This window comes from Nesterenkonia suensis (genome assembly GCF_054782935.1).
The window spans coordinates 114845-169881 of record NZ_BAAGRN010000027.1 but is presented as its reverse complement, the minus strand read 5'-3'; the positions used below and the strand labels follow the sequence as shown (position 1 = coordinate 169881).

The following is a 55037-nucleotide window of genomic DNA, read 5'->3' as shown; positions in this document are numbered from 1 at the left end:
GACCCGGTGGCGACGTCGGAGGCGCTCGTCGTCGTGAGTTTCTGGGGCCGGGTGGTCACCAATCGTGCGATGGCCCGGCACCAGATCGCGGTGGTCTACGAGTGGGGGCGTCAGTTTCGCCTGCGCCTGGAGGAGGCCAGGGAGCTCGGTGAGATCGTGCCGGAGGCCCCGGTGGAGACGCTCGCGGAGACGCTCCTGGTGCTCACCGATGGTCTCCAGATCGAGTCCGCCCTCGGGGCTCCCCTGGCGGAGCGGGAGAGGCAGTGGCGCCTGCTGCGCGGGACACTCTCATCCTGGGTGACGCCTCATGGGCAGGAGCTGATCCCCTGACCATGTGATTACGGTGCCGATCGCCCGGTGATGAGGCTGTGGGCGAGGGCGCGACCAGCACTGAGGCCCCGCAGGCATCGCCGCGGGGCCTCAGTGCTGTACGGGCGGAGGCAAGCGTCGGGTGATTCAGTCGCAGCTGCAGTCGGAGGCGTCGTCAGATGCTGCGTCGGCCGGTGCTGACCAGTGCTTCGACGCTGGAGGCGGCACGTCCAGGGTGGGGTTGCGGTCGAAGAACCCGCTGGGCAGAAGCGTGAAGCCCGCATAGTCGACAGGCATGATGGGCCAGTCCTCGGGGCGCGGGTAGTGGGTCAGGCCGAAGCTGTGCCAGAGCACGATGTCCTCTCCCTCCACGGGCCGGTCCCCGGCGATGTATCGGGGCAGGCCGTCATCCCCAGGGTTGAGGTTGACGAGCCGTCCGGCCGGGTGGAGCTCGTCCTGAGCGTTCTGGGTGACCCAGAGGTGATGGGAGGCGAAGGCGGCCCGGCGCTGGACGGACGAGCCTTCGGCGGCGAGCAGGGGAGGAGCGTCGGTGGGGTGCAGCTCATAGGCCGTCGGCTGGCCCAGGCGATTGGTGCGCTCGGTGCTGGAGACCCGCCAGATGCGTCCCAGCGAGCCGTCCGCGTCGCGCACGGCCTGCTGCTCCGTGGTGAGTCGGGTGGTGGATCGCGAGAACACGTTCCCCCATTCGTTGCCCGGCCCCTGGGGGACGCGGGCCACGTCCAGCTCGTCCACTGCGTTGGCGGTGCCGTCGACGTCCATGTCCAGGCGGGCGCAGAACATGTGCTGGTGGATCGGAGCCCCCAGCCCCGGGGCAAGTTCGGTGACCTGGTCGGTGCCGCCGTCGGGGAGGCTGGCGGTGAACACGATGCCGGTCGCCTTGCACTCCAGTTCGATCTTGCCGTCCAGGTAGAGGTGCCAGTAGAAGCCGTAGTCGTAGTTGCCCACAGTGACGAAGAAGGAGATCACCAGGCGGCGCTGGCGTCGCACCTCGCTGGAGTTCGAGTAGTCGTCGGTGTGCTTCCAGAGGATCCCGTAGTCCTCCTCATGGATGCAGATGGCGTTCTTCAGGACCTTGGGGTGGCCGAAGTCATCGACGACCACGGCATCGGCGTAGGTGATCTCGCCCAGACAGTCGCAGCCCAGCTCCAGGGAGTTGGCGAGCCGACCGAACTGGTATTCGCCGACGTCGAAGTAGTTCTGCCAGGCGTGCACCGGGGAGGGGTCGGCATAGTTGACGACCATCTCGGCGATGGAGCCGCGGTGCATCACCGGACGGTCCTCTCCGCGGTCGGTGAAGGAGAGCTGGTGCAGGGTCAGGCCCTCCCGGCCGTTGAAGCCGACTCGGACCTTCCAGTTCTCCCAGCTCAGCAGGCCGTCCTCCAGCGTGAAGCTGACTCCCTCGGGCTGGGTGATGGAGATGGGCTTCAGCGAGGTCCGGTGCTCACCGCGTACAGCAGGATCCAGGTAGTCGCCGGACTCCTCCGGCACGTGGGTCACCTCGGTCTCGATCACTCGCAGCACCTGCTGGCTGGTGAGGTCGACATGGGCGACGACGCCGTCGATCGGGTGGGCCCAGATGGAGTCGGTGGGGTGGTCCTGGCGGAAGGCCAGGGCGCGGACCATCCGGCGGCCGATCTCGTCCTCGTAGTCGAAGACCCCGGCGGAGAGGCTGATGACCACCACCTGGGAGAGGTCGGTGATTCCGCGGCGCTCCAAGGCAGCGATCCATCGAGGGTCCTTCTCCAGCAGCGGGGCCGCGGCTCCGTAGTCGCCGTCGAAGACCGGGGCGGTGCCTTCAGCGGCGGGATCGACGAGGTGCTCGTGGACGATCGTTCCCGCGGTGATGTCGACGATGATGTCCCGCAGCGTCATGGTCTCCAGATCGGTGAGCAGCAGGCTCGCTTCCCGCGGCAGCGGATCCTCCGGGGTCCACGCAGACAGGTCTGCTTTGGTGGGCTCGCGGAGGGCCACGTAGGAGAACCGCGTGCTCTCCGTGACCAGGCCCTTCGTGCGGAGCAGCTCACGCAGCGCATCGATCTCGTCCACGGTGAGCGGAGCGAGCGGATGGGGGACTTCGCTCGTCGGGGTCTTGTGCGACATGACGTCTCCTTCGTATTCTTGAGCAATTGCTCAGAAAAAGTATGGCATACATCACGAGGGCGGGGAAGGGTGCGCTGATGGAGACCAGGCAGAGGGAGGCCGGACCGTGGCCCACGGCTGTCCGGGGCACGGCAGGGTGTCAGGTGCGGCGTCGTCGTCAGTCGGCGGGTGACGGGGAGACCCGCTGTGCGACCTTCGTACGGCGAGGAGCAGCCGTCATGGCACTCGTGTCAGCAGGGCTTCACCTGCTGATGATCGGTCACGGAGGGTTGCTCTGGTCCGCTGTGATGATGGCTATGGCGCTGGCCTGCGTGCCCTGTGCGGTGCACCTGTGGCGGCGCGAGGGGATCCTCTCCTGGCGGCTGATCGGACTGATGAACGGGTTCATGGTGCTTGTGCACCTGATCCTGCTCGGTGATCCCGCCGCAGCCGGAGCACTGCTCGACACGAGCCAGGTCGACGGTCACGCTGTCCACGGAGGGGCGCTGCATGGGGGGCAGGAACCATCACACCACGGCGGGAGCCATCCGACTCAGACGGTGTTCATCGCCGCGACGGTCGTTGCGCTCGTAGAGGTTCTCCTCGCGACATGGCGCGGATGGCTCCGGGGCCTGGTGCGCAGGATCCGGAGCTGAGGGCCGTGGTGCTCACCGTCGATCCAGCATCGGGGGGTCCCTCACCACGTCGCGCTCCGGCCGGTACATGTCCCGCACGACCACAGCCATGATCCATGCGGTGGCCGTCATATGCCCGAGCACCGCGAGCACGTAGACGGCATCGGCCATGGTGTGCTGCGGCGCGGCTTCCCCGACGTGACCGGCCAGGTACATCCATACCGCCCAGAAGTGCAGCACCTGGGCCGCCTGCCAGAGCAGCACGTCACGCCACCGGGGAGCGGCCAGAGCGATCAGCGGGACCAGCCAGATCATGAACTGCGGCGAGTAGACTTTGTTCACCAGCACGAAGCACGCCACGATCAGCAGCACCAGCTGGATCGCTCGGGGCGACGTCGGGGCTTTGAGTCCCAGGACCAGCACTCCGAAGCAGCAGGATACGAACAGCGTCAGGCTCAGCGCGGAGACCAGCTCCGGCGTCGGCCCAGTGCCGCCCTGGCCTTCCGCCAGCACCTGCCAGATATGCCAGATGGAGGAGTATCCGGCGCCGCGCTCGGCAGAGAACGCCCAGAACTGGGACCAGTTCTCCCAGCTGATGAGCATGGCCGGGAGGTTCAGCGTCACCCAGGCGACGACGGCGGCGCCCAGAGTGCGCCCGAACGCGTTCCAGGGGAGGTCGTCGCGGCGCACGGTGAGCACGAACACAGCCCCCAGCAGGAACAGCGGGAACAGCTTGAAGGAGACCCCGACGCCGATCAGCGTTCCTGCGGTCAGGTGCTGTCCGCGCTGGTGCGCCAGCAGTGCCAACACCAGGGCGGCCGTGGCCCAGAGGTCCCAATTGATGCCTGCTCCGAAGACGATCGCCGGGGAAGCGGCCACGATGGCGGCGTCCCAGGGGCGGTGCCCGGCGGCATGCATCACGGCCAGCACCAGCAGGAACCACGCCAGCAGTGCGCCCGCGAAGGTCACGTCCCAGTACAGCAGGGACAGTCGGTCCTCCCAATAGGCCAGCCCGGGTACGGTCGAATCGACGACACCGTCCACTCCGCGGGTCACCAGAGCCGCCAGAGAGGCCAGCAGAGACGTCAGCACCGGGTACTCGAACCACGCCCCGTCCACGAACGGCGCCCACGGGTCGGCGTCGAGCCCTCGTTGCACGTACAGCGCCGTGACGTCCGAGTAGCAGCCATGGTGGTAGAGCGAGACCCCGATCCAGCCCTCGGCGCGGCAGTGCTGCATGGACACCACCGACACGAGTGCAGCCACAGCGGTCATTGCCAGCAGCACCCGCGGGGTCGTCCAGAACCGCCGCGCCAGGGACGACCGCGCGCCGAGGGGGCCGCCCAGTCGGTCGGAGAACAGGCGCAGCAGCGGATCCGAGCGAGTCGGGACGACAGTGTCGGACCGGTCCGAGGGAGCTGGAGTCATCGACACCACTCTAAGTCTGCCGCCGCCCCGGTGAGCGTGCCGGTGGCGCAGTGTTGATGAGGAATAATGGCAGGTTGGTGAACGTCGACTGACGGGATCGGCCGACGGCGACACCGACGGAGCTGCTGTGTGATCCGCACCCGTCCCTGAGACCTGAGAACCAAGGAGTGAACACGTGGCCACCAACCCCATCCGCGTCGCCGTCGTCGGCGTCGGAAACTGCGCCGCCTCGCTGATCCAAGGCGTGGAGTACTACAAGGACGCTCCGGCCGACCAGCAGGTCCCCGGTCTCATGCATGTTCAGTTCGGCGATTATCACATCTCCGATGTGCAGTTCGTGGCGGCCTTCGACGTGGACGAGGCCAAAGTGGGTCTGGACCTCTCCAAGGCGATCGATGCGAGTGAGAACAACACGATCAGCATCGCCGACGTCCCCCCGACCGATGTGATCGTCCAACGTGGACCCACCCTCGACGGGCTCGGCCGCTACTACCGGGAGACCATCACTGAGTCCTCCGCGGAGCCGGTGGACGTCGTCGCGGCGCTGAAGGCCGCTGAGGTCGACGTCGTCGTCTGCTACCTGCCGGTGGGCTCGGAGGAGGCGGCCCGACACTACGCGCAGGCCGCGATCGACGCCGGTGCCGCCTTCGTCAACGCGCTGCCGGTGTTCATCGCCGGCACCGAGGAGTGGGCGCAGAAGTTCACCGAGGCCGGAGTGCCGATCGTCGGGGACGACATCAAGTCCCAGATCGGGGCGACGATCACTCACCGTGAGCTGGCCGCGCTCTTCGAGTCTCGCGGGGTCATCCTGGACCGCACCTACCAGCTCAACGTGGGTGGCAACATGGACTTCAAGAACATGCTGGAGCGGGACCGGCTGGAGTCGAAGAAGACTTCCAAGACCCAGGCGGTCACTTCCAACACCAGCGCAGACCTGCAGACCGAGGATGTGCACATCGGTCCCTCGGACTACGTCCAGTGGCTCGACGACCGCAAGTGGGCCTATGTACGTCTGGAGGGCCGCAATTTCGGTGACGCCCCGGTGGCGCTGGAGTACAAGCTGGAAGTCTGGGATTCTCCGAACTCCGCCGGAGTCATCATCGATGCGGTGCGGGCGGCCAAGATCGGCCTGGACCGCGGCATCGGCGGACCCCTGATCTCGGCGTCCAGCTACTTCATGAAGTCCCCACCCGAGCAGTTCCATGACAGCGTCGCCCGGGATCGCGTGGAGGCCTTCATCCGCGGAGAGGTGGAGCGCTGAGGGGTCAGCGGTCGGATCATCCTTCGGAGGGATGAATCCGGAGGGCAGGCTTCCTAGGCTGAGTGCCATGAGCGGACACCAGCAGGAGGGCACAGTGGGTGCGGAGCAGTCCGTCGATGACGGCGGCTCCAGCCTGCCCCGGCCGACCACCACCCAGGTCGCCCGGCCGCCCCGGCTCGTCGCGGTCGACGCGCTGCGGGCGGTGGCGCTGCTGGGCATCCTGGCGGTCAACATCTGGTTCTTCGCGGAGCCCGGGCAGCTGACCACCGGTGAGTTCCACCGGGAGATCCAGGGCCCCGGGGACCAGCTGGCGGCCTTCACCGCTACCCTGCTCTTCGAAGCGAAGTCCTACGTGGTCTTCTCCTTCCTCTTCGGGCTGTCCTTCGTGATGCAGTGGGCCTCCGCCCACCGGGCTGGGGTCTCCGAAGTGGGCCGCTCGGTGCGGCGCTTCATCGCCCTGGCTGTGCTGGGCATCCTGCACGGCATCCTCCTCTTCGTGGGCGACATCCTGCTGGCCTACGCGTTGCTGGGCTTCGCACTGCTGGGCATGCGGCGCATCCGCACCCGCACCGCGCTGATCCTCGCTGGCGCGCTCTACGGGGCGGTCGCCCTATTCCTGTTCGGCATCGCGGCGCTGGTGCTGCTCGCCGAAGGGACCCCCGGCTTCGACGAGGCCATGACGCTGCCCGGTGACGCCGACGCCGCCGTCGCGGCCTACACCGGGACCGTCGGCTCGTATCTGGGCTTCCAGCTGGAGGCCTACGCCACCATGGCGCCCATGATCATCGTCGGGCAGGGACTGATGGCCCTCGCCGCATTCCTCATCGGACTGGTGGTGGGGCGCTCGCAGCTGCTGGAGCGCATCATCGACCGGGGTGTGCCCACCGGCCGCCTGGTGGCGATCATGGTGCCGGCACTGGTGGTGGGACTGCTGATCTCCGGGATCGCCGCCTGGATCGACTGGGGCGCCCCCGGCTCCGTCCCCGCCGAAGAACCCGGCATGGGGGCGATGCTGTTGGCCCAGGCCCTCACCCTGGCCGGCGGACCGATCCAGTCCCTGGGCTACGTGATCCTCGCCCTGCTGGTCTTCCGCAGCCCGGCCTTCGGGTGGCTCACCGCCGCCCTGGCCCCGGCCGGACGCATGTCGCTGACCAACTACCTCGGCCAGTCCCTGGTGCTCGCCCTGGTGTTCTCCGCACTGGGCCTCGGCCTGGCCGGCGAGCTCACCGCGCGGCAGATCGGTGGGATCGTGATCGGGCTGTGGCTGCTGCAGCTGCTGCTCTCCCGGCTCTGGATGGCGGCCTTCCGCATCGGGCCGATCGAGGCCCCGCTGCGGGCGATCACCTACGGCCGGGCTCCCCGCTGGCGGTGAGGCGGGAATCCCCGGGTACGCAGGGGGCTCCGCCGGAAGGATGACCCGCCCGCCGTCGTCGCGGACCGGGGACGCAGAAGATCACCCCACAGGCTGAAGCCTGCCACCCCACCGGCCCGTAGCGTGAGAGACACCATCACCATCACCAGGGAGGGTCCCGATGATCACCGCCGAGGCGCTGACCAAGGTGTACCGGACAGGACGGTCCGGACCCCACCGGGCTGTGGACGGCATCAGCTTCACCGCCGAGCCCGGCCGGGTCACCGGATTCCTGGGCCCCAACGGTGCGGGCAAGACCACCACCATGCGCCTGGCCATGGGGCTGGACCGCCCCACCTCGGGCAGCATCACCGTCAACGGCCTCCCCGTCGGCCGGCATGCCGCCCCGCTGCGACAGGTCGGAGCCGTGCTCGACGCCGGTGCCACCCACCCCGGCCGCACCGGACGCCAGCACCTGCGGATCCTGGCCGGCACCCATGGCATCGGCCGACACCGGGTCGACGAGGTCATCGAGATGGCCGGGCTGTCCTCCGTGGCCGGACGCCGCATCAAGGGGTACTCCCTGGGGATGAATCAGCGGCTCGGCATCGCCGCCGGACTGCTGGGCGACCCCGCCACCCTGATCTTCGACGAACCGGTCAACGGCCTCGACCCCGAGGGCGTGCGCTGGGTGCGGCAGCTGACTCGCCAGCTGGCCGCCGAAGGACGCACCGTGCTGCTCTCCTCCCACCTGATGTCGGAGATGTCGCAGACCGCCGACCACCTGATCGTGCTCGGCCGCGGGAAGATCCTGGCTGACATGCCCCTGGCAGACTTCATCGACTCCATCGGCGAGACCCGCGTGCTGGTGCGCACCGAAGACGCCGCCGAGCTGATGAAGGCCCTCTCTGCGGCCGAGGTGACCGTCACCGGACGGGACGCCGAGACCTTCGAGGTCACCGGACTCGACACCCGCGCCATCGGCCGCCGAGCCCGCGACATCGGAGCGGTGCTGCATGAGCTCACCCCGCTGCGCAGCTCCCTGGAGGACTCCTACCTGCGGCTCACCCATGAGACCGTCGAGCATCGCAGCGGCGGGCTGGCCCCCTCACCTCCGGCACCCCCGACCGCGGAGCCTCTGCCGGCCGTGACCGCACCTCGAGGAGGACGCTGAGATGACACCCGAGACGCCCGCACCCTCCGCCGCCCAGGACTTCCAGGACGCCCAGCGCCCCCGGCTGAACACCTGCACCGCCACTGCCCCGCACGGTGCGCCCCGCGGATACGAGGTCGACCCCACGCTCCCCGGCCTGAGCTTCCTGCGGGTGCTGCGCGGTGAGCTGCAGAAGCTGATCTGGCTGCGGACCACCTGGTGGCTCGGTGCCAGCACGCTGGTGCTGGTGCTGCTCTTCGCCTGGATCTCCGCGATCAGTCTGAACAGCATGATCCGCTGGCAGCAGGAGGACCCCGCCGCCGGGCTGCCCGAATCGGCCATGCGTGACATGGTCCTGGAGACCCCGCTGGCCGGGCTGCACTTCGCGGTCATCCTGCTCGGCTGCATCGGGGTCATCGCGATCACCTCTGAGCACGCCACCGGCTCCCTGCGCTCCTCACTCTCTGCGGTGCCGCGCCGAACCCTGCTCTATGCGGCCAAGGGGCTCGCAGTCGCCATCGTGCTGGGCGCCCTGGCCGTGGTGATGATTGCCGGGATCCTCGCGATCGCGCTGCCCTTCGCCGCCGGGCAGGGCCTGGTCCCGGACTTCACCGCAGCAGAGACCTGGCATCGGCTGGTCACCCATGGGGCGGGAGTGGTCCTCGCCGGGCTCGTCGGCTTCGGACTCGGGGCGATCCTGCGCAGCACCGCCGGCGGGATCGTCACCCTGGCGATCCTGCTGTTCGTGATGCCCATGGCCCTGGAGATCGTGGCGTCCGTGACAGAAGGCTCCCAGCTGGTGATGACCCTGCACCGGTGGCAGTTCGCGCATCTGATGAGCAGCTTCACGGTCCCGGGTCCGGCATCGGTGGACGGGATCAGCTCCTTCGCCGCCGGGGTGGGGATGCTCGTCTGGACTGCCGCCGCCACTGTCGTCGGCGGGGTGCTGTTCCGTCGGCGGGACGCGTGAGCGCCGGGCAGTAGGCTCGTCCCATGAGCACGACGACGGCGGCGGAGACCTCCGACCAGCGGGCGGGCAGCCAGCAGCCGCCGGGCTGGCACGATCTGGGGATCGTCCGGCGTCGAGGTCTGCGCGGCTGGCTGCGGCGCCATCCGCGGACGATGAACGGCATCGTCGCGGCCATCTATCTGCTGTTCTGCGCCTGGACCCTGCCCAGTGCCTTCATCGACATGGGCTCCGCCGCCTGGTGGCTGGCCGGTGTCCAGGTCCTCATCGCCGCGGCCCTGCTCTTCCGGCACCGGTGGCCGTTGGGCACCACGGCTGCGGTGCTGTGCGCGGAGGCCGCCGGCGTCTTCATCTATCCCTGGCAGGGTTCGCAGATGCTGGGACTGTGCTTCGTGGTGTACTGCATCGGGCTGCACCGCGGGCTGGTGTGGGGGCTCGGGGTCGGGCTGCCCGCCACTGTGCTGGCCTATGTGCCGCTGCTGCGGGTGGACACGTGGCTTCAACGCCACGAGTTCATCTACTGGGCCGAGTTCTTCGACATGTACTCCTCCCCGCAGGAGTCCTTGGTGCCGCTGGTGATCATCATGGTGCTCTCGGTGGGCATCGCCGGCGGCATCGGCGCCGCAGTGCGTCGGGGCCGCAGCCATGAGCAGGAGGTCCTGGAGTGGGCCAGCCGCACCCATGAGCTGGCTCAGATGGCCGAGCGGAACCGGATCGCCCGGGAGATGCATGACGTCGTCGCCCACTCGCTGTCGGTGATGATCTCCCTGGCCGACGGCGCCCGGGTGGTGGTCCGTCGGGACCCCGAGCGGGCCGCCGAGGTGCTGGAGGAGGTCTCCGGCACCGGGCGGACCGCACTGGCGGACATGCGGCGGGTCATCGGCGTCCTGAAGCAGGGTGATGGGGTGGAGCAGGCGCTGCGGCCGGCCCGCGAGTCGCTGGAGGAGCTCTACGAGGGCTTCCGGCAGGCGGGGATGCCGCTGACGGTGGTCACCCAGGGCCCGGCGCTGCCCGATGACGCCGCCTTCGGGCTGACCGTGCATCGGATCATCCAGGAGTCGCTGACCAACGTGCTGCGCTACGGACGGCAGGTCACCGCCGTTGAGGTGCGGATCGAGCATCGGCCGGGCAGCTCCGAGGAGGAGGCTCAGGCCCTGCGGGCCGAGGGTCTGGAGGAGGATGACCAGGCCGCCCTCGGCATCACGCGCGCCGGGCAGGTGGTCGTGACGGTCACCGACGACGGCCTCCCCCGGGAGCCGGGAAGCCCCATGGAGTCCATGGGCTCCGGGCAGGGCATCCGCGGCATGAACGAACGGGCGGCCTTCTACCATGGCTCGGTCTACGCTGGACCGGGACGGCATCGTGGCTGGGTGGTGCGGGCGGTCCTGGAGCCGCCGGAGACCAGGACGTCGGCGGGACCGGAGGAGACGAGGGACGCATGATGAGGGAGAGCATGGAGGACGAGAGACCCAGCACTGACGCGCTCGAGCATTCGGAGCCCCAGGGGGCGGAGCGCCTCGGGCCCATCCGGGTGATGCTGGTGGACGACCAGCATCTGCTGCGCATGGGGTTCCGGCTGATCCTGGAGGGAGAGGACGATCTGCAGGTCGTCGCGGAGGCCGCCGACGGGGTCGAGGCGTTGGAGCTGATGGACACTCTGCCGCAGGACCAGCTGCCCCAAGTGGTGCTGATGGACGTGCGCATGCCGCGGATGGACGGCATCGAGGCCACTGGACGGATCGTCACGGAGCACCCCTGCGCCCGGGTCATCATCCTGACGACCTTCGACCTGGACGAATACGCCTTCTCCGGGCTGCAGGCGGGCGCGAGCGCCTTTCTGCTCAAGGACGTCGCCCCGGAGGACCTGGTGGGCGCGGTGCGGGTGGTGGCCGAGGGCGACGCCGTCGTCGCGCCGCGCATCACCCAGCGGCTGCTGGAGACCTACGTGCGCCCGCCCCAGGGGCGGGATGAGCGGCCCGGAGACCGAAGGGCCGGAGCCACATCGGCGGGCCAGGCGCGGTCGGCCGCACCGGGGAGGCCCGCCCGCACGGACCGGATGCCCCCGACCGGGGCAGGCCCGGCAGAGCAGGACTGGGCGTCGGGAGGTTCGGCGTCAGGAGGTTCGGCGTCGGGAGCGCTCCCGTCGGGGGAGCAGATCGCCGCGGCGTTGGACGACGGTGTGGTGCGTGAGCCGCTCACCCAGCGGGAGACCGAAGTCCTCTTCGCCGTCGCCGAGGGGCTCTCCAATGCAGAGATCGCCGGACGGTTCTTCCTCTCCGAGGCCACGGTGAAGACCCATGTGCGCCGCATTCTGACCAAGCTGCAGCTGCGCGACCGGGTCCAGGCGGTGGTCTACGTCCACCAGGCCGGGCTCGCGGGGTGAGTGGGTTCGCGCCGGGCAGATCACGGCGCGGCCCGTCTCGGCTCAGGCGATTCAGCTCAGTGACGAGTCCACTATCCGCCCTGCCTGGACCACCGCCCGCAGGTGCCGGGCCGGGTCGGCCAGGACTCCCGGGTCTTCCAGGGGATCTCCGTCCACCACCAGCAGGTCCGCCGCCGCACCCGGTGCGACGACGCCGAGCTGTCCCTCCATGCCCAGCAGCCGGGCGGCGGTGATGGTGGCGGAGCGCAGGACCTCGTGGGCGGGCATGATCTCGGAGCGGATGCGGAACTCCAGGCTCTGGTGCGGATGCATGGCACCCAGCAGGTCGGTGCCGAACACGATGTCCACCCCGCCCTGCCAGGCGCGGTCCAGGGCCCGGAGTCCGGCCTCGAGGACCACGTCCACCTTTTCCTGGCTCGCCGGGGGCAGACCGGCGGCCGCTCCCTCCGCCTTCAGCCGGTCATAGGTCACCAGGGTCGGCACCAGGAAGGCGTCATGCTCCCGGAACAGCGTCACGGACTCGTCGTCGATCAGGTTGCCGTGCTCGATGCTGCGCACTCCCAGCCGCAGCCCGCGATTCACTGCGCGGGCCGTGTAGGCGTGGCCGGCCACATAGCGGTTCGCCGCCTGCGCCTCGTCCACCACGGCACTGATTTCGGCGTCGCTGAACTGCAGGGAGTCCACGCGGTCCGTGGGGGAGGCGACCCCTCCGGAGAGCATGACCTTCACATGGTGGGCGCCGGTGCGCAGCTGGTGGCGGGCCGCGCGGCGGACCTCGGGTTCGCCGTCGCAGACCAGGCCGATGTCACAGCAGGTGTCATCGGTGGAGAACCGCGACGGCGCACGCCCGTCTCCGTGGCCCCCGGTGGGTGAGAGCGCCCGGCCGCCGAAGACCACCCGGGGTGCCTCCCAGAGTCCCTCGGCCACCGCGCGGCTGACCCCGTGATCGGCGCCGCCGACGTCGCGCACCGTGGTGAAGCCGCGTGTGAGCATGGCTCGCATGATCTGTGAGCCCTGGGCCGCCAGATAGAAGGGGGACTCCTCCGCCTGGCGGAACAGATCCGCAGAGCCGGCGAGCACGTGCACGTGGGCATCGATCAGCCCCGGGATCACCACACGGCCGCCGGCAGAGACCTCGCGAGCACCGGAGGGCACCGCGGGGGAGGAGCCGATCTCCTGGATGAGCCCGTCGGCGATCACCAGGGTCTGGGACTCCGTGCGGGTCCCATCGGCGACGTCGGCCACGGTCGCCTCACGGATGACCAGGGGTTCTGTTCCGGCGGGGGCTCCGGGCACCTCGGGCATGGTCAGCTCTCCTTCGTCGGGTCCACCTGCGGGTCGGTCTGCGGGTCGGTCATGTCCTCGGCGAGCTCGTCCGGCAGGGCCTCCGCGCGCGGAGTGGTCAGCAGGCTCACCGCCAGCAGGGCGACGACCGCCACCGGCAGCGAGATGATGACGGCGTTGAGCTCGCTGTCCACAGCCTGCTCCCAGACGATGGTGACGATGACTCCGAGGGCCATCGAGGTCAGCACCCCGGGGGTGGTGGCCCGCCGCCAGAAGAACGCGGCCATCAGCGGCGGCACCAGCGCGACTCCGTAGACGGTGTAGGAGTACATCTGCAGCTCCAGGACCGTGGGGAAGAAGGTGCCGAGCACATAGGCCAGGGCGGCGATCACCAGGATGGTGATCCTGTGGATGATGAGTCGTCCCCGATCGGAGAGCCCACCGCGGGTGAAGCGGGCGAAGCCGTCATAGACGATGTTGCTGCCCACCGAGAGCAGGAAGCTCGAGCCGGTGGTGATGATGAAGGCCAGGGCGCTGGCCAGGATCAGGCCGCCGAGCACGGTCGGCACCAGACCGGCCGAGGCGAGCCCGAGGACCGCGTCTCCCGGTTCCGCCTCGGGCATCAGGGTGATGGCCGCTGTGGCCAGCACGATGACCGGGAAGTAGATCAGGAATGAGGCGAAGAACATGCCGGCCATGGCGCGCCGAGCCGAGGCCGGGTCTCGCGAGGCGCCCAGCCGCTGGTACATGTTCTGGTCAGCGATGATCAGCAGGAAGGTCGGCAGGAAGTAGCCGAGCAGGGCCAGGGCGCCGAGGCCTCCGGAGAGGGTGGTGGCCTCCGTCGGCAGGTCCTCCCACCATCCGGTGAATCCGTCGGTGCGGCCCAGCACGATCGGCACGGCGATCAGCAGCCCGGTGACGATGATCCCCGCGGAGAAGAAGTCAGACCATGCCACCGATTTCAGGCCGCCGCCCAGGGCGAGGAACGTGATGATCAGAGTGGCGATGATCGCCCCCTGGCCGGGGGTCAGTCCGGTCACCAGGGAGATGATGTTGCCGCCGCCGGTGAACTGGTAGGCGACGATCCCCACATAGGCGAGGATCGTGATGGCGGCGGCCAGCATCCGCACGGAGATGCCGAACCGCATCTCCAGGATCTGCGGGACCGTGTAGGAGCCGGAGACGCGGATCCTGCGGGCCAGGACATAGAGGACCAGGATGCCCAGCGGGGTCCCGGCGAAGAAGATCAGGGAGGCCAGGGGCCCGTAGCTGTAGACGAAGCTGGCCCCGCCGATGATGGTCCCGGAGCCCACCCAGGTGGCCACCAAGGTGCCCACCATGACGATCGTCGGCAGCTGGCGTCCGGCGAAGATGAAGTCATCTCCGGTGGCGACCTTCTTGGTCCGGCTGAACCAGAGACCGGTGGCGACCAGGCCCACCAGGTACAGGATCAGGATCGTCACGTGCACCAGGTTCATCGTCGCTCCTCGGCTTTCTCGACGGCGGTGTCGATTCTCACGTGACGACTGTACGGGGGGATCATCCCGGATCGGCTGAGCGCCACCCGGGGCGAGCCAGTTGACCCGACAGTAGGATGACACCATGCCTGAGACCTCTGACACTTCCCAGTACACTGTGCTCACCGCGGACGCACTCATCGAGGACCTGGCCTCCTATGTGGGCTCCGCGCCGTCGTCCTATCACGCCGCCGCGGTGGCCGCCCGACGTCTTGCGGAAGCGGGTTTCACCCCATTGGGCGAGCATCAGGACTGGCCGGCCGCGCCAGGACGCTACGTGGTGGTCCGCGACGGCGCCATGTTGGCCTGGATCGTCCCGCAGGGCGCGACGGCGACCACCCCGCTGCGCATCCTCGGCGCCCACACCGACTCCCCGGGATTCAAGCTGAAGCCGAAGTCCACCGTGGTCAGCCACGGCTGGGTGCAGGCCGGTATGGAGGTCTACGGCGGCCCGCTGCTGAACTCCTGGCTGGACCGGGAGCTGCGGCTGGCGGGCCGGCTGGTCACTCGCGACGGCGCCACCCACCTGGCCGCCACCGGACCGGTGGCGCGCATCCCGCAGCTGGCCATCCACCTGGACCGTCAGGTCAACGACGGGCTCACACTGGGCAAGCAGGCCCACACCGCACCCATCCTGGGGCTGGCCGGGGCGCCGGAGGCCGCCGCGGAGGCGGATGTGCTCGCTGTGGTGGCCGAGGCGGCCGGGGTCGATCCGGAGCAGGTGGACGGCTATGACGTCGTCGTCGCCGACGCCCAGGCTCCGGCCCGATTCGGTGCCGGGCGCGACGGTGCCGGGGATTTCCTCGCCTCCGGCCGACTGGACAACCTCTCCTCCGTCCACGCGGGGCTCGTCGCGCTGGAGCAGGTCGCGGCCTCCGCTGACGGCGGCACGGTGATCCCCATGCTCGCCGCCTTCGATCATGAGGAGCTGGGGTCCGCCTCCCGGTCCGGCGCCGCGGGACCGTTCCTCGAGGAGGTCCTGGACCGGCTCTACGAAGGACTCGGGGCGACCGCGGGGCAGCGGGCCCGGGCGTTCGCCGCCTCCTGGCATCTGTCCTCGGACGCCGGACATGCCGTGCACCCCAACTATGCGGAGCGCCACGACCCGGCCAACCGCCCGCTGCCCAATGCCGGCCCGCTGCTGAAGATCAATGCCAACCAGCGCTACACCACCGATGCCCCGGGGGCGGCCATGTGGGCGCAGGTGTGCCGGGCCGCGGAGATCCCCAGCCAGGAGTTCGTCTCGAACAACGACATCCCCTGCGGTTCCACCATCGGGCCGATCACCGCCACCCGGCTGGGGATCCGCACCGTCGACGTCGGGATCCCGCTGCTGTCCATGCACTCGGCCCGGGAGATGTGCGGCGTCGACGACGTCGCCCACCTGCGGGACGCCGTCGCGGCGTTCTTCACCGCGGAGCTGACGGCGTGATCCTCGCCCGTCCTCCTGTCAGAGGAGCCGGTTAGTGTCGGAGACGCAAAGCCGGTAGCATAGTGCAGGTTGTCTGACGCTGGTTCAGTGTGCCCGCCCGCGGGTCGACGCCGGAAGCCTCCGGCCGTCCGAGCTGGCCTGCGCAGACACGCACGCAATGAACCTCCTGTTACGGAAAGCCCGTGACCGCAAGACCGAAGGAGGTGGGTTCACACATGCGTCACTACGAACTGATGGTGCTCGTCGACCCCGAGGTGGATGAGCGCACTGTGGAGCCGACACTCGGCAAGTACATGGAGATCGTCAAGAAGGACGGCGGCTCCGTCGAGGAGATCGACATCTGGGGCCGTCGTCGCCTGGCCTACGAGATCAAGAAGAAGACCGAGGCGATCTACGCCGTCGTGAACTTCCACTCCACCCCGGACTCGGCTGCCGAGCTCGACCGACTGCTGCGCCTGAACGAGACGATCATGCGCACCAAGATCATCCGTCCTGAGGACCAGCGCATCGCCTGATCCTCTGGTGGAGGGCCGCGAGGCCCGAACCTGTCAGGCATGAACCCATAGGAGCTGTATATGGCCGGCGAGACCATCATCACCGTTGTCGGGAACCTGACCGCTGACCCGGAGCTGCGCTTCACCCCCTCGGGTGCGGCCGTGGCCAACTTCAGCATCGCCTCCACGCCGCGGTTCTTCGACCGTCAGGCGAACGAGTGGAAGGACGGGGAGACCCTCTTCGTCCGCTGCTCGCTCTGGCGTGAGGCGGCGGAGAACGCGGCGGAGTCGCTCACCAAGGGCACCCGCGTGGTCGCTCAGGGTCGACTGAAGGCCCGCACCTTCGAGACCAAGGAGGGTGAGCGTCGCACCTCCTGGGAGCTCGACGTCGACGAGATCGGCCCCTCACTGCGCTTCGCCACGGCGAGCGTGCAGCGTCAGGGCCGCGGCGGCGGAGGCGGCGGCTTCAACGGCGGCGGAGGCGGCTTCGGCGGCGGTGCTGCCGCTGGCGGCGGCTTCGGCGGAGGGGGAGACTCCTTCGGCGGTGGCGGCGGCCAGCAGAGCTCCGGCGGCTGGGGCGGCGACTCTGCCGGATCCGGCGGCCCCTCCGACCCGTGGGGCGGACAGCCCTCCGGCGGCGGTTGGGACACCCCTGACACCAACGAGCCTCCCTTCTGAGGAAGGCTCCGCACAACATTCTGTTCACCATCCCGCAGGAAGCAACTGCGGGCTCCGATCTAGAGAAGGAGCACCACGATGGCAAAGGCTGAACTCAAGAAGCCCAAGCCCAAGGCGAACCCGCTGAAGGCTGCTGACATCAAGGTCATCGACTACAAGGACACCGCTCTGCTGCGGAAGTTCATCTCCGACCGAGGCAAGATCCGTGCTCGCCGCGTGACCGGCGTGTCCGTCCAGGAGCAGCGCAAGATCGCCCAGGCGATCAAGAATGCTCGTGAGATGGCTCTGCTGCCGTACTCCGGCGCGGGTCGCGGCTGATCCAGGCTGTCTGGGAAGGAAAGGAACTCATCTATGGCAAAGCTCATCCTGACTCAGGAAGTGTCCGATCTGGGTGCCGCGGGCGACATCGTCGAGGTCAAGGACGGCTACGCACGCAACTACCTGCTTCCGCGCGGCTACGCCCTGGCGTGGACCAAGGGTGGCGAGAAGGACGTGGAGCGCATCCGCGCAGCCCGCAGGGCTCGTGAGATCGCGACCGTCGAGGAGGCACAGACCATCGCCGAGACGTTGCAGTCGCAGCCGGTGAAGGTCACGGTGAAGACCGGCGACTCCGGTCGCCTGTTCGGCACCGTCGGCCCCGCGCAGATCGCCGAGGCTGTCGAGGCCGCAGGTCTGGGCTCCATCGACAAGCGCACCGTCGAGATCCCCGAGCGGATCAAGGCTGTGGGCAGCTACACCGCCACGGTGAAGCTGCACGCCGAAGTCACCGCCGTGCTCGACCTGCAGGTCGTCGGCGGGAAGTGACCCGCGGGGTGCGCATCGGGCCTCGCTGAGGCTCCGGACACGGACGTCGCATCGCCACAGGGCCCCGGGAGGAGATCCTCCTGGGGCCCTGTCGTGTGTCAGGGGGTGTCCGGGCACGGGTGGGGAGCCGCACGGTGCGCGCTCACGTGCCTCCAGGGGTCACTCTCCGTCGTATCGCGGAGCGCTGACGCGCGTCACCACGGGTGGGATGCACAGGAGCGTGACCCCTGGACGTTGGAGCAGGCGCGATGAGGGGGCGCAGGGTGAAAGCACAGTGCATGTCGAATGCGGGTCACCCGGCGTGGAGTGTCCTCAGGGGGCTGATCGGATCGCCGGGGAGCGGCAGAATCACGACGACCATGCAGGACACCTGAGAGGCCGTGCCACCGCCCACGGCGGAGCGTCCAGCGCCCTCGATGGCCCCAGGGTCGTGATTCCCTTCCCTGTGCCGGTCTCCCGGCGACCCGATGCAGTTCTCGCCCGATCCCCGGACGGGCGCCGTCGACAGACGGCCACCGTCGCACACTCGCACGATGACGTTGTTGCCGTCATCTCCAGACCCACCCAGGGTGGATGCGATGCTGACACGTCGGGCTGCGGTGAACTCGAGCCGGCCGCGAAGCTCCGCTCGGCCCGATGCTCGAATCCGATCAGTCTGGCAGGTCAGCGAGTGGACGGATGCGCGCAGGCGGAGCCAGCCAATACCCGTCCTACGAGTGGGGGACGCCTCACACCATATGGTGACTTCCGGCCAGTAGCAATACCCCCAGCCAGCCAGGGTGTGGATAACATGTGGACTGTGCGGCGTGTCCTGTGTACTAGGTGGGGGAAACATTGTGGATAATCATCCACAGCATCATCAGATATCTTGCTGACCTGCGATGATGTAGCGACACACCTGTGAATTCAACTTTTTTTCGGGGCCCTGACTCTGGCTGATCCGCGGTTTGCCGGGGGCTCCATCAAGGGTGTATAGAGCGCGTCACCCCCAGTTATCCACAGTGCCTCCACAGCGTGATCGCGTCCGACTCGGGGTGCTCGACGAACCCGCAGGTCAGGTGGTGGGCGCCGGACGAGGCGCACGCCCTCGTCCCGGAGGTGGTGAGGGAATAGGGCGGCGTGCCCCGGGGTTGGATCGGAGGCGTATACTTCAATTTTGAAATACGGGGTGGAAGTGCCCGTCCACCCCAGGGCTCGGTGCCCCCAGACTCCAAGGAGCGGACATGCAGTTCGGCATCTTCAGCATCGGCGACGTCACCCCCGATCCCACCACCGGTCGGACCCCCACCGAACATGAGCGGATCAGGGCCACTGTGGAGATCGCCAGGAAGGCCGAAGAGGTCGGTCTCGACGTCTTCGCCATCGGCCAGCACCACAATCCGCCCTTCGTCGCGCCGGCGAACCCGCCCATCTTCATGGCGCATGTGGCCGCCCAGACCGAGCGCATCCTGCTCTCCACCGCCACCACGCTGATCACCACCACCGACCCGGTGCGGATCGCCGAGGACTACGCCTACGTCCAGCACCTGGCCGAGGGACGGATCGACTTGACCCTGGGGCGTGGCAACACCGGCCCGGTCTACCCCTGGTTCGGCAAGGACATCCGTGCCGGGATTCCGCTGGCCGTGGAGAACTACGCGCTGCTCCACCGTCTCTGGCGAGAGACCGACGTCGACTGGCAGGGCCGCTACCGCACGCCGCTGCAGAACTTCACCGCCACACCGCGTCCGCTGGACGATGTGCCGCCGTTCGTCTGGCACGGCTCCATCCGCAGCCCAGAGATCGCCGAGCAGGCCGCCTATTACGGCGACGGCTTCTTCCACAACAACATCTTCTGGAACAAGGAACACACCGGCCGGATGGTGGACCTCTACCGGGAGCGGTACGAGCGCTACGGTCACGGCCCCGCTGAGCAGGCCATCGTGGGTCTGGGCGGCCAGGTGTTCATGCGCCGGAACTCTCAGGACGCGGTGCGGGAGTTCCGGCCCTACTTCGACCGCGCCCCGGTCTACGGAGGCGGCCCGTCGCTGGAGGAGTTCACCGAGATGACCCCGCTGACCGTGGGCACTCCCGAGCAGGTCATCGAGAAGACGCTGAGCTTCCGGGAGTACGCCGGCGACTACCAGCGCCAGCTGTTCCTCCTCGACCACGCCGGACTGCCGTTGGAGACCGTGTTGGAGCAGGTCGAGCTCCTCGGCGAGGAGGTCGTGCCGGTGCTGCGCCGTGAGGTGGCGGCCCGGACTCCCCAGGACACTCCCGAGCCGCCCACACATGCCTCCCTGGTTCGGCGTGGGGAGGAAGGGCGCGACCCCATCCCGGGTGGGACGACGGACGACCCTGAGAACTCCGGCAGCTGAGGGAGCGGTGCGCCCGGTGATCATCTCGCCCCGTCAAGATGTCCGATCCCCACGCATATTGGTGGGGCTCAGGAATCTTGACGGGGTGAGATGGACCAGATGAGGCGGGAGCACCTCAGGCCGTCTCCCGCAGTCGGGTCTCGAGCGCGTCCAGCCAGGCCGGCATGGTCACCCGGGCCTGGGGAGTGTCGGGGTAACGGCACCGCAGGTGCAGCCCGGTCTCATTGATCACGAACCAGATCATCACCCCGTCGGTGCTGATCACCGCGCTCACGTGCTGCGGACGCAGAGCCTCGCCGACGGCGATCGGCAGCCGGCGGTGGTCCAGCCACGACATGGCGAACATGCCCGGCTCGGCGGGCATGCCGCCGTAGGGCCGCATGATGGGGGTCAGCGGGTGACTGCCCAGCCCGATGGCCTCCTTCACGGCCCGGTGGCTGGCCTCCAGGGAGGGGTCGTCGTTCTCCAGCACCGCATTGGTGATGAACCAGCCCACCGAGTCGAACCAGCGCCGCTCATCCCGGGAGTGCACCGGGAACACGGTGCGCAGCGGCTGGTCGCCCAGCTCGGCGAACAGCGCGGTCATCACCGAGACCGCCACGGAGATCAGCCGCACCCCGTGAGCGCCGGCGTGGGCCTCCAGGCGGGCCAGCTGGGCGGGGTCCAGGACGTCGCGGACCTCCACCACTTCGGGCCGGGGGAGGGACAGGTCGCCCAGCGGCAGGGGGAAGCGGGGCATGACGCCGCCGCCGGCGTCGAGGATCTGCCGCCACCGGTCCACCACCGGCTCCGGGGCCGCGGGCCGGGCCTCCAGGGCTGCGGTGTGGGCGGCGAAAGGCTCCGCCGTCGGCAGCGCAGCCCCGGGAGGTCGACCCGCACGCAGGTCCTCCAGGCAGGCGGTGATGTCCCGGATGATGATCAGCAGGGACCAGGCGTCCACATGGGAGTGGTCGGCGCCGATGACCACCTGAGGCGGGGAGCCGTCCGTCGGCTCGACCAGGCACAGTCGGTGCGACGGCGCGGCGAAGGGGTCGCAGACGGCGTCGAAGTGGGCGCGCAGCGCCTGGCGGACCTCCTCGGCGGTGAGCACGCCGTCGTCAGGGGCGGTCGAGGCGGTGGGGGCGACGGCGGTGCTCCCGGCGCGCAGGCTGATCCCGGCGCCAGGGCGTGCGTGGGCCGGGGGCAGCTGCTCCCAGCCGCCGGGGCCGATGTGCACCGGGTCCAGCTGCAGCTCGGCGTCCGCCCAGCTGAACGTGGTGCGCAGGGTGCCATGACGTTCGATGACGGTATGCCAGGCCGCCGCCACCTCGTCCCGGCCGGCGGAGTGCTCCAGGGTGAAGGCCGCCGCCATCCAGGAGCCGGGCCGGGATCCGAAGCTGACATGGCGGTTCTGGTCGAAGGAGACCGGCAGGGGTGCGCCCTCGGCGGCGGAGACCGCCACCGAGTAGCTGGAGAGCCTCCCCGGATGGGTCTCCATCCGGGTGACGTTGGTCAGCCGCATAGGCGTAGTCTAGAGGGACATCCCTCCGCCCGGGACCTTTCGCCCGGGACCTTTGGACGGGGACCGTGGGGAGACGCGTGCCGGCAGGCGACGACAGCGAGGTGAGGCAGGAGCAGTGGGCATATTCCGGATCGACGGTGCGTCGCTCAGCTACGATCTCAGCGCCCCCGAGCCCGGAGACGCGGGGACCTTCGTCCAGCTCCACGGCCTGACCTCCTGCGGATCGCGCGAGCAGCGGGCCGGCCTCGATATGGCCGGCCTCCTGCCGGGCGTGCGCGTGCTGCGCTACGACGCCCGGGGCCACGGCTCCTCCACCGGCCGCGACCACGCGGAGGACTACCGGTGGCCGCGTCTGGCCGAGGATCTGCTGGCCCTGCTGGACGCCCTGGCGCCTGGTGAGAAGGTCCATGCCGCCGGTCCCTCGATGGGGGCGGCCACGCTGCTCCACGCCGCGCTGGCCGAGCCGGACCGTTTCGCAACTCTGACGCTGCTGGTCCCGCCCACCGCCTGGCAGACCCGCGCTGCCCAGGTGGAGAACTACCGGCGCTCCGCCCAGCTGGTGGAGGACCACGGGATCGGCGCCTTCGTGCGCATCGGCGCCCAGGTGCTGCCCCCACCGGCTGTGGCGGACCGGCCCCGCGAACGGGTGCCCGCCGTCAGTCAGGAGCTGCTGCCCGCGATCCTGCGTGGCGCGGCGCTCACGGACCTTCCGGCGGGCGATCAGATCGCCCGGCTGCAGGTGCCCACCCAGATCCTCGCCTGGGAGGACGACCCCTCCCATCCGGTCTCCACCGCAGAGGAGCTGCACCGACTCATCGACGGCTCCACCCTGGGCGTCGCCGCCACCCCGGAGGATCTCGCCACGTGGCCGGAGCGCACGGCCGCCCATGTGGAGGCTCATCGGGCCCGTTCGGCCTGCGGTCTTTGGGGCCGTGAGCAGGGGCGGCCAGAACGGTCAGCTCGGGGTGAGAAGATGGTCTCTGCCGATCCCCGCTGAGCCCGCTTCGCCTCGATCGCGACACCCCCGGGCCCCTGCGCGGGGCCGATGACACCCTGTCCTCAGCACGATCACCCCCTTGGAGGATCCCCGGTGAGCCTGGAAGCCTACGACGCCCCACCGGCGGCCGAGTCCCGCACTCCGCCGCAGGACCTGGTCGCCGAACAGTCGGTGCTGGGCGGCATGATGCTCTCGAAGGACGCGATCGCCGACGTCGTCGAGATCCTCAAGGGCGTGGACTTCTACCGTCCGGCCCATGAGCTGATCTACGACGCGATCGTGGACCTCTACGGACGCGGCGAGCCCGCCGACGTCGTGACGATCTCTGACCACCTGACCAAACGCCAGGAGCTGCAGCGGGTGGGCGGGCCCGCTTACCTGCACAATCTGGCGCAGTCGGTCCCGACGGCGGCGAATGCGGCCTTCTATGCGGAGATCGTCCGCGAGCGGGCCATCCTGCGGCGCCTGGTGGAGGCCGGCACGAAGATCGCCCAGATGGGACACACCGCCGACGGCGAGGTCGAGGCCATCGTCAACGAGGCGCAGTCCGAGATCTACAACGTCGCGGAGAACCGCCAGAGCGAGGACTATGTGGCGCTCTCCGACGTCCTGGTCCCCACCATCGACGAGATCGAGACCAACGCCAGCCACGACGGCGGCCTCACCGGCATCCCCACCGGGTTCCGGGACCTGGACGATCTCACCCATGGGTTCCACGGCGGGCAGATGATCATCGTCGCCGCCCGACCCGCGATGGGAAAGTCGACCCTGGCGCTGGACTTCGCCCGGGCCGCCTCGGTGGGACACGGCATGACCTCGGCGTTCTTCTCCCTCGAGATGGGGCGCAACGAGATCGCCATGCGACTGCTCTCCGCCGAGGCGAAGATCCAGTTCCAGGACCTGCGCAAGGGCGACATCCGTGACGAGGACTGGGACAAGATGTCCCTGGCGGTGGACAAGCTCAATGAGGTGCCGCTGTTCATCGACGACTCCCCGAACATGTCCCTGATGGAGATCCGGGCCAAGGCCCGTCGGCTCAAGCAGCGCCATAACCTGAAGCTGATCGTGCTGGACTATCTGCAGCTGCTCAGCTCCGGCAAACGGGTCGAATCACGTCAGCAGGAGGTCAGTGAGTTCTCCCGAACCCTGAAGCTGCTGGCCAAGGAGCTCGACGTCCCCATCGTCGCGCTGTCGCAGCTGAACCGCGGCTCCGAACAGCGCACCGATAAGCGCCCCCAGGTCTCGGACCTGCGCGAGTCCGGATCCATCGAGCAGGACGCGGACATGGTGCTGCTGCTGCACCGTGAAGAGGTCTACGACAAGGAGTCCCCCCGCGCCGGGGAGGCCGACATCATCGTGGCCAAGAACCGTAACGGACCCACCAAGGACATCGTGGTCGCGTTCCAGGGCCACTACGCCCGCTTCCAGGACATGGCCCAGGACCTCTGAGGTCGTTGGGCAGCTGGAGGGAGGATCACGGCCGGCGACGGAGTCCTGCCGACCGGGGGGCCTGCAGCGTCATGTGCGAACCTGCCCGCCCACAGAGTCCACGGCCCCAGGGTGAGGGTGATGCAGATGCCGGTCCCGGCCACCGCGGGGATCATCCTGTGGTGATAGCTGGCGACCATGGCACCAGCGAGCGAGGCGGTCGCGAGGCCTCCCAGTGCGAAGGCCCGCAGGTCAGAGGTGGGGTTCCGGGTCCAGTCCTCCTCGCCCAGGATCGCTCGTGTGGCGAAGGATGTCGTGTCGATGGAACATACGCGTGGAGAGGTCATCCGCGGGCGTCATCGGACCAGCGTGGCATCTGGGGCTCTTCGGGCCGAGGGCGTCCGGCTCGCTCCGTGCCGGGCTCACTCCGTAGGCGGCCGGTTCCTGCGCTCCAGCAGTGGAGCGACCAGCTGAGCGACGGTGATGCCGCGACGCTGAGCCTCCGCCTGCAGGGCGGCGATCGTCTGTGGGTCGACGCCGGTCGGCTGCGCCGGTGCCTGCGGCGCCGTCGTCGGGGGCTCAGGCGCTCCGGGTGCCGCCCGACGGCGCAGCGCCGAGAGCAGGGGTGTGACCACTCCGGTGAGGACCGCCAGGATCAGCACGATCCCGTAGAACCGGCCGAAGGTCTCGCTCTCCCAGGTCTCCGACCAGATCAGCACCAGGGTCAGGGCTGTGGCCAGCGCGATGAGTCCGGCCGCCGCACCGAGCATCCAGCGGATCACGGCGTCTCGAGAGGAGGTCATCGTCAGCATGAGGCACAGGAAGCTGGCGGCGACGGTCAGCGTGACGCCGGTGAGGAGCACCTCGTAGGCGTCCCAGATCCAGCTGCTCTCCGCCCAGACCATCACCAGGGACCACAGCATGCTGAGTGCCGCCACGAGGACACCGACGGCGCCGACCAGCCGTTCGGCGCGCCCGAAGACTGCGGCGCAGCACAGCATGGCCAGACTGTAGAGGCCCACCACCACCGTGGTCAGCAGCACTCTGCCGCCGGTGTCGTCGAGGCTGAGCCCGAGCAGCGCCAGGATGCCGGCCCCGGCGGCGAGCGTGAATGACACGATCATCGCCCAGAGGAAGACCCTCCGGGCGACCTGACCGGGATCCTTCGGAGTCATGAGGGGTCCCCCCGTCGGGACGACTGATCTCGTCGAGCCGCGAGGAGCGGTTCGACGTCGGTGACGGCGAACAGGTCTGTGCTCGGTGAGCGATCGGCGTCGCCACGCATCAGCAGAGAGATCTCGTCATCGACGGTGGCGACGAGCCACCACGACTCACTCTCCTCCCACAGCCTCGCCTCGATGGACTCGCCGTCGACGAGGATGCGGATCTCTGAGGCGGCGGCCGGGTCCCCGACGGGCGACTGCCGATAGGTGGTGGTCCCGCGGTGGAGCAAGGACTGGCCATGCATGCGTCGCAGGGCTCGCACCCAGTCGAGACCGTGGTCTGTGCGGACCGAGACCGCGGGAGCCCCGTCCTCGCCCAGATGGTCGACCTGGGCCTTGGTGGCATCAGCTGACCAGTCCGCCAGAGCAGAGACACCGGGCCAGGACGCGACGTGCCAGAGCCGGGTGCGGGGGAACTGCTCGCGGACGAGCTCATCGGCGGCATCGATCTCATCCTGGCGGAACGGCGCGTGGTCGTCTGACATGTCTCCGAGCCTACCCAGCCACGCCCCGCTCAGCGGTAGGAGTCGACGTCGAGCTCCTCCACCGGGGTGTCTTCCATGGCGATGATGAAGCTCCAGGCGTCGGGCCGGGATCCGTCGACGTCGGTGAGGTCATAGTGCTGCGCCAGCTCGAAGGAGCTGGTGGAGCACGCGTTCCACCGGGATCGGTCGGGATCGGCGGCCAGAGCGGTGATGCCGCGGGCGAGCATGGCAGGGGTCTCGGAGATCACGAACTCATAGGGCGGGACCACGTCGCTGCTCCCACGGTTCGCCTCGGCGGCACTGCGCCACGTCTCTTCGGTGACGCTGAAGCCCTCGAGCATCATCTCCGAACGCAGCCACCCCGGCGACACCGAGACCGCCGTGCCGCCGCGGGCGGCCAGCTCGTGGCCCTGCGCATAGGCGAGCCGGTCCACCCCCGTCTTGGCCAGGTCCAGGAACACCGTCTCCCGGTAGTGGGTGGCGTTGTACGCGCGGGTCCCGTCGGTCACCTCCACCACCAGTCCACCCGGATTCCGGATGAGCAGCTCCAGGGCGCAGGCGCTGGTGTTCAGATGGGTCAGCAGCGCAGCGTCGAGCAGGCGCCGGCCGGCGTCGAGGTCGTATTCCCACAGCGGGGCATCGAACTGCACGTAGGCTTCGCCGCCGATGTCATTGATCAGGATGTCCAGCCTCCCCTGCTCGGCGTCGATCCGCGCCACCAGGGCCCCGACGGCGTCCACGTCCAGATGGTCGACGACGATCGCGTGGGCCGTCCCGCCCTCGGCGGTGATCAGCTGCGCGGTCTCCTCGATGGTCTCGGGGCGTCCGTAGTCCGACGGCGCCCCTGAGGTGGAGCGTCCTGTGCAGTACACGACGGCGCCGGCTCGCCCGAGCTCTCGGGCGATGACCCGGCCCGCCCCGCGGGTGGCGCCGGCGACCAGGGCGATGCGACCGGTGAGATCGGGGACAGTCTGCGATGCGGTCATGGAGTTCTCCTGAGCGTCCTGTGCTGCGGCGGTGCGCGCCGCCGCCCGCTGATGGTGCGTCACCGCGAGCATCGCATCCATTGACGACACGTGATGTCGCCAATGGGAAGGATCACTGCGTAGGCTGAGCCCATGCGCACCTCCCGCCTGGTGGCTCTGCTGCTGGAGCTCACCCGGCTGCGGCGCACCACGGTGGCGGAGCTGGCCGGTCGGCACGGCGTCTCCGCCCGCACCATCCAGCGGGATCTCGCGGTCCTGCAGGAGATGGGCGTGCCGGTGTGGACCCGCACCGGGCCCGCCGGGGGAGTGGGACTCGTGGAGGGCTGGCGCTCCCCGCTGACCGGGATGCTCGCCGCCGAGCTGCAGGCCCTTCTGCTCGGGGAGGCCGGAGCTCGGGAACTCGGCCTGGCGGCGGACTACCAGGCCGCCCGGATGAAGATGCTCGCTGCCCCCGGGGCCGACGCCCGGCAGCAGGCCGCAGTGGCTGAACGATTCCACCTGGACCACGGCCGCTGGTTCCATGATCCGGAGCGCCCGGCCGTACTCGCCGACGTGGCTCAGGCGGTCTGGTCCGGCCAGCGGATCACCATCCGCTACACCCGCTCCGATCGGGCCGCCCCGCCGGTCAGCCGACTCGTGGACCCGCTGGGCCTGGTGCTCAAGACCGACCGCTGGTACCTGGTGGCCGCCCATCGGCGCTCCGTGCGGACCTACCGCCTCTCCCGGATCGCCACGGTGGCCGTGCACCCGGAGGAGACCGCCTGGCGTCCACCAGGATTCTCCCTGGCCGAACACTGGCGCCAGAGCCGCGCCCAGTTCGAAGCCTCCGTGGTGAGCCTGCCGGTCCGGCTCTCCATCCCGCAGGCCTCCACCGAGGCGCTGCGCGCAGCGCTGCCCGGGACTCAGATCGACACCGCACTCGAGCAGGCCCGGCGGAATCCCGCACCGAGCGGTGAGTCCGGTGGTCCGACGCGGCTGGAGGTCAGCCTGATGACCGAGGCGCTCGAGATCGTCAGCGTCCAGCTGCTCGGGGTGCCCGGAGTGGAGGTGCGCGAGCCGGCCGCACTGCGCAGGGCTCTGCACGCGCGCGGACGGGATCTGATGACCAGCAACGGCCCCTGAGGCAGTGCCCCACTCCGATAGGATCGCCGCTGTGACCACCGACCAGCACCCCGCTCCCTCCAGCCCCGCTCCCTCCAGCCCCACTCCCTCCAGCTGTGCTGAGCCTGGACCCTCCGGTCGTACCGAACCGGCACCGCCGCAGTTGGTGGCCTTCGACATCGACGGCACCCTGTTCGACTCCACCAAGCAGCCTCAGCCCGGCACGCTGCGCGCGATCGCCGGCCTGCGGACCGCCGGCACCCGGATCATGCTCGCCTCCGGCCGCCCCATCCCGGGTCTGGAGGCGCTCGCCGCGCGGCACGGTCTGGGTCAGGACCTCATCTTCGCCGGTCTCAACGGCTCCGTCATCGTGGACCAGGCCACCGGCCGCACGCTGGCTCGCCACCCGGTGCCGGCAGAGCTGGCCCGGCCGCTCATCGCCACCGGTCTGCGCCATGGCGCGTTGATGATGCTTCCCCATGATGAGGAACTGATCGTCGCCGACGACGCCGCCCCGCAGGCCGTCCGCGAGGCCGGCGGCAACGGACTGACCCTGCGGGTGGTCGAGGACATCAGCGCCCCCGACGTCGAACCCACCAAGATCCTCTACTGTGCGGAACGTCCCCAGCTGGAGATCCTCGAGGCCGAGCTGCGCGAGCGATTCGCCGGGCAGATCGAGCTGACCTACTCGTCACCGATCTACCTGGAGGCCACCGCCGCCGGCGTCGACAAGTCCACCGCGCTGCTGGACCTGTGCCGCACCGAGGGGATCGACCCAGCTGAGACCATGGCCTTCGGCGACAACGGCAACGACGTGACGATGCTGCGCGCCGCTGGAACAGGTGTGGCCATGGGCAACGCCATCCCGGAGGCGATCCAGGCCGCCGACATCGTCACCACCAGTCACGACGACGAGGGCATCGCCAGGGTGCTGGGCCGCTGGGTGGATGTGGGGGAGCTGGCGCCGGCGCGCACCTGAGATGCGGTCCGTCTGCTGAGACGGCGATCGCACTGTTGCCAGGCGCTTTCTGCATCCTGCATGGTGTGCGAGTGGAGTGTGATCCACATCACCTATCTCGCCCATCAGGAGTTCCACCATGAGTTCGAACAGAGTCGTCGTCTACAAATCCCCAGGAGAGGTCGCCGTCGAGCCCTTCGACTACCCCTCCCTGGAGGTTCCTCAGGAGGTGGCGGACCACTTCGGCATCACGAAGAAGGCGCCCCACGCGGCCATCCTGAGGATCGTCACCACCAATATCTGCGGTTCCGATCAACACATGGTCCGTGGGCGCACCACCGCACCCCAGGGCCAGACGCTGGGGCATGAGATCACCGGAGAGGTCGTGGAGACCGGGGAGGATGTGCTGTTCCTCCGTGAGGGGGACATCTGCTCGGTGCCCTTCAACATCGCCTGCGGGCGCTGTCGCATGTGCGACGAGGGCAAGACCGGCATCTGCCTCAATGTGAACCCCGCCCGTGCAGGAGCCGCCTACGGCTATGTGGACATGGGTGGCTGGATCGGCGGGCAGGCGGAGTACGTCATGATTCCCTACGCAGACTTCAACCTGCTGAAGTTCCCGGATCGGGACCAGGCCCTGGAGAAGATCCTGGACCTCACCATGCTCTCCGACATCTTCCCCACCGGATACCACGGCGCCTACACGGCCGGGGTCACCACCGGATCCACCGTCTATGTGGCCGGAGCCGGACCCGTGGGGCTGGCCGCCGCCCACTCCGCCCAGCTGTTGGGGGCCTCCGTGGTCATGGTCGGGGACATGAACAAGGACCGCCTCGCCCAGGCCGAGAGCTTCGGCTGCGTGGGAATCGACCTGACCGCCGAGGGGGAACTGGCGGAGATGATCGCCGAGATCATCGGTGACCCGGAGGTCGACGCCGCCGTAGACGCCGTCGGTTTCGAAGCCCGTGGCCATGGGGAAGGTGCCGGGGAGGCGCCGGCCACCGTGCTCAACGACTGCATGACCGTCGCCCGCGCCGGGGCCGGGATCGGGATCCCCGGACTGTATGTGACCGGTGACCCCGGAGCCGTGGACGACGCCGCCCAGGAGGGCACCCTCGGTGTCCGCCTGGGGCTCGGCTGGGCGAAGTCTCACTCCTTCGCCACCGGTCAGTGCCCGGTGAAGCAGTACAACCGGAAGCTGATGAACCTGATCCTCCATGATCGGGCGCAGATCGCCCAGGCGGTCAATGCCACCACCATCAGCCTCGATGACGCACCACGCGGCTACCAGGAGTTCGACGGCGGCGCGGCCCGGAAGTTCGTCATCGATCCCCACGGGATGGTGCCCGCCTGAGCCTGCGACGCCCCGTGAATCGCTGGGGCGGCCTGTCGAGGAGGACAGGCCGCCCCAGCGATGATCAGACCAGCCGCGCCGGGGTGCCGTACGTGGCGACCATCCGGTCGGAGATCAGCAGGGTGACGCCTTCGGAGCGCGCCTGGGCGACGGGCGGTCTGGCGAAGAAGGGGTCTCGATGATGCTGCGGAAGGTCATGCACGGCGGCGGTATGGACTCCTGTGACAGCGAGCTCGCCATCATCGGCTTCGAGCAGGCCCCGGCGCGGGGGAGGCTCCTCGGTGTCGATCCTCACGAGCCTGACCATGGGGCGCCCAGCTTTGGCGATCGTCACCTGCTCCCTCGCGACGCGCAGGGGAAGACTCGAGCCGTCCTGACGGGCGGCGCAGCGGGGCGACAGCTCGCCGGTTCACAGGGCGCCGAGGATTCGGTCCAGCAGAAGGAATCCGAGTACGCCGTAGAGCAGGCCGATCCACAGGGCATGGGTGAGGCTGCGCCAGAACTGCCCGGTGGCGATGAGCAGTCCGAAGGCGGCCGGCACACAGGCCAGCCCGTAGCCGCCGACCAGGAACCACAGGCCGGTGAACTCGCCCAGCGCCACCATGTAGGCCCCGACCCCGATGGTCCAGAGCATGGTGAACTCGAACAGCAGTGCGGCGATCACCACGGCAGTCACCACCGCCCAGAGATACCGGCCCCACGAGTGCCGTCTCTGGCGCCGGGAGTGCGGCGAGGTGTCGCCCTGCGGAGAGCGGCCGCCGGAACGAGCTGCAGGCGGGGGTCCGGACGCGGCTCCGGACCGGCCTCCGGGGCGCCCTCCCGAACGGGCGGTCGACCGGTGTGACGACTGGTGTGACGACCGGCCCGAGGGCGCGGTGCGGCGGGGCTTGCGGCGGGTGCTCACGGCAGTCAACCTTACCGCGCCCCCATGACAGGGCTCGGCCGCACCGAGCTCACTGCACGTCCGCGTCCGGGGGGCTGATCCGATGCTCCTGTTCGCGATCCACTGCCACGACACCCTCGACGGCGGAGAGGGCCTCCCACTGGTCCGGCCGGGCTCGGCCGTTGATCATCCCCAGGGAGGTCAGCACCCGGTTGACCCGCAGCCCGGCGGCCTGCAGCTCGGAGACCACCTCGTCCAGGCGTGCCGCGCTGGGGGCGTCGACGGTGATGATCCAGCCGATCGTCTCTCCATGGGGGGACTGCATGTCGTCAGGGTAACGGTCCGGACCGGATCACAGACAGCCCTGGTCACCGGCACGTCCCGCGGTCACCTGCTCTCCTCGGCCGGTGGTCCCACCGTCAGTCCGGACCCGACATCCACGGAGGGCAGCTCCAGCCGCACCGCCTCCTGGACGATCTCGGCCCACAGCTCACGGGCGCGGAAGCCGGTGGCCTCGGCCAGCAGTGCGGCCACTCCGGAGACGTGCGGGGTGGCCATAGAGGTTCCGCTGATGCTGCGGTGCCGTTCGGCACCGACCCAGGAGGACAGCACGTCCACTCCAGGCGCGGCGACATCGACCTGTCCACCCCGCCCCGGAAGGGTGCGGGCGGAGAAGTCCGCGATTCCCCTCTCGGAGTCGAGCGCACCCACGGCCATGACGAAAGGGCTGTTCGCCGGGGCGCCGACGAACCCGTTCTCCCCGGAGCTCCGGCGGGCGTTGTTCCCCGCGGCGGCGATGATCAGCGCACCCTGTTCCAGGGCCCGGCGCCCGGCGGCCACATAGGGCGGGTGCACCTGGCGGACATCGGCGCCGAGCGACATCGAGATCACCTGGCAGTCATGGCGCAGGGCCCAGTCGATGCCGGCGAGGATCGAGGAGTCCGAGCCGGAGCCGTCGTCTCCGAGGACCTTTCCGGCGAAGAGCTCCGCCTCCGGCGCCACCCCGTAGCCCGGACCGTCCTCACGGCTGCGGGGACCGCCGACGGTCCCGACGCAATGGGTGCCGTGACCGTGGCCGTCCTGGGCGGTCTCGCCGTCGATGAAGGACTCCGCGCTCAGGTGCCGTCCGGCGAAGTCCGGGTGTTCGAGGTCGAATCCGGTGTCCAGCACGGCGACCCGGATCCCGGCCCCGGTATACCCGGACTCCACGGCGCGCACCGCCTGCAGGCCCCAGGTGAGTTCCTCGGTGTCGGTGAAGGAGGCAGGCTGGGCGGCCGGGCGAGCCGGCGTCGTGGGTCCCAGCACGTGATATGTCTGCTCGGGCAGCACCTGCACCGGGCGGCGGTGGTCCTGGCAGCGGTTCCGGAACGCGGCGAGGCGTTCGTCCTCGCCGTCGACCACGGCGATGCCCAGCCGGGGGAAGTAGGAGTCGGTGGAGAGCCCTTCGGCGCTGAGCAGTCCGGGGGCGTCGTGATCCCGGACCTGGAGGTCCGGGGTGTCGAAGACGACCACGTAGCGGCCCTCGCGGGTGGTGGTGGTCAGGGTGTGCTCGGGGATGTGCATGACTGCCTCCTGCCTGTCGGACGCCAGTGGTCAGCGCCTGGTCCCAGAGTAGGCGGCGGTGGTGACATCGGTGATATCACTGCAGGGTGAGGATCCCGGATCCCGGTGAGGTGTGCGGACCGGACGCGAGACTCCGGGGCGGTTCAGTGCAGGGTCCCGCCGGGGGTCGCCGTATCGGGCCCGCCGCGCAGCGCCTCCTCCAGCACGATCTCCACCGCCTGAGCCGCCTGGCCCAGACTCACCGGTGACTGGGGGTCCCGCAGATCAGGGATGTGGACGAATCCGCCGGGAACCTGCAGGCCACGGTCGCGGAGGTCATGCAGCAGCGCATAGAGCACCTCATTGCAGACGAAGCTCCCGGCGCTGAGCGAGATCTGCACCGGGATCCCGCAAGCGGCGATCCGGGACTGAGCCGCCTTGAGGCGCAGAGTGGAGAACAGGGCAGCTTCGCCGCCGGGGACCACGGGCGCATTGGCCGGCTGGGTGCCGTCGTTGTCCGCGATGCGCGCATCGCGGAGGTTCAGCCCGACGCGTTCCAGCCGCACCGCCTCGGTGCCGGCGGCCAGACCGAGGGCGACGACGGCGGCCGGCGCCTGTCCCTCCGTGACGGCGGCATCCACCGCGTCGGCGAGCAGCCGAGGGGCTCGACCGAAGGCCACCGGCAGACAGAGGGCCCGCACCTGCGCTCCCGCCCGGGCCGCGACAGCGGAGTCGCCCGCGTCGGCGCGCGCGGCCACCGCGGAGGCGAGATCCCACGAGGGATTGTGGGGCATGCCGCCGAATGGCTCGAAGCCGGTGACGATCACCAGCGGACCGGCGGAGGTCGGGTCGGTCGTCGTGTCGGAAGTGGCGGCTGACATCGGTGGATGCGTTCCAGCGGTCAGGCGGACTCGCGCACCACGACCTCGGCCTCGCCGATCAGCAGAACGTCCTCCTCGGCGAGGCCCTGTTCGGCCGTGCGGCGGCGTGGGTCGTCGTCGACGGCGGCGATGACCGTGTCGGCGATCAGCGAGGCGATCACGGACTCGTCCCAGTGGACGGTGGTGAGCCGTGGACGGGACCATTCGGCCAGTGAGACGTCGTCATAGCCGACCACGGCGATGTCCTCGGGGCAGGAGATGCCCTCGTCCTGCAACGTGGCCAGCAGCATGAACGCGATGCCGTCGCTGAAGGAGCACAGGGCTGTCACCCCGGCCTCCCGCGCCTGACGGACGGCCTCGACGGCGTCTGCGCCGTCGACGGCGACCGACGTCACCACCGGGACCTCCAGGCCCAGGTCCTGGGCGACCTTCTGCGCAGTGTGGGCGCGCCATTCGGAGATCTCTGCGGCGACCGGACTGGCGGTGCCCACGAAGCCGATCCGGGTGTGGCCGGCCTCGGCGAGGTGCTGCACCTGGGCGGCCACTCCGGCGTCACGGGCGTTGTCCGGCAGCTGCGTCGCGGGCATCAGGGCGGTGCCGTCGGCGACGGTCTCATCGATCCACGCGGGCAGTGCGCCGAAGAGCGGGAAGATCATCTGCGGGGCGAGATCCTGGACCAACGCGGTCAGCGATCCGTGGTCGGAGGATTCGAAATGCACCGCCATGGAGTAGCCGCGTCGGCTCAGTTCTGCGGTGAGCATGCCGATCAATGCGGTGGCGGGCTCACCCAGCTGGGTGCGCGGCACCACGCAGACCAGATTGGTGGACTTCCCGGAGGCCAGGGACTTGGCGTTCCGGTTCGGGTGATAGCCCAGGGTCTCCGCCGCGTGGAGCACAGCACGCCGAGTCTCCTCGGAGATCGTCTGGCCAGGAGTGTTGTTCAGCACGAAGCTGACCGTGGCACGGGAGACGTTGGCATGGGCGGCGACGTCGGCACCGGTCGGGCGGCGACGTCGAGTGGGGGCATCGGCCACGGTGCGCGCGTCAGCGGGCGGGGGCTGCGGGGAGTCTGAGGCAGGCATTGTGATCAAGGTAGCAGAGCACGGCGCTGTTCAGGGGAGATCAGACACGTGGAGAAAAATGCATTGTTCTGGCGCGATTTCCTCCGTGGGTCAGGGGATGTGGGTCAGGGGATGTGGGCCAGGAGATGAGGGTCAGAGGATGAGGAGGAGCCCGCCGACCGCGAGCACGGTGATCGAGGCCCCGGTCCACAGCCCGTGCAGCAGTCCGCGGCGCAGACTTCCGGTCCCCACGGTCACTGCCGCGACGGCGGGCAGGCAGGCCAGCGCGAAGCCGCCCAACAGCCATCCCGCCCAGGGGCGATCCGCGCCGAAGGCCACCAACGCCAGGAACACCATATGGAAGACGGGGTAGCCGACCAGCAGGGAGAGGGCCACCCCGACGCCGATCGCGAAGCGTCGACGACGCCGGGCAATCTTGGCCGCATCGCCGTCGAGATCGGCCGGGGAGAGCCGTCGTCGTCGGCTCTCAGGTGAGGTCGTCATGGACGGAAGAGTAGACGTGGAGGTGCGAGCTGGCCAGTCCGGTCGGCCGCGGGCCGAGGCGGCTGACTATGGCGCCCAGCGCGCATTCCACGGGGTCCGGCGCGTCTTCCGCGGTGGCCGCAGCGTACTCTCGGGTCACAGAGTCCACCTGGTGAAACGCCGCTCACCGGAGAACGTCGTCGTGCCGTACGCTGGCCTCCACGGTCTAAAGAAAGTACTGACCACTGCGACGGTGCGAACGCCGACGACCTCGGCGCGCACGGCAGCGCACGGCCGGAGCGCATGGTCCACCCGACGATGTGTGGAGCTCCCGCGGGATCCGCGATGCGCCGTGCCGACCTGATCAGACACTTTCCAGGAGTCATCCGAGATGTCCATCATTGACACGACCGCCCCCATCACCGACGACGAGGTCTTCGCCTCGCACGAGGGCGGCAAACTCACCGTCGAGTCCACGATGCCGCTGGAGTCCAAACGGGCGCTGTCCATCGCCTACACCCCCGGGGTCGCGAAAGTCTCCCGGGCGATCCACCAGGACCCCGCCCAGCACGCCACCCACACCTGGGCCTCCCGGCTCGTGGTGGTGCTCTCCGACGGCACTGCCGTGCTCGGGCTCGGCGACATCGGTGCGGCCGCCTCCCTGCCGGTCATGGAGGGCAAGTCCGCCCTGTTCCGGGAGTTCGGCGGGCTGAACTCGATCCCGCTGGTCATCGACACCACCGATGTGGACGAGATCGTCGAGACCATGGTCCGGCTGCGGCCCAGCTTCGGGGCGGTGAACCTCGAAGATGTGGTCGCCCCGCGCTGCTTCGAGCTGGAACAGAAGCTCATCGAGGCACTTGACTGCCCCGTCATGCATGACGACCAGCACGGCACCGCCGTGGTCGCGCTCGCCGCGCTGACCAATGCCGCCCGGCTGACCGGGCGCCGCTTCGCCGACACCCGGGTGGTGATCGCCGGAGCCGGAGCCGCCGGCATCGCCGTGGCCGACATCCTGCACGAGGCCGGCATCGGCGACATCATCCTCACCGACTCCCAGGGCACTGTGCACCGGGACCGGGACGACCTCAACGCGGTGAAGGCTCGGGTGGCCGGGTTCACCAACCGGGAGAACGTCATCGGAGGGATCGCCGAGGCGCTCGACGGTGCTGACGTGTTCATCGGGGTCTCCTCCTCGCAGGTTCCGGAGGAGGCGGTGGCCCGGATGGCGCCGGAGTCCATCGTCTTCGCCCTGTCCAACCCGGACCCGGAGATCATGCCGGAGGTCGCGGCCCGCCACGCCGCCGTCGTCGCCACCGGGCGCTCCGACTTCCCGAACCAGATCAACAATGTCCTCGCCTTCCCGGGCATCTTCCGCGGGGCTCTCGACGCCGGCGCCCGGCGGATCACCCCGGCGATGAAGGTCGCGGCGGCCACCGCGATCGCCGACGTCGTCGGCGAAGACCTCAGCGCCGAGTACATCGTGCCCTCCCCGCTGGACGAGCGGGTCGCCGTCGGCGTGGCGGCGGGGGTGATCGCGGCAGCCCATCAGGACGGGGTGACCGCGGCCGCCGACGACGCGGTGGTGTGACCGGGACTGTGTGACCGGCGTGGTGTGACCGGCGTGGCGCTGGTCACCCCTGTACGGGGCGTCCCGTACTCCGTTCCCAGGCGACGACTGCGCGTCCTGCCTCCTCTGCCGCCCGTCGCAGGGGTGGCAGGACGCGGTCCCGGGTCTGCTCCGGGGTCTCGAGCCCGGCGGAGACGGAGATGTTGATCGCGGCGACCACGCCGCGGTCGGGATGCTCCACCGGCGCCGAGACTGACCGCAGACCGGTCTCCAACTCCTGGTCCACCAGGATCCACCCCTGTTCGGCGGCCGCCTGGATGATCTCGAGGAGCTCGTCGACCACGGTTCGGGTGACCGGGGTGAGGGCGGGCCGGTCCGCGGCCTCCAGGAGCCGACGGCGATCGGGCGCGTCCAGCCCGCCCAGCAGCACACGTCCCATGGAGGTGGCGAAGGCGGGGAGCCGGGTGCCGACGTCGAGGTCCATGCGCATGATGCGCCGGGTGTGGGCGCGGGCGATGTAGACGACCTCGTCGCCCACCAGCACCGAGGCGGAGCAGGACTCGTTGAGCTCCGCGGCCAGGGACCGCAGCAGCGGCTGGAGCACATCGTGCAGGCCGTTGCCGGACCAGAATCCGACGCCGAGGCTGAGCACCTTCGGCGTGAGGACGAAGAGCCGACCATCAGTGCTCGCATAGTCCAGATGGACCAGCGTCTTGAGCATGCGCCGCGCCGCGGCGCGGGAGAGCCCGGTGTGCCGGGCGACGTCGGAGAGCGTCATCGCCTCCTCGGCCTCGGCGAAGGACTCGAGCACTTTGAGCCCGTTGGCCAGCGACCTGACGAACTCCTCCTTGTCCGGGGCTGCGGTGCCGATGTCGTGGCCGTCCGGCATGTCGCGGGGTGCTGCGTGATGATCTGCCATGGCGTCGAGCGTATACGGCGCTGCTGCTCCGTACTCAGGGCCGGGGTGGTGCCGATCCGCCGGCCTCGATACACTAAGAGCGAAAAGCGAACAGTCGTGCGCGTAGCGAACATCAGGGGGTGTCAGTCCTGATGGAGGAGGAGCCATGCAGGGTGCCCAGGAGGTCTTCATCTATGACGGGGTGCGCACGCCCTTCGGCACGGTCGGCGGAGCGCTGGCCGGGCAGCGCCCGGATGATCTCGCGCAGCTGGTGATCAGTGCGCTGGTGGGCCGGGCCCCGGAGGTCGATCCCGACGCAGCGGCCGAGGTGGTCGGCGAGGTCATCCTCGGCAATGCCAACGGGGCGGGGGAGGAGAACCGCAACGTCGCCCGCATGGCCTGGCTCCTTGCGGGCCTGCCGGTGGAGGTCCCGGCCACCACCATGAACCGGCTCTGCGGGTCCTCCTTGGACGCCGCGATCGCCGGTGCCCGGCAGATCGCCCTGGGGGAGACCGACGTCGTGCTCGTCGGCGGCGTGGAGTCGATGTCCCGGGCGCCGTGGGTGCTGCCCAAGACCGACCGGCCCTTTCCCCTGAAGAACCTCGAAGCGGTCAACACCACGCTGGGCTGGCGACTGGTCAACGACCGGATGCCTGCCGAGTGGACCGTCTCCCTGGGAGAGGCCACCGAGCAGCTGCGCGAGCGCCACGGCATCAGTCGTCAGCGGCAGGACGCCTTCGCCGCAGACTCTCATGCCCGTGCGGGCCAGGCCTGGTCTGAGGGTCGCTTCGTCGAGATGGTCGTCGACGTCCCCGGCGTGGACCTGCCCCGGGACGAGACCATCCGCGACGGCGTGACACCCGAGTCGTTGGCCGGGCTGAAGACGGTCTTCCGGCGTGAAGACGGCACAGTGACCGCTGGCAACGCCTCGCCCATGAACGACGGCGCCTCGGCCGCCTGGCTCGGATCCGCCCGCGGCGGCGAGCTGCTCGGACTCGCTCCACAGGCCCGCATGGCCGGATGGGGCACCGCAGCGAATGAACCGCAGTTCTTCGGCTACGCCCCGGTGGAGGCGGCGGACCGCGCGCTGGCGCGGGCCGGGATCAGTTGGGCCGACGTCGGCGCCGTGGAGCTCAACGAGGCCTTCGCCGCGCAGTCATTGGCCTGCCTGGACGCCTGGGGCTTTGGGACCGAGCACGATCCGACGATCGTCAACGCCTGGGGCGGGGCCATCGCCATGGGTCACCCGCTGGGGGCCTCCGGCACTCGGGTGCTGGCCACGCTGGCCCGCCGGATGCAGGCCGAGGGCGCCCAGTGGGGCGTGGCGGCGCTGTGCATCGGAGTGGGCCAGGGGATTGCTGTCGTGCTGGAGCGCGCGGACTGAGCTGTGTGGGAGACCGCAGATGGAGGAGGACGAGGATGATCACGGTCGCGGAGGATGCCGCCGGGGCGGTGGGCCAGGTGCAGGACGGATCTACGGTGCTGCTGGGAGGTTTCGGCAACCCGGGGCAGCCGATGGAGCTGATCGACGCGCTGCTGGACTCCGGCGCACGGGACCTGACCGTGGTGAACAACAACGCCGGCCAGGCCGACGCCGGACTGGCGCTGCTCATCAAGGAGCGGCGTGTGGCGAAGATGATCTGCTCCTTCCCCCGGCAGTCGGACTCCTGGCACTTCGATGAGGCCTACCGGGCCGGGGAGATCCAGCTGGAGCTGGTGCCGCAGGGAAACCTGGCGGAACGGCTGCGCGCCGCCGGGGCCGGCATCGGGGGATTCTTCACCCCTACCGGGTACGGCACCGTGCTGGCTGAGGGCAAGGAGACCCGCGTCATCGATGGACGCGGCTATGTGCTGGAGCAGCCGCTGCCTGGGGACATCGCGCTGATCAAGGCGCTGCGCGCCGACGAGGCCGGCAACCTGGTCTACCGGAAGACGGCCCGGAACTTCGGGCCGGTCATGGCCGCGGCGGCCGCCCGCACTGTGGTCCAGGTGGATGAGCTCGTGCCGGTGGGCGGCATCGATCCCGAGCATGTGATCACCCCGGGCATCCACGTGGACACTGTCACCGTCATCCCGACCGCCTCCGGCGAGGCCGCCCTGAAGGAGATCGCATGACCGCCCAGCAGACCACCGGAACTCATGACTCGGCCCGTCTGGGCCGGGACGACCTCGCCCGGCTCATCGCCTCCGACATCGCTCCGGGGTTCTCTGTGAATCTCGGGATCGGGCAGCCCACGCTGGTCGCAGATCACCTGACTCCGGAGGGCGGGGTGACCCTGCACACCGAGAACGGCATGCTCGGCATGGGGGCGCAGGCTCACGGCGACGATGTGGACCCCGATCTCATCAATGCCGGGAAGATCCCGGTCACCGAGCTGCCGGGCGCCAGCTACTTCCACCACGCCGACTCTTTCGCCATGATGCGTGGTGGGCACCTGGATGTCTGCGTGCTGGGGGCCTTCCAGGTCTCGGCGGCCGGCGATCTGGCCAACTGGTCCACCGGGGCCCCGGAGGCGATCCCCGCCGTCGGCGGCGCCATGGACCTGGCCGTGGGCGCGAAGCAGGTCTTCGTGATGATGACGCTCTTCGCCAAGGACGGCTCGCCCAAGCTGGTGCCGGAGTGCACCTATCCGGTGACCGGGTTGGGGTGCGTGAGCCGGGTGTACACGGATCACGGGGTGTTCCTACTGGACCGCCGGTCGGACGGGAGCGTCCGGCTGGTGCTGCGGGAGGCTTACGGGATCACCGTGGAGGAGCTGCGGGAGCGACTCGAGGTGCCCTTCGACGTCGCCGGGTGAGCCTGGTCTCTCGATGCTCAGGAGCTGCTCTGCTCCTCGGCGATCACTCGCTGGCCGATGCCGAAGGCGACGTTGGCCGCCGGCACGGAGCAGTAGATGGCCGCCTGGAGGAAGACTTCCTTGATCTCGTCGGCGGTCATGCCGTTGCGCAGGGCGGCGCGGATATGCATCTCCAGCTCCTCCCAGTAGCCGCCGGCGATCATGGCGGTCAGCGTGATGGCCGACCGTGTGGTGCGCGGCAGGCCGGGGCGGGTCCAGATGCTGCCCCAGGCGTAGCGGGTGATCAGCTCTTGGAAGTCCTCGGTGAAGGCGTCCTTCTTCGCCTCCGCCCGGTCCACATGCGCATCGGAGAGCACCTCGCGGCGCACCTCCATGCCGGCGGCGTAGGGGTCTTCAGCGGGCGTGGGGCGGGGCTCAGTCATCGAGCAGCTCCTCCAGGAGTCGGGCCGTGGCCTCGGGGGCCTCGGCGGGGGCCAGGTGGGCGACGCCGTCGAGCGTCACCGCCCGCACCGGCACGCAGCCTGCGGCCGCGCCGTCGGCGATCGCGGCGGCATCCGCCGGCGGACACACGGTGTCCTCGGCGCCGTTGATCACCACCAGAGGGCGGGTGAACCGGTCCAGCCGGCCGGTGAGGTCATGGGTGCCCAGGGCGTGGCAGGCGTGGGCATAGCTGTGGCGGTCGGCGTGCTGCAGGGACTGCAGCAGGGAGGTGGCCACCCGGGGGTGCTCGGCCATGAACCCGGGGGCGAACCACCGTTGGGCCGAGCCCTCCACCATCGTGGGGGTCCCCGCCCGGGCCACGAGCTCGGCCCGCTCGGCCCAGCTCTGCGGGGTGCCGATGCGGGCGGCGGTGCAGATCGCCGCCAGCCGGTCGATGCGGGTCCCTGGCCGCTGGGCCAGGGTCAGAGAGGTGGCCCCGCCGATGGACACCCCTGCGGCGAGCACCGGGGTCGACGACGGCACTCCGTGTTCGGTGACCGCTCCCGCCAGGATCTCCTCCACGCCGTCGGCCAGATCCTGAAGGGTGAACGGACCGTCGGAGGGCTGTCCCTCCCCGTGGCCCGGCAGATCCCAGCCGATGACGACGAACCGCTCACCCAGCCATGGCAGGGCGGGGCCCCAGAGCGCCGAGACGCTCGTGCCCAACGAAGGCCCCACCAGCAGCAGCGGGCGCTCGCCGGAGGCCAGGTCCTCGAGGCGGCCGGCGAGCAGGGTCGGAGTGAGGGTGAGGGATCCGTGGGTCTGCGTCATCGACTCTTCCTGAGGTGGCTGGCCGGTCAGTGGTGTGTGGTGGGTGGGGTGATGCCGAGGCATCGGGGCGGAGCTGGCGGGGCAGTGGCGTCGGGGGCAGTGGCGTCAGGGGGAGAGCCCCGCCCGCAGCTCGGCGAACCGGGCCCGTGCGGCGTCGATCAGCTGCGCCGAGCGGCCCAGGTACAGGTGGGGGTCCAGCGTCTCGGCCAGCTCGTCGTCGCTGATCGTCTCGGCCGGGAGCTCCTCCCGCAGCCGGGTGGTCAGGTCGGCCTCATCACGCGCAGCCTCCGCCAGCAGCGCCTTCAGCCCGGCCGGTCCGCCGGGGTGGGCCTCACCGAGTCGGGCCAGCAGCCGTTCGCCCAGCACTCCCGGGCCCGCGGCGTCCAGGTTCTGACGCATCGCGGTGGGGGACACCTGAAGGCCCTCGCACAGCTCCGCGGCCCGGGCGGCCGCGCCCCCGGTGAGGCGCAGCAGTTCGGTCAGGGCCGGCCATTCGGCGTGCCACGCGCCGTCGGGCCGTTCGTCCACGGCGGCACCGGCGGCCTGGTGGAGCGCGGCCAGATGTCCGGGTCCGGCCAGGGCGGCGGAGCGGATCAGCACCGAGAGCACCGGATTCTGCTTCTGCGGCATCGCGGAGGATCCTCCGCGGCCCGGGACGGTGGGCTCGCGCAGCTCTCCGACCTCCGGGCGCTGCAGGGTGAGCACGTCGGAGGCCAGCGTGCCCAGCGCGGCCAAGGCCTCGGCGGCGGCGGAGGCCGCCTGCAGCACGGGGCCACGGCGGGTGTGCCAGGGCATGACCGGGAGCGCCAGGCCCAGCTTCTCTGCCAGCCGGGCGGTCAGCTCCTCGGCCCGGGCGGGGGAGCCGGCGAGCTCCACGAGCGCGGCCTGGGTGCCGACGGCCCCGCCCCACTGCAGGGGGGCGGCGCCGGCGGCGGCGTGCAGGCCCTCGGCGGCGTCGCTGAGCGCGGCCAGCCACTGGGTGGCGCGGAGCCCGAAGACGGTGGGCAGCGCGGGCTGGGTCAGCGACCGGGCGACGGCGAGCGTCTCCCGATGGGCGTCCGCCGTCCGGCTCAGCGCCTCCCCGGTGCGCAGCAGATCCGCCACGACCTGGTCGATCACCCGACGCACCACCACCATCAGGGCGGTGTCCAGCACGTCCTGGCTGGTGGCTCCGCGGTGCAGCGCGGCATCCGAGGCTCCGCGCTCGGCCAGCAGCCGGCGCACGTCGGCGAGCAGCGGGATCACCGGGTTGCCGCCGCCGGTGGCGGCCTCGGCCAGCACCGCCGGGTCCGGGTGTGCTGCCTGGTCCCGGCTGAGCTCCCGCAGGGTTTCCGCGCTCTGCGCAGGAGCGAGTCCCGCCTCGGCGAGCACCTCGCCCCAGGCGGCCTCCACCTCCAGGAGCGCGGCGACGACGGCGGCGTCGGAGGTCATCGACGCTGCGGCGGTCCCGGCCCAGGCCGGGTTCAGCAGGCCGTGCTGCCCGGTCGCGGGCCCAGCAGGGTGGTCGTGCAGGGGAGACGTCATGGACACTATCGTGTCAGTCCACCGGACCGGTGACCTGCGGGGTGTTCGGGTAGGCCAGGAACACCGTCTCGTCCTCACCCTGGAGGCGGATGTCGAAGCGCAGCCCGCCGTCGTCGCCGCGGGAGGCGATCAGCGTGCGGCGGCGCTCGGCCGACACGGAGGCCAGCAGGGGGTCGGCGGCCAGGGCTTCGGTGTGCTCCGGCAGGTACGCGCGGGTGAACAGTCGGTCCATCAGCCCGCGGGCGAAGACCGTGACCAGGATGAACGGTGCCGCACCGGCCGACGTCGGGCCCGGCTCCACCGTGGTGAAGCTGTAGTGGCCCACTGCGTCCACGGCGGCCCGGCCCCACCCGGTGAAGGTGTGGCCGTCACGGTGCAGGGAACCCGGCTCGGCGGGGATGCGGCCCTCGCCGTCGGGCTGCCAGATCTCGATCAGCGCGTCCGGGACGGGGGCGCCGTCGCCGTCGTAGACGGTGCCGTGCAGCCGCACCGCCTGCGGGTGGGAGCGGTCCACCAGATCCGGCCCGCCCTCATAGGGCAGCGCGAAGCCGAAGAAGGGGCCCACCGTCTGGGCGGGGATGGGGGTCAGGTCGGCGGGGGTGCGGGCCATGGTCAGTGCTCCTCCTGCTCGGACCAGGTGCGGTTGCTGCCGGAGAGGACGATGTCCCAGCGGTAGCCGGTGTTCCATTCGTGCTGGGACACCGAGTGGTCGTACTCGGCCACCAGACGGTCGCGCGCCTGGGGGTCGGTGATGGACTGGTAGATGGGGTCCAGGTCGAAGATCGGGTCCCCGGGGAAGTACATCTGCGTGACGATCCGCTGGGTGAAGTCGGTGCCGAACATCGAGAAGTGCAGATGCGCCGAGCGCCAGGCGTTGTGGTGGTTCTTCCACGGGTAGGGAGCGGGCTTGATGGTGGTGAACGTGTATTCCCCGTTCGGGCCCGTCAGTGCGCGGCCGACGCCGGTGAAGTTGGGGTCCAGCGGGGCGGGGTGCTGGTCCCGCTTGTGCATGTACCGGCCGGCGGCGTTGGCCTGCCACATCTCGATCAGCTGATTCGCCACCGGGCGGCCGTCGCCGTCGAGCACCCGCCCGGTGACGACGATGCGCTCGCCGATGGGCTCACCGTGGTGCTGGATGGTCAGGTCCGCCTCCAACGGGGAGACGTCCTGGTGGCCGAAGGCCGGGCTATGGAGCTCGATCTCCTCGGGGTCCGCGTGGTGCAGCGACTTGGTGGGGTGGCGCAGCAGTGAGCTGCGGTAGGGCGGGAAGTTCAGCCGGGCGCTGGTCTCCTCCCCGTCGGCGGCCTGGCGCGACTCGTAGTCGCGGTGGATCTGGGCGATCTCGGCGTCGATCTCCTCCTGGGAGGCCGCCGCCGCATCCGGATCGGTGGGCTTCTCCGCCATGGATCCGCTCCTTCGCAGGTGAGACCGGGCGCTCCCTCAGGATGCCGGTGGGGACGGGTGCGTCCTCAGTCTGCGGGGCTCTCCGGGGGCCGCACCACGGATGTCTCATTCAATGGCACGGTCGGCTGGGGCATGGCGCGGCTGATGCCGCGGGCGGCGGTCTGCAGCGCCATGAGGAACTGCGGGATCTCGGGCGAGTCCCGCGGTACGACGACGGTCAGCGCGGCCAGGGCGCGTCCGCGAGGGTCCAGCACCGGCACGGAGAGCCCTGCGGTCTCGGTGTTGATGACGCCCATCAGCAGAGCGTGGCTCCGCCGGCGGGCCTCGGCGAGCTCCCGGCGCAGCCCCGGCCGGACCGCCTCCGCGCGGTCCCCGTGCTCGGCCCACCAGCGCTCGGCGGTGCGCGCCGGAGCGAAGGCCAGCAGCACATGCCCCATGGAGGTCAGATGCGCCGGCATGGTGGTCGCCACCTCCGCCGGGTTGACCACGGCACCGTGCCGGGAGAGCCGCTCCACGATCAGCGCACCATCGTCGGCGAGCACCGAGAGCTGAGTGGTCTGCCGGACCACCGCATTGACGTCCTGCATGTACGGCAGCGCCGCGGTGCGCAGCTCCCGGTGGATGGGGGCGTGCTGGGCGATCTCCCACACCCGGCGCCCGACGACGATCTCCCCGCCGTCGGTCAGCGCCAGCAGACCGCGCGTGCGCAGCTCCCGGATGAGCCGATATCCGGTGGTCCGGGGCAGGCGTGCGGCGGCGACGAGGTCGCCCGGGGTCTGAGCCGGCTGCTCCTCCAGGGTGGCGAACAGCCGCATCACGCGGTCCAGGACGGCGTCGCCGCTGGGGGAGTTGGCCATGGGATCAGGGTATCGGCCACCCCTTGCGCGTGTCCTGTTCAATGGGATTGTCCTGGTGTCTCGCCCCTGCCGTCGCCACACTGATCGTGTCCCGGAACACACCAGCGGGACCACACCAGCGGGACCACACCAGCGGGACCACATCAGCAGGGAGAACGAGTGAGCGCACACATCAGCCGTGTCGACGTCGGCATCGTGGGCGGTGGGCCGGCCGGCCTGATGACGGCGCTGCTGCTCACGCGGCGCGGGATCAGCGCTGCCGTCGTCGAGCGCCGCAGCCAGGAGACCATCCGTGCCACTCAGCGGGCGGGCATCCTCGAGGCTCCGACGGTGGACATGCTGGTCGACGCCGAGATCGGCTCCCGGGTCCTGACCGAGGGTCACGAGCACGAGGGCACGGTGCTCAGCTTCGACGGGGTCCAGCACCGCATCGACTTCCAGGCCCTGGTGGGCCGCTCGGTGTGGCTCTACCCGCAGAACGAGGTCTTCCATGATCTGGCGACCGCCTGGGAGGCCGAGGGCGGCGAGATCCACTGGGAGGTGGACGACGCCGCCGTCGAGGGGCTCGAGGGCGACTCCCCGGCGATCACTTTCACGGATGCCTCCGGCGCACAGCGGCGGATCGAGGCGGAGCTGATCGTCGGCGCCGACGGGTCCCGGTCCATGTGTCGGAAGCTCATTCCTGACGACGTCCGCACCGATTACCGCACCACCTACCCGTTCGCCTGGTTCGGGATCCTCTGCGAGGCTCCGCCCACTGCCCCGGAGCTGATCTATGCGAACTCCGAGGTCGGGTTCGCGCTGATCTCCCAGCGCAACGAGGACATCACCCGCATGTACTTCCAGTGCGATCCGGACACCGACCCCGACGACTGGAGCGACGACGCCATCTTCGACCACATCCAGCAGGTGCTCGGCGGGGAGGACGTGGTGGCGCTGAAACGTGGGCGGATCATCGATAAGACGGTGCTGCCCTTCCGCTCCTCCGTGTGCGACCCGTTGACCTACGGGCGGCTCGTCCTGGCCGGCGACGCCGGGCACACCGTGCCGCCCACGGGCGCCAAGGGACTCAACCTCGCCTTCTCCGACGTGCGGGCCCTGGTGCCGCGGATCGAGGAGTTCCTCACCGGCCTGAGGCAGGGCGTCGAGGGCGCCGCCGACGTCGACCCGGAGGCCGTCGCCGAACCACTGCGCCGCTATTCGAAGACCGCGTTGGACCGGGTGTGGAAGGCCCAGAACTTCTCCTGGTGGGCCACCAACCTGCTGCACCGCCGGCCCGGGGAGGATCCCTTCGCCCACCAGCGACGCCGCGGTGAGTTCGACGCCATCACCGGATCAGTCCACGGGCAGGCCTACTTCGCGGATTCGTACACCGGCTGGGCCGACGCCTGACGACCTGAGAACCTGACCACCTGAGAACCCACCACCGGACAGACCACCACGAGAGAGGCATCGATGACGCTGCTGGACTCCACCACCTGGACGGGCAAGATCCACTCCACACGCTGGACGGAGGGCTCCGACGGAGCGATCACCGTCCGCGAGCCCGCCACCGGCGAGACTCTCGGGGCCGTGGGTGCCGCCTCCCGCGAGGATGTGCTGGCCGCCTCCCGCGCGGCTGCGGCCGCGCAGAAGGACTGGGCCGCCCGACCCCCGCGGGAGCGGGCCGCCGTGCTGCACCGGGCCGGACGGTTCTTCGAGGAGCACGCCGAGGAGATCCGCTCCTGGATCGTCTCCGAGACCGGCGCCATCCCGCCCAAGGGCGGGCTGGAGGCCAGGATCGCGGCTGACGAGTGCCACGAGGCGGCCGCGCTGCCCACCCACCCGCACGGTGAAGTGTTGGCCACCGACGAGGATCGCTGGTCCCAGGCGCGGCGCCGGCCCGCCGGAGTGGTCTCCGTGATCGCCCCGTTCAACTTCCCGCTGATCCTCTCCATCCGCTCCGTGGCGCCCGCCCTGGCGCTGGGCAATGCCGTGCTGCTCAAGCCCGACCCGCGCACCTCCGTCTCCGGGGGTGTGGTGCTGGCCCGCATCTTCGAGGAGGCCGGCCTGCCCGAGGGGCTGCTGCATCTGCTGCCCGGCGGCCGAGAGACCGGCGCCGCCGTCGTCGAGGCCCCGGAGGTGCGCGTGGTGGCCTTCACCGGTTCCACGGAGGCCGGCCGCAGCATCGGGGAGACCTGCGCCCGGCTGCTGAAGCGGCCGCATCTGGAACTCGGCGGCAACAACGCGATGATCGTGCTCCCCGAGGCTGACCTGGACCGGGCGGTCTCCGCGGCGGCCTTCGGCTCCTTCATGCACCAGGGACAGATCTGCATGACCACGGGGCGGCACCTCGTCCACGAGGACATCCATGACGACTACCTGGAGCGACTCGCCGCGAAGGCCGAGAGCCTGCCGGTGGGTGACCCGGCCCGGGAGCAGGTGGCCCTGGGGCCGATCATCGATGAGAACCAGCTCAAGCGGGTGGACTCCATCGTCCAGGAGACCGTGCTCCACGGCGGCCGCGTGATGGCGGGCGGCACCCATGACGGACCGTTCTACCGGCCCACGGTGCTCACCGACCTGACCGAGGAGAGCCCGGCCTGGGCGCAGGAGATCTTCGGGCCGGTGGCCCCGGTGATGCGGTTCCGCACCGAGGAGGAGGCCATCGCCCTGGCCAACGGCAGCGCCTACGGGCTCTCCGCCTCCATCCTGGGCGACGTCGGCGCGGCCATGCGGATCGCCGACCAGCTCGCCTCTGGGAAGATCCACATCAATGAGCAGACCGTCTCCGATGAGGCCTATGCCCCCTTCGGAGGTGTCGGCGACTCCGGCAACGGGAGCCGGGTAGGAGGCGCGGCCGCCAACATCGAGTCCTTCACCGAGCTGCAGTGGCTGACCCTGCGCCCGGAGATCGCCCAGTACCCGTTCTGACACCGTCGGTTCTGACACTGTCCGTCCCGACGCCGTGTGGCCCAACACCGTCCCGGCCGACGCCGACGCCAGCGCCGGCTCCGGCGTACTCTGAGCAGGAGTGAGAACACGTCAGGAGGTGCGAGTGCGCAGAGGTGAGCCGTCACAGGGGGGCGCATCGGGCCGCGAGGGTCCCGGGATCGGGCTGCTGGCCGCGCTGCTCGGTGCGGTCGGGATCGGCCCGGTGCTGCTCTACGGGCTCAGCGCCACCAGTGAGCTGGTGATCGCCGACCTCGACATCACCGAAGCCCAGTTCGGACTCTTCGCCACCGTCTGCTTCGCCTGCGCCGCCGTGGGCAACGCGTCTCTGGCCAGGCTCTCGGACCGGCTCTCCGACCGTGTCCTGATGAGCCTGATCTTCCTGCTCGCCGCGCTCGCACTCGGCCTGGCCGCCGTGCCGGGAGGCTACGTGCTGGTGCTCGTGGCCGCCGGGCTCTCCGGGCTGGCCCAGTCCTTCCCCAACGGGGTCACCAACAGGATCCTGCTGCAGCGCGTGCCTGCCCGCCGACGCATCGGCTGGGCCGGAATCAAGCAGTCCGGGGTGCAGGCCAGCCAGCTCACCGCCAGTCTCGCCTTCCCCGCCCTGGCGGTGTGGATCGGCTGGCGCGGCGCGTCCCTGCTCTCTGTGCTGCTGGCCCTGAGCCTGATGGCGCTGACCTTCCGCGCTCTGCGGGCGGCACCGCCGCTGAGCGCCCCCGATCCTGGTCACTCCAGGCCGACCTCGGCCTCGCCGGGTGCGACGCCGGAGGCCCCCGGCGCGTCACCGGCCGTGGCCGGTGGACCGGAGGGGGCGTCGTCGGGATCGCGCCTGCCGGGTGCGGTGTGGGCGCTGACGCTCTTCGGCTTCCTCAACGGGCTGGGCGTCCAGGCGACCAACGTGTACCTGCCGCTGTTCGCGGTGCGGGAGCTGGAGTTCAGTCTGCTCGCTGGCGGCATGACCGCCGCGGCCGCCGGCGCGATCGGTGTGGCCGCCCGCGTGGGATGGGGCCGGGTGATGTCGCGCGGCGCCTCTGCACCGAGGCTGCTGCTGGCCCTGGCGCTGATGGCGCTCGCCGGGGCCGGGACGTTCCTGCTGGCTGGGGCGACCGGCTCGGCGGCGCTGCTGTGGCTGGCCGTGGCGCTGCACGGAGCCTCCGCATTGGGGGTCTCCGTGGTGATCATGGGCGCGCTGCTGCGCCGTATCCCCGCGGAGAAGATGGCCTCGGCCACCGGGATCGCCACTGCGGGGATGTTCGCCGGATTCACCCTGGGTCCGCTCGTGATGGGGCTGCTGATCGGCGCTACGGGAGGATTCCAGGCGGGGTGGCTGGCCGCGGCCGGGACCTATGCCGGTTGTGCGGTGCTCGCCGCCGCGCTGGTCGCCCGGGCCCGCTGACGTCCTGCTGCGTTGCCGCCGGAGCAATCGTCACTAAACGTCGCTTCAGTGCCTGGATTCCGGCCACCGCTCCGGAGCCAAGGGTCTCAGCCGTCGTTCTCCTGTTCGTTCTCTTCACGTTCGAGGAGCTCGGAGGGCCCGGGGTTTCTCTCTCGACGTTCCTGGCGGTGTTCTTCGGCGAAGCGTTCCCGGATTTCTTGCATGGTGTGGTGGTCGGAGCAGCGCGTCTTGTAGTGGACTTGGATTTTGGAGTCATCGCCTCGGACGCGGAGGAACCGGCCTTCAGCGCTTCCTGACCCGAAGGATGCGGGGCGGCCCATGTCGGCGGATCCTTCGTCGGTGTTCTCCAGTGGGGTCAGGCCGAGTTCTGCGGTGATGGCTTCGCCTGCGGCGTAGACCTCCTCGCGGGGGAGGCCGTGGGAGTGCTCGAAGATGACGCGGTACCGGTAGGAGTCTCCGGTGCAGGCGACTGGTCGGATGTTCTCGTGGTGATCTTCCAGGGTGCATGTGTTGCCGTTGGGCAGGAGGTAGTCCTGGCCGAAGCGAGCTTCCATGGCCTCAGCGACTTGGCCGAGCTCTTTGAGCTGTTCGGGCTGGGTGTAGCCGGCGTCAGTGGCGATTGAGGTGGATGAGGTGGGGGCGGGGTCCTGCCTGTCGGCTGTGGGGTGCAGGCGGTCAGGAGGAGTCCCAGGGCCAGGGTCGTGGCGGTGAGGGATCGGTGCGGTGTGCGGTTCACTCGTCCGCGTCTTCGTCGGGTCCGAGCCCGGGAGGGGGAGAGTATTGCTCCCGGAGTTCCTGGCGGTGTTCTTCGGCGAAGCGTTCGAAGGTCTCCTGCATGGTGTGGTGGTCGGAGCAGCGAGTCTTGTAACGGATTTCGATCTTGGATTCGTCGCCTCTCACGCGGAGGAGCCGTCCTTCAGAGCTTCCCGAGCTGAAGGACGCGGGGCGGCCCATGTCCGCGGAACCTTCGTCGGTGTTCTCCAGTGGGGTCAGGCCGAGTTCTTCGGTGATGGCTTCTCCGGCGGCGTAGACCTCTTCGCGGGGGAGGCCGTGGGTGTATTCGAGGGTGACACGGTATCGGTAGGCCTCGCCGGAGCAGTGGACTGGTCGGTAGTCGGCGTCCTGGTCGTCAAGGGACCATTCTTGGCCGTTCGCCCTGCGGAAATCGTCACCGAGGTGGCGTGACATGGCCGCGACGACCAGGCCGAGCTCCTCGATCTGCTCGGGCTGGGTGTAGCCGGCATCAGTGGTGATCATGTCTTCATCCTCGCGATCTGGTTCGCTGGACTGGCCCTCCGTATCAGCGGACTCTGATCCGGCAGGTGCTGATGGATCGGACTCTGGGCTGCATCCTGTCATGACCAGAGCAGCCACGAGGGCAGCTGTCGGGAGGAGGCGCGGAGGAACAGGAAGGGCCCGGGACGGGCCCCTGCTGCAAGCGGCGGTGATAGGCGTCATTCACTTTCCTCACTCCAGGGCAGATGTTCTTCCAGGTCTCGGCGGATTGAACTTCTGTCCCATCGTCTCCAGAGGTACGAGTGCTCCGGATCCCACTGACCTTCGTCCTCTGGTTCGGCGACCCAGTCGATACGGTCGTGCTGCCCATTGAGAATCTCCATCATGGTGATGAACGCTTGGGCATCGTCGTCCAGATAGCCGGTGCCATCATCGTCGCCGTCGTGTCGACTGTGACCAGAGACGCCATTGCCCTCGATCTGGGAGCCGTCGACGTACTGCCCGGTGCCGTCGGAATCGAAGATGTAAGCACCCGCATCCGGGTCAGCGGGGTTGAACGAGTTCTGGCTCCACAACCCCCGCCCGACGTTCGAGGTCCAGTCCCAGAACCCGTCGGTGGCGTAGACGGCGGGATGACCGTCCCCTGTCTCCCTGACGTGCAGATCGGTCAGGTCGTTGTCTTCCACCAGGACGTCAGGGTATCCCGAGGATCCGAAGGAGATGAAGCTGTCCACATCATGGGCGGTCCGAGTCAACGCGTGGATGGACATATTGGTGCCGTAGGAGTGGGCCATGACATCGAGCCGAGCGTCAGGATTGTCGCCTGCGGCTGTGGTGGCGCGGTGACCGTCGAGGGCATGGGCGAAAGCCCAGGATCCTGCGTCGGCACTGTCGGACCGGAGGACGGACTCCTTCTTGAGTGTCGTATCGCTCTGCGGCGCGTGGTAACCGACCCAGGCGACCACGGCGGCGTCGGCCACGAGCTCGTCGTAGACATCCTGCGCGTGCTCGACCTCGCCAGGTTCATGGACCTTCGTCATCTGGTCCGTCCCGCTTTTCATGCCTGGCGAATTGAAGACCGTCTGTTCGGCATCATCCGGATTCCCGACTGAGACAGAGGCCAACGGCGGATGCTCGTCCACGCCTGTCACGCCCACGTTCAGCGACAGCAGAAGCCGTTCGCCGGAGCTGTCCTCATCTCCTGTGAGGCTGTCTTGGATGTTCTCCAGGTAAGGCAAGTGTTCGTCCGGTGTGGAGGGGGAATCCAGCAGTCCGATCAACGTGCTCTTGTTCGCCTGGTCACGGACCTCGTACGGTACGCCTTCGGTATTTCCGACGATCACCGGCAGGTCAGACGTCAGTGCCTCCTGCTGCTCCTCATCGAGCTGCTCATGCCACCACTGGGCGCCGTCAGGCCAGCCGTCCAGCTCCTCCTGACTGCTCGGGGTGGGCAGGTTGCCGCGGTTGACCTGGGGATTCTCCCGGGAGAAGTCCTTGATCTCATCTGCGGACATGGCCGTCAGGTGGTCATAGAAGTCGCCGACGTCCTCCACGGTGCAGTTCGGGCCGGTGGCCGCCTCGTAGAGGTCTTCAGCCCGCTCGACAGGATCCCTCTGCAGGGTGGACAGCACCGCGGCCAGTGCGAAGCCGGGCGCGAAGCCCCGTGAGGATGCGGTCGTGCCCGGGCCGAAGACGGCCGCGGAGGCGGTACCGACGTTGAAGCTCAGACGGCCCCCGGAGTACGTCGGGCCCACACCAGGGGCCAGGCCGGAGCCGCCGTCGGCATAGGCGGTGGGGATCGACTCTTCCAACCCGCCGTGGCTCTGCAGCGCCTCCAGCTCCTGTTCCGTCTCGGACTGCAGGATCTGCCACGCCTGGTTCAGCTGGACCACGGCCTGGTTGTGCTGCTGGACCTGCTTGCGCAGGAACTCCTCCGCGGCCGAGCCGTCGTCGTCAGCGCTCGAGGAGAGCCCCGTGGTGGACAGCTGCCCCTCCAGCTGGACCGCCTGTGCGGCGAGGTCATCGGCCCGCCGCTGCAGGGGGCGCCCGGCGAGGATGAAGTCGTGCAGCGTCCGCGCGGCCAACCCCCAGACTCGGGCCCAGTCATCCGAGTCGTCCGGGACGCCGTCGAGTGCGGACCACAGCTGCTCCTGAGTCTCCGGCTCGGAGTAGTGGAGCCGCACCGTCTCCCATGCGGTGGCCGCCTCGCGGAACGAGGCCGCATGACGGTTCGACTCGTCAGCCATGCGTTGAGCCGCATCGTCGAGGTCCGTCCAGGGGACATCGATGGCCGCTGGGCGGAGGACAGCATGACCTGTCGCGGACAGGAGCGCCGTCCCGGCTCCGTGAACACCGAGCCCCGTCATCCGCGGCTCCCCGGACTGTCGAGCGGCCTGACGTTCGCGGAGGCGGCCTGGGCCTCGGCGGACATCTCCTCGTCACCCGTGTCGACGATCAGCGCCACCTGCTCCAGCACGTCGGCACACCCCTGGCCATAGGAGGCGGCCTTGGTGCCGGTGCCAGCACGCGGCGCGATGAGCCGGGACAGCGCGGCCGCCACACCGTCGGCGGTCCCGCAGAGCTCCGTGGATGCGCGAGCGGCCGCCGCCGCCTGCATCCCCTGGGCGCGCGCCGCCGTGGAGTGCAGACGTACCGACGTCGCCACGCTGGTCAGCCCAGCGGTCGAGATGTCATACCTGATGTCCCCCACAGGTCCTTCCTCGTCAGTCGCGCTTCAGCAGAATCGCCGACCACATCATCAGAGAAATCTGGACAGGAGCTTGACGGGGATGAGTATGACGCCGGCACGCGGTGCCGCCGGAGGGACTGGCGGAATGTGTCCACTGACGCGAGGTTCAGCGACGATCGCTCCGCAGGCGTCCCGAGGAGGGGAGAACGTGGCAGACTCGTGGTGGCGCAGCCGGCGGGTGAGGCCGTCGCAGAAGCGGCATCGACGAGGTGCTGAGACAGGGAGGAGCGCATGGCAGAGTCCACGGATCGCGGGTGGCTGGAGTCCAAGCTGCTCGCCGAGGGCGAGGAGCCGGACCCCCGGTTCACCCTGGCCAATGAGCGTACCTTCCTGGCCTGGATCCGCACCGCTCTGGCGTTCCTGGCCGGCGGCATCGCCCTGGAGGCGTTCGCCGCCGACGTCTTCGCCGACCCCTACCGGACCATCATCTCCGTGCTCACCATCGGGGTCGGGCTGCTCATCAGTCTCGGCGCGGCGGCCCGCTGGCTGCATGTGGAGCGCAGCCTGCGCCGTCGTCGTCCGCTGCCCATGCCGCTGATCATCCCGGTGCTCAGCTTCGCCTCCGGGGTGGCGATGGCGGTGGTCATCCTGCTGGTGGTCATCAGCTGATGCCGTCCACCCCGGCCGCACTGCACGGCGACCCCGGGCTTCAGCCGGAGCGCACTGTGCTCTCCTGGGGCCGCACCATGCTGCTGTTCGCCCTCATCGGGGCGGTGTTCCTGCGCTGGATGCCGCACTACGGGCTGTGGACTCTGCTGCTGACACTGGTCTGCGCCGGTGTCGCGGCCGGCATCTACCTCACCCAGCGCCTCCGCTACCGGCGCCAGTCCCACGGCGTCCAGCAGGAGAAGGTGGAGGCCGACGTCGCCGCGGTCCTCGCCACCACCGGTGCCGTCGTCGCCCTGGGCGTGTTGGGTCTTCTCGCGGTGCTCGTCGCCTGAGCGGAGGCGGACCGCACCTGCCGACCCCGCCCCGGACGGGAGTCTGGGGCTGAGTGCGAGCTGGACGAGGCCTGGGGCTCCCGTTGTGTCCTGTGTGCTACGTTGCGCGCTCGTCCACGATTAGGAGGTGCTTGTCATGTCGAAGAAACTGCTGACAAGCTGTGCCCTGGCCGGAGTGCTGCTCGGCATCGCCGGCTGCGGCGACGCGCCCGACGACGGCGCCGAGACCGAGAATCCCGCGGAGAACCCCGCTGACACCGAGCAGGGGGCCGAGGGAGACGCCGGACCGGAGGGTGAGGCCGGCGCCGAGCCCGAGATGCCCGAGCCCGACACGTCGGACATCCCTGAGGTGGTCGCTGAGGTCAACGGCGTGGACCTTTCGGGGGATGACTTCGTCGCCCTGTACGAGTCCCAGTTCCAGCAGATGGCCATGCAGTCCCAGATGT

55 protein-coding genes (2 of these 55 running past the window's edge) are annotated in these 55037 nt (G+C 69.7%); 29 read left to right on the top strand and 26 right to left on the bottom strand.

Annotation, left to right across the window (positions count from 1 at the left end):
- Positions 1 to 330: the 3' portion of a TetR/AcrR family transcriptional regulator gene (locus ACYVKI_RS15155; RefSeq protein ID WP_460691199.1), read on the top strand. It extends 285 nt beyond the left edge of the window; the window shows 330 of its 615 coding nt (coding positions 286–615); the start codon falls outside the window, past its left edge; it ends in the stop codon at positions 328 to 330.
- A gap of 126 nt (positions 331 to 456) precedes the next feature.
- Here ACYVKI_RS15155 and ACYVKI_RS15150 read toward each other — a convergent pair whose 3' ends face one another.
- Positions 457 to 2430 carry a primary-amine oxidase gene (locus ACYVKI_RS15150; protein WP_460691198.1) on the bottom strand — a complete coding sequence of 658 codons (1974 nt, stop codon included), beginning with the start codon at positions 2428 to 2430 and terminating at the stop codon, positions 457 to 459.
- Positions 2431 to 2648: 218 nt separating this feature from the next.
- On the opposite strand from ACYVKI_RS15150, the gene ACYVKI_RS15145 reads away from it, so the two are divergent.
- Positions 2649 to 3065, top strand: a complete 417-nt coding sequence (locus ACYVKI_RS15145) for a hypothetical protein (RefSeq protein ID WP_460691197.1) — start codon at positions 2649 to 2651, stop codon at positions 3063 to 3065.
- 12 nt (positions 3066 to 3077) lie between these two features.
- Here the strand turns inward: ACYVKI_RS15145 and ACYVKI_RS15140 are convergent, their stop codons facing one another.
- On the bottom strand, positions 3078 to 4472 hold the full coding sequence (locus ACYVKI_RS15140) for a glycosyltransferase family 87 protein (RefSeq protein ID WP_460691196.1): 1395 nt from the start codon (positions 4470 to 4472) through the stop codon (positions 3078 to 3080).
- Between the two features lie 175 nt (positions 4473 to 4647).
- Between ACYVKI_RS15140 and ACYVKI_RS15135 the strand changes: the two genes are divergently transcribed.
- The 6 genes from ACYVKI_RS15135 to ACYVKI_RS15110 all read left to right on the top strand — a co-directional run bounded on the left by ACYVKI_RS15135 (position 4648) and on the right by ACYVKI_RS15110 (position 11587).
- Complete coding sequence (locus ACYVKI_RS15135; RefSeq protein WP_460691195.1) at positions 4648 to 5733, top strand: inositol-3-phosphate synthase; 1086 nt, start codon at positions 4648 to 4650, stop codon at positions 5731 to 5733.
- A gap of 67 nt (positions 5734 to 5800) precedes the next feature.
- A complete protein-coding gene (locus ACYVKI_RS15130) occupies positions 5801 to 7105 on the top strand; it encodes a DUF418 domain-containing protein (protein ID WP_460691194.1) in 1305 nt (434 codons plus the stop codon).
- Between the two features lie 160 nt (positions 7106 to 7265).
- Positions 7266 to 8258: an ABC transporter ATP-binding protein gene (locus ACYVKI_RS15125; RefSeq protein ID WP_460691193.1), complete on the top strand. Its 993-nt coding sequence runs from the start codon at positions 7266 to 7268 to the stop codon at positions 8256 to 8258.
- A 1-nt stretch (position 8259) separates the two neighbouring features.
- The gene (locus ACYVKI_RS15120) at positions 8260 to 9207 is read left to right on the top strand and encodes an ABC transporter permease subunit (RefSeq protein ID WP_460691192.1); all 948 of its coding nucleotides are present in this window, start codon (positions 8260 to 8262) and stop codon (positions 9205 to 9207) included.
- Positions 9208 to 9230: 23 nt separating this feature from the next.
- Positions 9231 to 10646 (top strand): sensor histidine kinase, encoded by a 1416-nt coding sequence (locus ACYVKI_RS15115; RefSeq protein WP_460691191.1) that lies wholly within the window; start codon positions 9231 to 9233, stop codon positions 10644 to 10646.
- Entirely contained in the window at positions 10643 to 11587 is a 945-nt protein-coding gene (locus tag ACYVKI_RS15110; RefSeq protein WP_460691190.1) for a response regulator, read from the top strand. The genes ACYVKI_RS15115 and ACYVKI_RS15110 overlap by 4 nt, the downstream gene beginning before the upstream one ends.
- A gap of 51 nt (positions 11588 to 11638) precedes the next feature.
- On the opposite strand, the gene ACYVKI_RS15105 is transcribed toward ACYVKI_RS15110, so the two are convergent.
- Both ACYVKI_RS15105 and ACYVKI_RS15100 read right to left on the bottom strand, forming a co-directional pair.
- Positions 11639 to 12892 (bottom strand): metal-dependent hydrolase family protein, encoded by a 1254-nt coding sequence (locus ACYVKI_RS15105; protein WP_460691189.1) that lies wholly within the window; start codon positions 12890 to 12892, stop codon positions 11639 to 11641.
- 2 nt (positions 12893 to 12894) lie between these two features.
- Positions 12895 to 14349, bottom strand: coding sequence for a sodium:solute symporter family protein (locus tag ACYVKI_RS15100; RefSeq protein ID WP_460691188.1), 1455 nt, complete (start codon positions 14347 to 14349; stop codon positions 12895 to 12897).
- A 124-nt stretch (positions 14350 to 14473) separates the two neighbouring features.
- Between ACYVKI_RS15100 and ACYVKI_RS15095 the strand changes: the two genes are divergently transcribed.
- The 6 genes from ACYVKI_RS15095 to ACYVKI_RS15070 all read left to right on the top strand — a co-directional run bounded on the left by ACYVKI_RS15095 (position 14474) and on the right by ACYVKI_RS15070 (position 20153).
- Positions 14474 to 15820: a M18 family aminopeptidase gene (locus tag ACYVKI_RS15095; RefSeq protein WP_460691187.1), complete on the top strand. Its 1347-nt coding sequence runs from the start codon at positions 14474 to 14476 to the stop codon at positions 15818 to 15820.
- A 215-nt stretch (positions 15821 to 16035) separates the two neighbouring features.
- Positions 16036 to 16335 (top strand): 30S ribosomal protein S6, encoded by a 300-nt coding sequence (rpsF, locus tag ACYVKI_RS15090; protein WP_460691186.1) that lies wholly within the window; start codon positions 16036 to 16038, stop codon positions 16333 to 16335.
- A 60-nt stretch (positions 16336 to 16395) separates the two neighbouring features.
- On the top strand, positions 16396 to 16992 hold the full coding sequence (locus ACYVKI_RS15085; RefSeq protein ID WP_460691185.1) for a single-stranded DNA-binding protein: 597 nt from the start codon (positions 16396 to 16398) through the stop codon (positions 16990 to 16992).
- 78 nt (positions 16993 to 17070) lie between these two features.
- A complete protein-coding gene (rpsR, locus tag ACYVKI_RS15080) occupies positions 17071 to 17310 on the top strand; it encodes a 30S ribosomal protein S18 (RefSeq protein ID WP_070159044.1) in 240 nt (79 codons plus the stop codon).
- A gap of 33 nt (positions 17311 to 17343) precedes the next feature.
- Positions 17344 to 17796 (top strand): 50S ribosomal protein L9, encoded by a 453-nt coding sequence (rplI, locus tag ACYVKI_RS15075; protein ID WP_460691184.1) that lies wholly within the window; start codon positions 17344 to 17346, stop codon positions 17794 to 17796.
- Between the two features lie 1223 nt (positions 17797 to 19019).
- Entirely contained in the window at positions 19020 to 20153 is a 1134-nt protein-coding gene (locus tag ACYVKI_RS15070; RefSeq protein ID WP_460691183.1) for an LLM class flavin-dependent oxidoreductase, read from the top strand.
- 115 nt (positions 20154 to 20268) lie between these two features.
- On the opposite strand, the gene ACYVKI_RS15065 is transcribed toward ACYVKI_RS15070, so the two are convergent.
- Positions 20269 to 21654, bottom strand: a complete 1386-nt coding sequence (locus ACYVKI_RS15065; protein ID WP_460691182.1) for a peptide synthetase — start codon at positions 21652 to 21654, stop codon at positions 20269 to 20271.
- A 115-nt stretch (positions 21655 to 21769) separates the two neighbouring features.
- Between ACYVKI_RS15065 and ACYVKI_RS15060 the strand changes: the two genes are divergently transcribed.
- A complete protein-coding gene (locus ACYVKI_RS15060; protein ID WP_460691181.1) occupies positions 21770 to 22651 on the top strand; it encodes an alpha/beta fold hydrolase in 882 nt (293 codons plus the stop codon).
- Positions 22652 to 22750: 99 nt separating this feature from the next.
- On the top strand, positions 22751 to 24100 hold the full coding sequence (gene dnaB / locus ACYVKI_RS15055) for a replicative DNA helicase (protein WP_460691235.1): 1350 nt from the start codon (positions 22751 to 22753) through the stop codon (positions 24098 to 24100).
- Positions 24101 to 24501: 401 nt separating this feature from the next.
- On the opposite strand, the gene ACYVKI_RS15050 is transcribed toward dnaB, so the two are convergent.
- Genes ACYVKI_RS15050 through ACYVKI_RS15040 form a run of 3 tightly spaced genes read right to left on the bottom strand, consistent with a single transcriptional unit; the run spans position 24502 to position 26773 of the window.
- Entirely contained in the window at positions 24502 to 25254 is a 753-nt protein-coding gene (locus ACYVKI_RS15050) for a hypothetical protein (protein WP_460691180.1), read from the bottom strand.
- On the bottom strand, positions 25251 to 25787 hold the full coding sequence (locus ACYVKI_RS15045; RefSeq protein WP_460691179.1) for a hypothetical protein: 537 nt from the start codon (positions 25785 to 25787) through the stop codon (positions 25251 to 25253). Before ACYVKI_RS15045 ends, ACYVKI_RS15050 begins: the two co-directional genes overlap by 4 nt.
- A 29-nt stretch (positions 25788 to 25816) precedes the next feature.
- Positions 25817 to 26773, bottom strand: a complete 957-nt coding sequence (locus ACYVKI_RS15040; protein WP_460691178.1) for an SDR family oxidoreductase — start codon at positions 26771 to 26773, stop codon at positions 25817 to 25819.
- Positions 26774 to 26905: 132 nt separating this feature from the next.
- On the opposite strand from ACYVKI_RS15040, the gene ACYVKI_RS15035 reads away from it, so the two are divergent.
- From ACYVKI_RS15035 to fdhA, 3 genes are all read left to right on the top strand, one after another.
- Positions 26906 to 27895 carry a helix-turn-helix transcriptional regulator gene (locus ACYVKI_RS15035; RefSeq protein WP_460691177.1) on the top strand — a complete coding sequence of 330 codons (990 nt, stop codon included), beginning with the start codon at positions 26906 to 26908 and terminating at the stop codon, positions 27893 to 27895.
- A gap of 31 nt (positions 27896 to 27926) precedes the next feature.
- Positions 27927 to 28853 (top strand): HAD family hydrolase, encoded by a 927-nt coding sequence (locus ACYVKI_RS15030; protein WP_460691176.1) that lies wholly within the window; start codon positions 27927 to 27929, stop codon positions 28851 to 28853.
- A 118-nt stretch (positions 28854 to 28971) separates the two neighbouring features.
- Complete coding sequence (fdhA, locus tag ACYVKI_RS15025) at positions 28972 to 30186, top strand: formaldehyde dehydrogenase, glutathione-independent (protein WP_460691175.1); 1215 nt, start codon at positions 28972 to 28974, stop codon at positions 30184 to 30186.
- Between the two features lie 64 nt (positions 30187 to 30250).
- Here fdhA and ACYVKI_RS15020 read toward each other — a convergent pair whose 3' ends face one another.
- The 7 genes from ACYVKI_RS15020 to ACYVKI_RS14990 form a co-directional block, all read right to left on the bottom strand.
- Positions 30251 to 30481, bottom strand: coding sequence for a PIN domain-containing protein (locus ACYVKI_RS15020; protein ID WP_460691174.1), 231 nt, complete (start codon positions 30479 to 30481; stop codon positions 30251 to 30253).
- 114 nt (positions 30482 to 30595) lie between these two features.
- Positions 30596 to 30853: a hypothetical protein gene (locus ACYVKI_RS15015; protein ID WP_460691173.1), complete on the bottom strand. Its 258-nt coding sequence runs from the start codon at positions 30851 to 30853 to the stop codon at positions 30596 to 30598.
- Positions 30854 to 31139: 286 nt separating this feature from the next.
- On the bottom strand, positions 31140 to 31394 hold the full coding sequence (locus ACYVKI_RS15010; protein ID WP_460691172.1) for a hypothetical protein: 255 nt from the start codon (positions 31392 to 31394) through the stop codon (positions 31140 to 31142).
- Positions 31395 to 31456: 62 nt separating this feature from the next.
- Positions 31457 to 32632, bottom strand: coding sequence for a S8 family serine peptidase (locus ACYVKI_RS15005; protein WP_460691171.1), 1176 nt, complete (start codon positions 32630 to 32632; stop codon positions 31457 to 31459).
- Positions 32633 to 32775: 143 nt separating this feature from the next.
- The gene (locus ACYVKI_RS15000) at positions 32776 to 33492 is read right to left on the bottom strand and encodes a pyroglutamyl-peptidase I (RefSeq protein WP_460691170.1); all 717 of its coding nucleotides are present in this window, start codon (positions 33490 to 33492) and stop codon (positions 32776 to 32778) included.
- A gap of 20 nt (positions 33493 to 33512) precedes the next feature.
- The gene (locus tag ACYVKI_RS14995; RefSeq protein ID WP_460691169.1) at positions 33513 to 34574 is read right to left on the bottom strand and encodes a LacI family DNA-binding transcriptional regulator; all 1062 of its coding nucleotides are present in this window, start codon (positions 34572 to 34574) and stop codon (positions 33513 to 33515) included.
- A gap of 132 nt (positions 34575 to 34706) precedes the next feature.
- A complete protein-coding gene (locus ACYVKI_RS14990; RefSeq protein WP_460691168.1) occupies positions 34707 to 35057 on the bottom strand; it encodes a hypothetical protein in 351 nt (116 codons plus the stop codon).
- 370 nt (positions 35058 to 35427) lie between these two features.
- Here ACYVKI_RS14990 and ACYVKI_RS14985 point away from each other — a divergent pair, with 370 nt between their 5' ends.
- On the top strand, positions 35428 to 36627 hold the full coding sequence (locus ACYVKI_RS14985) for an NAD(P)-dependent malic enzyme (protein ID WP_460691167.1): 1200 nt from the start codon (positions 35428 to 35430) through the stop codon (positions 36625 to 36627).
- Between the two features lie 43 nt (positions 36628 to 36670).
- Here the strand turns inward: ACYVKI_RS14985 and ACYVKI_RS14980 are convergent, their stop codons facing one another.
- Positions 36671 to 37525, bottom strand: coding sequence for an IclR family transcriptional regulator domain-containing protein (locus tag ACYVKI_RS14980; protein ID WP_460691166.1), 855 nt, complete (start codon positions 37523 to 37525; stop codon positions 36671 to 36673).
- 145 nt (positions 37526 to 37670) lie between these two features.
- Between ACYVKI_RS14980 and ACYVKI_RS14975 the strand changes: the two genes are divergently transcribed.
- Genes ACYVKI_RS14975 through ACYVKI_RS14965 form a run of 3 tightly spaced genes read left to right on the top strand, consistent with a single transcriptional unit; the run spans position 37671 to position 40302 of the window.
- Complete coding sequence (locus ACYVKI_RS14975; RefSeq protein WP_460691165.1) at positions 37671 to 38888, top strand: thiolase family protein; 1218 nt, start codon at positions 37671 to 37673, stop codon at positions 38886 to 38888.
- A gap of 35 nt (positions 38889 to 38923) precedes the next feature.
- Positions 38924 to 39619 (top strand): 3-oxoacid CoA-transferase subunit A, encoded by a 696-nt coding sequence (locus ACYVKI_RS14970; protein ID WP_460691164.1) that lies wholly within the window; start codon positions 38924 to 38926, stop codon positions 39617 to 39619.
- Positions 39616 to 40302 (top strand): 3-oxoacid CoA-transferase subunit B, encoded by a 687-nt coding sequence (locus ACYVKI_RS14965; protein WP_460691163.1) that lies wholly within the window; start codon positions 39616 to 39618, stop codon positions 40300 to 40302. The genes ACYVKI_RS14970 and ACYVKI_RS14965 overlap by 4 nt, the downstream gene beginning before the upstream one ends.
- A gap of 17 nt (positions 40303 to 40319) precedes the next feature.
- Here the strand turns inward: ACYVKI_RS14965 and pcaC are convergent, their stop codons facing one another.
- From pcaC to ACYVKI_RS14935, 6 genes are all read right to left on the bottom strand, one after another.
- A complete protein-coding gene (pcaC, locus tag ACYVKI_RS14960; RefSeq protein ID WP_460691162.1) occupies positions 40320 to 40724 on the bottom strand; it encodes a 4-carboxymuconolactone decarboxylase in 405 nt (134 codons plus the stop codon).
- Positions 40717 to 41553 (bottom strand): alpha/beta fold hydrolase, encoded by an 837-nt coding sequence (locus tag ACYVKI_RS14955; RefSeq protein WP_460691161.1) that lies wholly within the window; start codon positions 41551 to 41553, stop codon positions 40717 to 40719. The genes pcaC and ACYVKI_RS14955 overlap by 8 nt, the downstream gene beginning before the upstream one ends.
- Positions 41554 to 41658: 105 nt before the next feature.
- Positions 41659 to 43077: a lyase family protein gene (locus tag ACYVKI_RS14950; RefSeq protein ID WP_460691160.1), complete on the bottom strand. Its 1419-nt coding sequence runs from the start codon at positions 43075 to 43077 to the stop codon at positions 41659 to 41661.
- A 13-nt stretch (positions 43078 to 43090) separates the two neighbouring features.
- Entirely contained in the window at positions 43091 to 43687 is a 597-nt protein-coding gene (gene pcaG, locus ACYVKI_RS14945; RefSeq protein WP_460691159.1) for a protocatechuate 3,4-dioxygenase subunit alpha, read from the bottom strand.
- Positions 43688 to 43689: 2 nt separating this feature from the next.
- Positions 43690 to 44481 (bottom strand): protocatechuate 3,4-dioxygenase subunit beta, encoded by a 792-nt coding sequence (gene pcaH / locus ACYVKI_RS14940; protein WP_460691158.1) that lies wholly within the window; start codon positions 44479 to 44481, stop codon positions 43690 to 43692.
- A 65-nt stretch (positions 44482 to 44546) separates the two neighbouring features.
- Positions 44547 to 45338 carry an IclR family transcriptional regulator gene (locus tag ACYVKI_RS14935; RefSeq protein ID WP_460691157.1) on the bottom strand — a complete coding sequence of 264 codons (792 nt, stop codon included), beginning with the start codon at positions 45336 to 45338 and terminating at the stop codon, positions 44547 to 44549.
- Positions 45339 to 45497: 159 nt separating this feature from the next.
- Between ACYVKI_RS14935 and ACYVKI_RS14930 the strand changes: the two genes are divergently transcribed.
- From ACYVKI_RS14930 to ACYVKI_RS14920, 3 genes are all read left to right on the top strand, one after another.
- Positions 45498 to 46730 carry a 4-hydroxybenzoate 3-monooxygenase gene (locus ACYVKI_RS14930; protein WP_460691156.1) on the top strand — a complete coding sequence of 411 codons (1233 nt, stop codon included), beginning with the start codon at positions 45498 to 45500 and terminating at the stop codon, positions 46728 to 46730.
- Between the two features lie 63 nt (positions 46731 to 46793).
- Positions 46794 to 48251 (top strand): benzaldehyde dehydrogenase, encoded by a 1458-nt coding sequence (locus ACYVKI_RS14925; RefSeq protein ID WP_460691155.1) that lies wholly within the window; start codon positions 46794 to 46796, stop codon positions 48249 to 48251.
- Between the two features lie 124 nt (positions 48252 to 48375).
- The gene (locus ACYVKI_RS14920) at positions 48376 to 49665 is read left to right on the top strand and encodes an MFS transporter (RefSeq protein WP_460691154.1); all 1290 of its coding nucleotides are present in this window, start codon (positions 48376 to 48378) and stop codon (positions 49663 to 49665) included.
- 86 nt (positions 49666 to 49751) lie between these two features.
- On the opposite strand, the gene ACYVKI_RS14915 is transcribed toward ACYVKI_RS14920, so the two are convergent.
- From ACYVKI_RS14915 to ACYVKI_RS14900, 4 genes are all read right to left on the bottom strand, one after another.
- Positions 49752 to 50219, bottom strand: coding sequence for a hypothetical protein (locus ACYVKI_RS14915; RefSeq protein WP_460691153.1), 468 nt, complete (start codon positions 50217 to 50219; stop codon positions 49752 to 49754).
- Positions 50220 to 50397: 178 nt separating this feature from the next.
- A complete protein-coding gene (locus ACYVKI_RS14910; protein WP_460691152.1) occupies positions 50398 to 50922 on the bottom strand; it encodes a hypothetical protein in 525 nt (174 codons plus the stop codon).
- A gap of 197 nt (positions 50923 to 51119) precedes the next feature.
- Positions 51120 to 53147, bottom strand: coding sequence for an alpha/beta hydrolase (locus ACYVKI_RS14905; protein WP_460691151.1), 2028 nt, complete (start codon positions 53145 to 53147; stop codon positions 51120 to 51122).
- Positions 53148 to 53263: 116 nt separating this feature from the next.
- A complete protein-coding gene (locus ACYVKI_RS14900; protein WP_460691150.1) occupies positions 53264 to 53611 on the bottom strand; it encodes a hypothetical protein in 348 nt (115 codons plus the stop codon).
- A gap of 270 nt (positions 53612 to 53881) precedes the next feature.
- On the opposite strand from ACYVKI_RS14900, the gene ACYVKI_RS14895 reads away from it, so the two are divergent.
- The 3 genes from ACYVKI_RS14895 to ACYVKI_RS14885 form a co-directional block, all read left to right on the top strand.
- Positions 53882 to 54259 carry a YidH family protein gene (locus tag ACYVKI_RS14895; RefSeq protein ID WP_460691149.1) on the top strand — a complete coding sequence of 126 codons (378 nt, stop codon included), beginning with the start codon at positions 53882 to 53884 and terminating at the stop codon, positions 54257 to 54259.
- The gene (locus ACYVKI_RS14890; RefSeq protein ID WP_460691148.1) at positions 54259 to 54591 is read left to right on the top strand and encodes a DUF202 domain-containing protein; all 333 of its coding nucleotides are present in this window, start codon (positions 54259 to 54261) and stop codon (positions 54589 to 54591) included. Before ACYVKI_RS14895 ends, ACYVKI_RS14890 begins: the two co-directional genes overlap by 1 nt.
- Before the next feature lie 136 nt (positions 54592 to 54727).
- On the top strand, positions 54728 to 55037 hold the beginning of the coding sequence (locus tag ACYVKI_RS14885; RefSeq protein ID WP_460691147.1) for a SurA N-terminal domain-containing protein. 491 nt of this gene lie beyond the right edge of the window; 310 of the gene's 801 nt are visible here — the first part of the coding sequence; the start codon lies at positions 54728 to 54730; the stop codon falls past the right edge of the window.

What these genes read in the sequence shown, in the direction of transcription:
- ACYVKI_RS15150 (WP_460691198.1), bottom strand. Translation starts at nt 2,430, where the DNA reads ATGTCGCACAAGACCCCGACGAGCGAAGTCCCCCATCCGCTCGCTCCG.
- ACYVKI_RS15145 (WP_460691197.1), top strand. Translation starts at nt 2,649, where the DNA reads ATGGCACTCGTGTCAGCAGGGCTTCACCTGCTGATGATCGGTCACGGA.
- ACYVKI_RS15140 (WP_460691196.1), bottom strand. Translation starts at nt 4,472, where the DNA reads ATGACTCCAGCTCCCTCGGACCGGTCCGACACTGTCGTCCCGACTCGC.
- ACYVKI_RS15130 (WP_460691194.1), top strand. Translation starts at nt 5,801, where the DNA reads ATGAGCGGACACCAGCAGGAGGGCACAGTGGGTGCGGAGCAGTCCGTC.
- ACYVKI_RS15125 (WP_460691193.1), top strand. Translation starts at nt 7,266, where the DNA reads ATGATCACCGCCGAGGCGCTGACCAAGGTGTACCGGACAGGACGGTCC.
- ACYVKI_RS15120 (WP_460691192.1), top strand. Translation starts at nt 8,260, where the DNA reads ATGACACCCGAGACGCCCGCACCCTCCGCCGCCCAGGACTTCCAGGAC.
- ACYVKI_RS15115 (WP_460691191.1), top strand. Translation starts at nt 9,231, where the DNA reads ATGAGCACGACGACGGCGGCGGAGACCTCCGACCAGCGGGCGGGCAGC.
- ACYVKI_RS15110 (WP_460691190.1), top strand. Translation starts at nt 10,643, where the DNA reads ATGATGAGGGAGAGCATGGAGGACGAGAGACCCAGCACTGACGCGCTC.
- ACYVKI_RS15105 (WP_460691189.1), bottom strand. Translation starts at nt 12,892, where the DNA reads ATGCCCGAGGTGCCCGGAGCCCCCGCCGGAACAGAACCCCTGGTCATC.
- ACYVKI_RS15100 (WP_460691188.1), bottom strand. Translation starts at nt 14,349, where the DNA reads ATGAACCTGGTGCACGTGACGATCCTGATCCTGTACCTGGTGGGCCTG.
- ACYVKI_RS15095 (WP_460691187.1), top strand. Translation starts at nt 14,474, where the DNA reads ATGCCTGAGACCTCTGACACTTCCCAGTACACTGTGCTCACCGCGGAC.
- rpsF (WP_460691186.1), top strand. Translation starts at nt 16,036, where the DNA reads ATGCGTCACTACGAACTGATGGTGCTCGTCGACCCCGAGGTGGATGAG.
- ACYVKI_RS15085 (WP_460691185.1), top strand. Translation starts at nt 16,396, where the DNA reads ATGGCCGGCGAGACCATCATCACCGTTGTCGGGAACCTGACCGCTGAC.
- rpsR (WP_070159044.1), top strand. Translation starts at nt 17,071, where the DNA reads ATGGCAAAGGCTGAACTCAAGAAGCCCAAGCCCAAGGCGAACCCGCTG.
- rplI (WP_460691184.1), top strand. Translation starts at nt 17,344, where the DNA reads ATGGCAAAGCTCATCCTGACTCAGGAAGTGTCCGATCTGGGTGCCGCG.
- ACYVKI_RS15070 (WP_460691183.1), top strand. Translation starts at nt 19,020, where the DNA reads ATGCAGTTCGGCATCTTCAGCATCGGCGACGTCACCCCCGATCCCACC.
- ACYVKI_RS15065 (WP_460691182.1), bottom strand. Translation starts at nt 21,654, where the DNA reads ATGCGGCTGACCAACGTCACCCGGATGGAGACCCATCCGGGGAGGCTC.
- ACYVKI_RS15050 (WP_460691180.1), bottom strand. Translation starts at nt 25,254, where the DNA reads ATGACTCCGAAGGATCCCGGTCAGGTCGCCCGGAGGGTCTTCCTCTGG.
- ACYVKI_RS15045 (WP_460691179.1), bottom strand. Translation starts at nt 25,787, where the DNA reads ATGTCAGACGACCACGCGCCGTTCCGCCAGGATGAGATCGATGCCGCC.
- ACYVKI_RS15040 (WP_460691178.1), bottom strand. Translation starts at nt 26,773, where the DNA reads ATGACCGCATCGCAGACTGTCCCCGATCTCACCGGTCGCATCGCCCTG.
- ACYVKI_RS15035 (WP_460691177.1), top strand. Translation starts at nt 26,906, where the DNA reads ATGCGCACCTCCCGCCTGGTGGCTCTGCTGCTGGAGCTCACCCGGCTG.
- fdhA (WP_460691175.1), top strand. Translation starts at nt 28,972, where the DNA reads ATGAGTTCGAACAGAGTCGTCGTCTACAAATCCCCAGGAGAGGTCGCC.
- ACYVKI_RS15010 (WP_460691172.1), bottom strand. Translation starts at nt 31,394, where the DNA reads ATGCAGTCCCCCCATGGAGAGACGATCGGCTGGATCATCACCGTCGAC.
- ACYVKI_RS15005 (WP_460691171.1), bottom strand. Translation starts at nt 32,632, where the DNA reads ATGCACATCCCCGAGCACACCCTGACCACCACCACCCGCGAGGGCCGC.
- ACYVKI_RS15000 (WP_460691170.1), bottom strand. Translation starts at nt 33,492, where the DNA reads ATGTCAGCCGCCACTTCCGACACGACGACCGACCCGACCTCCGCCGGT.
- ACYVKI_RS14995 (WP_460691169.1), bottom strand. Translation starts at nt 34,574, where the DNA reads ATGCCTGCCTCAGACTCCCCGCAGCCCCCGCCCGCTGACGCGCGCACC.
- ACYVKI_RS14990 (WP_460691168.1), bottom strand. Translation starts at nt 35,057, where the DNA reads ATGACGACCTCACCTGAGAGCCGACGACGACGGCTCTCCCCGGCCGAT.
- ACYVKI_RS14985 (WP_460691167.1), top strand. Translation starts at nt 35,428, where the DNA reads ATGTCCATCATTGACACGACCGCCCCCATCACCGACGACGAGGTCTTC.
- ACYVKI_RS14980 (WP_460691166.1), bottom strand. Translation starts at nt 37,525, where the DNA reads ATGGCAGATCATCACGCAGCACCCCGCGACATGCCGGACGGCCACGAC.
- ACYVKI_RS14975 (WP_460691165.1), top strand. Translation starts at nt 37,671, where the DNA reads ATGCAGGGTGCCCAGGAGGTCTTCATCTATGACGGGGTGCGCACGCCC.
- ACYVKI_RS14970 (WP_460691164.1), top strand. Translation starts at nt 38,924, where the DNA reads ATGATCACGGTCGCGGAGGATGCCGCCGGGGCGGTGGGCCAGGTGCAG.
- ACYVKI_RS14965 (WP_460691163.1), top strand. Translation starts at nt 39,616, where the DNA reads ATGACCGCCCAGCAGACCACCGGAACTCATGACTCGGCCCGTCTGGGC.
- pcaC (WP_460691162.1), bottom strand. Translation starts at nt 40,724, where the DNA reads ATGACTGAGCCCCGCCCCACGCCCGCTGAAGACCCCTACGCCGCCGGC.
- ACYVKI_RS14955 (WP_460691161.1), bottom strand. Translation starts at nt 41,553, where the DNA reads ATGACGCAGACCCACGGATCCCTCACCCTCACTCCGACCCTGCTCGCC.
- ACYVKI_RS14950 (WP_460691160.1), bottom strand. Translation starts at nt 43,077, where the DNA reads ATGACGTCTCCCCTGCACGACCACCCTGCTGGGCCCGCGACCGGGCAG.
- pcaG (WP_460691159.1), bottom strand. Translation starts at nt 43,687, where the DNA reads ATGGCCCGCACCCCCGCCGACCTGACCCCCATCCCCGCCCAGACGGTG.
- pcaH (WP_460691158.1), bottom strand. Translation starts at nt 44,481, where the DNA reads ATGGCGGAGAAGCCCACCGATCCGGATGCGGCGGCGGCCTCCCAGGAG.
- ACYVKI_RS14935 (WP_460691157.1), bottom strand. Translation starts at nt 45,338, where the DNA reads ATGGCCAACTCCCCCAGCGGCGACGCCGTCCTGGACCGCGTGATGCGG.
- ACYVKI_RS14925 (WP_460691155.1), top strand. Translation starts at nt 46,794, where the DNA reads ATGACGCTGCTGGACTCCACCACCTGGACGGGCAAGATCCACTCCACA.
- ACYVKI_RS14915 (WP_460691153.1), bottom strand. Translation starts at nt 50,219, where the DNA reads ATGGAAGCTCGCTTCGGCCAGGACTACCTCCTGCCCAACGGCAACACA.
- ACYVKI_RS14910 (WP_460691152.1), bottom strand. Translation starts at nt 50,922, where the DNA reads ATGATCACCACTGATGCCGGCTACACCCAGCCCGAGCAGATCGAGGAG.
- ACYVKI_RS14905 (WP_460691151.1), bottom strand. Translation starts at nt 53,147, where the DNA reads ATGGCTGACGAGTCGAACCGTCATGCGGCCTCGTTCCGCGAGGCGGCC.
- ACYVKI_RS14895 (WP_460691149.1), top strand. Translation starts at nt 53,882, where the DNA reads ATGGCAGAGTCCACGGATCGCGGGTGGCTGGAGTCCAAGCTGCTCGCC.
- ACYVKI_RS14890 (WP_460691148.1), top strand. Translation starts at nt 54,259, where the DNA reads ATGCCGTCCACCCCGGCCGCACTGCACGGCGACCCCGGGCTTCAGCCG.